The organism is Streptomyces sp. 891-h (assembly GCF_022760275.1).
Lineage (GTDB): Bacteria > Actinomycetota > Actinomycetes > Streptomycetales > Streptomycetaceae > Streptomyces > Streptomyces spirodelae.
Genome location: NZ_CP050693.1, coordinates 1,832,519 through 1,890,189, shown reverse-complemented (window position 1 = coordinate 1,890,189; position 57,671 = coordinate 1,832,519). Strand labels below are relative to the sequence as shown.

Sequence of the window (57,671 nt, the reverse complement as noted above, 5' to 3'; positions counted from 1 at the left end):
TGCCAGTCGGTGGCCCGGATGGCCTCCGCCGGACGCCTCACCCTGCCGGTGCGCTGGGAGCAGGGCGAGGCAGGGTGCAGGGTCACCCTGCGGGCCGAGGCGTTCGGGCGGCCGCATCTGCTCGCCGACCTCACCGAGACCATCGCGGCCCAGGGAGCGGCGGTCGTCTCGGCCGATGTCGAGCCGCCGCGCGAGCAGCGGGTGCGGCACACCTACACCCTGCAACTGCCCGACGCGGCGGGGCTGCCCGCGCTGATCCGCGCCATGCGGCGCGTGCCGGGGGTCTACGACGTCACCCGCTCGGTCAGGCAGACCGCCGCGAACTGACGGCCCGTCCGCCCGGTGGTCGCACCCGGGCGGAGTGCGTCCCCTTTCGGGTGGACGCGCACCGGTGACGTCAACAGCGGCACCGGCCGCTGGTAGCGATGTCCCATGGCCCTCACAGCCCATACACGCTCACCCGCCGGACCACGCTCACCCGTCGGACGGCGCAGTGCCCTCGCCTGTACGGTCACCGCCACAGCGCTCGCCCTGGTCGGCGCAGCGCTGCCCGCGCCCGAGGCGGTCGGGATCGGCGATCACCTCTTCCCACACCTGGGCAATCCCGGCTACGACGTCCGTGCCTACGACATCTCCTTCGACTACAGCGGCGACAACAGCAAACCGCTCACCGCACGGACCGTCATCGACGCGCAGGTCACCGCCGGGCCCATGGACAGGTTCAACCTGGACTTCGCGGCCGGGGACATCCACTCGGTCGAGGTCAACGGGCAGGGCGCGCGGTACGCAAGGGCGGGGGAGGACCTCGTGGTCACCCCCCGCACTGCCCTGCGGCGCGGTGGCCATCTGCATGTCGAGGTCCGTCACACCAGCGACCCCACCATCAAGAACGGCGGCTGGGTGCGCACCAATGACGGCGGTCTTGCCATGGCGAACCAGGCCGACGCCGCACACCGGGTCTTCCCCTCGAACGACCACCCGGCGGACAAGGCCATGTTCACCTTCCGGGTGCGGGCACCACAGGGACTGACCGCAGTGGCGGGCGGACTGCCGGCCGGGCGGGCCCGCGTGGGACAGGACACCGTCTGGACGTACCGGATGAGGCACCCCATGGCCACCGAGCTGGCTCAGGTGTCGATCGGCCGCAACACTGTCGTGCACTCCGCAGGACCGCACGGGCTGCCGCTGCGCCACGTCGTCCCCACCGGTCAGCGCAGGGCGCTGGAGCCCGTACTGAACGAGACGTCGCGGCAGGTCGCCTGGATGGAGCGGCGGGCGGGGAAGTACCCGTTCGAGAACTACGGGCTGCTGGTCGCCGAGGCGCGGACCGGATTCGAACTGGAGACACAGACGCTCTCGCTGTTCGAACAGCAACTGCTCTCCTCCCGCAAGTACCCGGACTGGTACCGCGAGTCACTGATGGTGCACGAGCTGGCACACCAGTGGTTCGGCAACAGCGTCTCGCCGCACCGGTGGACCGACCTGTGGCTGAACGAGGGACATGCGACCTGGTACGAGTGGGCCTACGCCGCCGAGCGGGGCGGCTTCTCGGTGGAAGCGCGGGCACGCGCCTCGTACGAGCAGTCCGACGCCTGGCGCAAGCGTTACGGGCCGCCTGCCGCGCTGCTTCCCGCGCGCAAGAGCGGGAAGATCCAGCTCTTCAGCCCGATCGTGTACAACGGTTCCGCAGTGGTGCTGTACGCGCTGCGTGAGCGGATCGGCGAGGAGGCGTTCGCCCGGCTGCAGCGCCTCTGGCCCGGCCTGTACCGCGACTCCAACGCCACCACCGCCGACTTCATCGCCCTGGCCGGCAAGGTCTCCGGCCAGGACCAGAGCGCGTTCCTGAAGAAGTGGCTCTACGGGAAGACCACCCCGCCCATGCCGGGCCATCCCGACTGGACCCAGAAGGAGCCGGTCAAGGTTCCGACGGGCCGGGCGGGGGCAGGCTCGGCCAGGTCGCTCCCCGGCGTGGCCGAGCACCACCACCGGTAGCAGCCGCCAGGAGTCCCTGGACAACCTGGGGGCCCTGGGGCCGTGGGGGAGACGCTCGAAGCCCCCGAGCCTCCTCCCGATTCCCCCCGAGCCCCCTCCCGAGGCCTCTCCCGAGGCCCCGCGGAGACGGGCGAAGCGGCGGCAAATACGGGTGACGGCGCCGCCGCGCCGTGCGACCATCCTTGTGGCCGCGCGGCGCGGCGGCGCGGGAGCGGCCCTCTCGCACCCGGGCCCGGCGCCGGGGAATCTTCCCCGCAGCCGGAGCGTTGTGCGGTACACAAGCTTCCCTCGACCTTAAGGATCCACTTGACCCACTCCTCTTCCCTTCCACAGAACGGCCAGCGCCTCGCCACGACGAACCGCCGAGCCGACGCCCTGATGGAAGAGGACGTCGCTCTCAGTCATACGTTCGACGAGATCCGTGACGGTGATCAGCTCGACCGCTCCGACCGGGCGGCGCTGCGGCGAGTGGCCGGTCTCTCCACCGAGCTGGAGGACGTCACAGAGGTTGAGTACCGGCAGCTGCGCCTGGAGCGCGTGGTGCTGGTCGGCGTCTGGACCTCCGGTACGGCACAGGACGCCGAGAACTCCCTCGCGGAGCTGGCGGCACTCGCCGAGACGGCCGGAGCACTGGTGCTCGACGGCGTCATCCAGCGCCGGGACAAGCCGGACGCGGCCACCTACATCGGCTCCGGCAAGGCCGCCGAGCTGCGGGACATCGTCCTGGAGACCGGCGCCGACACTGTCGTCTGCGACGGTGAGCTGACGCCTGGCCAGCTCATCCACCTCGAAGACGTCGTCAAGGTGAAGGTCGTCGACCGCACGGCGCTGATCCTGGACATCTTCGCGCAGCACGCCAAGTCCCGGGAGGGCAAGGCGCAGGTGGCGCTGGCACAGATGAACTACATGCTCCCCAGGCTGCGCGGCTGGGGTCAGTCGCTCTCCCGGCAGATGGGTGGCGGTGGCTCCGGTTCCGCGGGCGGCGGCATGGCCACGCGTGGTCCCGGTGAGACCAAGATCGAGACGGACCGGCGGCGCATCCGCGAGAAGATGGCGAAGATGCGCCGCGAGATCGCGGAGATGAAGACCGGCCGCGAGGTGAAGCGGCAGGACCGCCGCCGCAACAAGGTGCCCTCGGTCGCCATCGCCGGCTACACCAACGCGGGCAAGTCCTCGCTGCTCAACCGGCTCACCGGTGCAGGCGTGCTGGTGGAGAACGCACTGTTCGCCACCCTGGACCCGACCGTGCGCAAGGCGGAGACGCCCAGCGGCCGGTCCTACACGCTGGCCGACACGGTCGGCTTCGTCCGGCACCTCCCGCACCACCTGGTGGAGGCGTTCCGCTCCACCATGGAGGAGGTCGGTGACGCCGATCTGGTCCTCCATGTGGTCGACGGCGCACACCCGGCCCCCGAGGAGCAGCTCGCCGCCGTACGCGAGGTGATCCGTGACGTGGGCGCCGCGGACGTGCCCGAGATCGTCGTGGTCAACAAGGCGGACGCCGCCGACCCGCTGGTCCTGCAGCGGCTGCTGCGCGCCGAGAAGCACGCGCTCGTCGTCTCGGCCCGCACCGGGCAGGGCGTCGATGAGCTCCGTGAGCTGATCGACAACGAGCTGCCGCGTCCCTCCGTCGAGCTGGAGGTGCTGCTGCCCTACACCGAGGGCAAGCTGGTCTCCCGGGTGCACAACCAGGGCGAGGTGCTCTCCGAGGAGCACATCGAACAGGGCACCCTGCTCAAGGCGAGGGTGCACGAGGAGCTCGCAGCCGAGCTGCGCGCCTTCCAGCCGCTGGCCGCCCGGCAGTAGCCGAGCACAGCGGTAGCGATCGCAGACAAGGGCCCGTCCCTCCCGGAGACCGGGAGGGACGGGCCCTTGTGTGTACTCAGCGGCGCCGAATGAGTGCTGTGCCGGTCAGCCTTTCGGTTGTGCCGGTCAGCCCTTTCGGCTGGCGGCGTTGAAGACCGCCTTGGCCGTCGGGCCCAGCCGCGGTCCCGCCAGCCAGGTGGCAGGGCGCGGGCCGATCGAGTTGACCGAGATCAGCTCCGGCTTGCCGCCCTTGCCCTTGATCAGCCAGGCGCCGCCCGAGGAGCCTCCCGTCATGGTGCAGCCGATGCGGTACAGCGCGGGCTGCGACGGGTCGATCGTCAGCGCGCCGGGACGGTCGGTGCAGGAGAACATCCGGGCGCCGTCGAAGGGCGGCGCCGCCGGGTAGCCGTAGTTGCTCACGCCCCGGATGCGGGACGACGAGGGGGCGTGGAAGTTGACCTTGACGGCGTTGCCCACGGTCTCCTCGAGCGACTTGCCGGACTTGTTCACCGGCTCGACGCGCAGCACGGCGAAGTCCTGCTGGGAGCCGCCGCCCCCGGACCTGGCGCCCTTCTGGATCCAGTAATTGCTGGTCTGGGCCCACTTCACCCACCACTCGCCGTACGGGGCGACCTCCTGCGGCGGGGCGCTGTTGACCGCGGGCATGGAGCGGCCCTTGTCGTTGAAGGCCGGGATGAAGGTGATGTTGCGCAGCCAGCCGCCGCTCCTGCCGGAGTGCACACAGTGGCCGGCCGTGGCGACGAGGTTGGACTTGCCCGGGTGACGCGGGTCCTTGACGACCGTGCCGGAGCAGACCATCGGACCTTCGGGAGTGTCCATGAAGACCTTGCCGGCCGGGGCCGCGTTGCGCGTGTACGGGGTCTTCACCGCCTCAGCCTTGACCGGGCGGGGCTCCGCCGTGTTCGCGGCACCCGAGGTGCTCTCGATGTCCTTGGGGACCTTCTTCTCGTTGTCCTCGGCCTTCTTCATCCGCCCCAGGTCCCAGTGGCCCTTGATGTAGGGGTTGACGAAGTCCTTGGCCTCACGCACCCACTGGTCCTTGTCCCAGTTCTTCCAGGCGCCGTTCTTCCACTTGTCGAGGTCCTGCAGGGACGTGGGAAGGTCCTTCGGCAGCTTGTCGGGGATGCCGATCTTGTCCTCGTCGCTGCCGGAGTTGTCGGCGGACTCGGAGGCGGCGGGCTTGGCGTCAGCCTTCTTCTCGCCGTCGTCGTCCCCGGTACAGGCGGTGGCGGTGAGCGCGAGGGTCGCGGTGAGCGCCGCCGCGACCAGGACCGGACGGCCGCGCCCGGCGGGTCGTATGCGTGACATGGTGGAAGGTCCCCCCGAAGAGTGGTGTGCGAAGCGCGCGTCAGGCGCACGGTGTTCCGGACGCACGGGAGCTCAGCTCTCCTTGCTGACCGAGTCGAAGACCGCCTTGGCCTCCTTGCCGAGACGGGCGCCGGCCAGCCAGTCGGCCGTGATCGGGCCGATGGAGGTCACCGAGAGCAGCCGGGTGCCCGAGGCGTCCAGCCAGGGACCGCCGGACGAACCCGCCGTCATGGTGCAGCCGATGCGGTACATCGAGGGCTGCTCCGGGTCGATCGTCAGCCGTCCGGGCTTGTCGGCGCAGCGGTACATCCGGGCGCCGTCGAAGGGCGGCGCGGCCGGGTAGCCCACCGCGGTGAGGCTCTTGAGCGACTTGACCCGCGGAGTGCTGAAGGAGGGCTTCACCGCTCCGCCGGCCTTCTCCTCCAGCGATGTGCCGCTGGTCTTGTCCTCGGGCTGCACCTGGAGCACCGCGAAGTCCTGCTGCGCGCCCTTGCCGCCGCGCTCGGCACCGTTGTTGATCCAGTGCTTGGTGGTACGGGCGCGCTTGGCCCACCAGATGCCGTCGGGGGCCACGTCACTCTTGGAGGCGGTGGCCAACTGCTGGTTCGACAGTCCCTTGGGGTTGTAGTCCGGCACGAAGACCACATTGCGGTACCAGCCCTTGCCCGCGCCGCCGTGCACACAGTGACCGGCGGTGGCCACCAGGTTGGACTTGCCCGGGTGGCGGGGGTCCTTCAGGACCGACCCGGAGCAGACCATCGCACCCTTCGGAGTGTCCATGAACACCTTGCCGACGGGCAGGTCGTCCGAGGTGTACGGAGTCTTGACCGCCGCGGCCTTGACCGCGTCCGGGGTCGGGTCGGTGACGCGCTCGTCCTCACCGGTGCCGTCGTCGCCGCCGCTGGGGTTGTCGTCGATGTCCGAGTCGTCGACCTTGCGGTCGTTCCCGTCCGCGTCCTTCATACGGTCCGGGTCCCACAGGTCATCGATGATCGGGTTGAAGAATTCCTTGGCCTCCTTCATCCACTTGTCCCGGTCCCAGTTCTTCCAGGCGCCCTTCTTCCAGGCGTCCAGGTCGTCGAGGGAGGTCGGCAGATCCTTCGGGAGGTCGTCAGGGAGACCCAGGTCCTTCTTGAGGTCGCGGCTCGGCTTGTCCTCGGAGGCCGCCTGGCTGGGCTTGTCGTCGGCCTTGTCGTCCTCCGGGCCGCAGGCCGTCGCGGTGACCGCCAGCACGGCGGCGACCGCTGCCGCGGCCAGCGCCGGACGGCGCCGCGCGGACCTGGCTATCGATGGCATCGCTGAACTCCCCCTGATGTGGATCTCGTGCTCTTGACTTGTCATGCACCGCGCCGGGCGGGGCGGCCCCCACTATGCCCGGTGGTGTTCGGGACGGGCACACCAGGGTCAGCGGTTCCCGGGCGCACGTGGAGTCGCAGTGCGCCCCCGGATTGCCGCGCATTTCGCCCCAACCGGAGGGGGAACTTCAACTGGCCCGTGATCCCGAGACGTTCACCTCGTTGATGCGTATGGGGGACAGTGGCTCGCTGCCCGGCGCGCCCAGTCGACACCAGCGGAGGAAACTTCAGTGAACGCGCGCTCCGGAGCCGACGAGCCGAAGGAACCGGTCCGTCGGAGGCTCGCCGACCTGATCGAGCCGATGGTTCCGCAACAGGAGCGGCGCCTCGCTGCCCAGCAATGTGAATCACCGGCGCACAGCGAACACACGCAGCCGCACGAAGCGCCCGAGGCGCCCGGGCCCTTGGAACACGCAGGACCGGGGCGCGCCGAACCGGAGTCCGCGGCGGTGGAGTCCGGCGAGCCCCGGCCGGGCGATCCGGCACGTGAACAAGCGGCCGAACACCTTGAGGCAGCCGAACCCCTGGAAGCCCCCGAACACCTGGAACCGGCCGAGGACCGAGGAGCGGCCGAGTACCGGGAAGCGCCCGACAGCGGACTTCCGCAGGACCCCGACCCGCTGGAGCACCCGGACGCCCGGATGGCGGCCGACGCCGCGGCGTTGGAGAACCTGCTGCGCTGCTGGGTACGGGAGACGGCCCCGACCCGCCCCAAGGACGATCTGCTGCGCATCCCGCTGCCCGCCAGCGGCACCGCGCTGCTGGTCCCCGTACGGCACTGGTCGCCCGTCGGCTGGCACCGTTTCGACCCGCCGTACCTGGACGGGGCCCCGCGGGGTGCGGCACCGCTCCAGGCCGTCGCCGTCGCCGCGCTGATCGGCCGCGAGGCGGCCCACGCGGCACACGCGGCACCCGTGACCCGCGGCGCCCTCGGCACGGGCCTCGCCGGCGGCGCGGACGGAAGCCCCACGCGCCCCGCCGCCGCGGACACGCGCCCCGCCGAGGCAGACACGTCCTCAGCCGACGCAGGCCCGCACCCAGCCGCCGCAGGCTTGCACCCAGCCGAGGTGGAGGGGAACCTCACGGACGGCGCCAGAGCAGCCGAGAACACCGCGCTGGTGGGCCGCGTCGCCGACTCCGTACAGCGCACCGCCCGGTTCCTCGCCGACCGCCGCGAGCATCCGGCACCCCCGCCCGGCACCGGTCCGTTCCTCGACGCCGAGCAGGCACTGATCTTCGGCCATCCGCTGCACCCCACCCCCAAGAGCCGCGAAGGCTTCTCGGAGGCCGAAGAAGCCGTCTACTCGCCCGAACTGCGCGGCAGCTTCCCGTTGCACTGGCTGGCGGTCCACCGCTCGGCCCTCGCGGGGGATTCGGCGTGGACGGACCGGGGCAAGCCCGTCACGGCCCCCCAGCTCGCACTGCGCCTGTGCGGGCAGGCGCTGGCCGGGCGCGTACCCGAAGAGTGTGTGCCCCTGCCCGTGCATCCCTGGCAGGCCCGGGAGCTACGCCACAGCTCCGCCGTCCGCGCGCTGCTGGAGGCCGGACTGCTGCACGACCTGGGGCAGGCGGGGGAGCGGTGGAGCCCGACATCCTCGGTGCGCACCGTCTTCCGGCGGGACAGCATCGCGATGCTCAAGCTCTCCGTCGGGCTGCGGATCACCAACTCCCGGCGCGAGAACCTCCGTAAGGAGCTGCTGCGCGGCGTGGAGGTGCACCGGCTGCTCCGGGGCGACCTGGGCCGGGCCTGGCGGGCGGCCCACCCGGGCTTCGACATCGTGCGCGACCCCGCCTGGCTCGCCGTCGACGTACCCGGCGAAGGACGGCTGCCCGGCTTCGACACCGTCATCCGGCACAACCCGTTCGGCGCGGGCGACGACGCCGTCTGCCTCGCCGGTCTGACCGCGCCCGTTCCCAGCGCACCCGACCCCGGGGCGCACGACCCCGAGGCGCACGACCCGCCCGGTCAGCTGCGCTCCCGGCTCGGGCGGGTGGTCCGCGCGCTCGCCCGCGAGACCATGCGACCGGTGGGAGCGGTGGCCGCCGAGTGGTTCCTCCGCTATCTGGACGCCGTCGTACGGCCGGTGCTGTGGCTGGACGCGCACGGAGGGATCGCCCTGGAGGCCCACCAGCAGAACACCCTGGTACTGCTGGACGGACAAGGCTGGCCGCGCGGGGGACGCTACCGGGACAACCAGGGCTTCTACTTCCGTACCTCCCACCGGGAGGCGCTCAGCCGGCGACTGCCCGGTGCGCGGCTCGGCGTGGAGAGCGACACCTTCGTCGACGACGAGGTCACCGACGAGCGGTTCGCCTACTACCTGGGCATCAACAACGTCCTCGGCCTCATCGGCGCCCTCGGCTCACAGCAGCTCGCGGACGAGCGGCTGCTGCTCGCGGCCTTCCGGCGCTTCCTGCAGGGCGCGGCCCGCGAGGAGCCAGGCTCGCGGCTGCCCCCGCTGCTGCTGGAGTCCCCGACGCTGCGCTGCAAGGCCAATCTGCTCACCCGGCTGCACGGCATGGACGAACTCGTCGGCCCGGTCGACACCCAGTCCATCTACGTCACCCTCGACAACCCGCTCACCCCTTGACCACCTGGCCCCCGGCCCCTCGCAGAGAGGAGACGTCGTCATGCCGCACCCCCAGCCGGGCTCCGCACCGCCGGCCGGTTCCCCCGGCGCGGACCCGGCGGCGCCCGGCTCCCCCACCAGCAGCGACGACCCCCTCACAGCCCCCCGCGACGCGGACACCCTCCATCTAGGAGTGCCGCAGAAGTGGTCGCAGCCGCCCGTACAGCGCGACGGCCGCTCCCACACCTCTCCCGCGCCCCCTTCCACCCGCGCCCCCCTCACCCACCTCACCGGCGCCGATCAAGCAGCCGGTCAGGCGCACACCCCTCTGCTCGAGGCGCACACCCCTCTGCTCGGCGTCCCCGCCGACTGGCCCGCCGTCCCCACCGAAGCGGGTCTCTTCCAGTTGATGCCGGTGCGGCTGCCGCGCGATCTGTCGCTGCTCTCCGCCTGGATGAACGACCCCGCGGTGGCTGCCTTCTGGGAGCTGTCCGGTCCTGAGCGGGTCACCGAGGCCCATCTGCGCCCCCAGTTGGAGGGTGACGGACGCAGCGTGCCCTGTGTCGGAGTGCTCGACGGCGCCCCGATGAGCTACTGGGAGCTCTACCGCGCCGACCTCGACCCACTCGCACGGCACTGCCGCATCCAGCCGAACGACACCGGGGTGCACCTGCTCATCGGGTCGGCGGCGCACCGTGGGAGGGGGCTCGGCACGCTGCTGCTGCGTACGGTCGCGGATCTCGTCCTGGATCAGCTTCCCCGGTGCGCACGTGTGCTGGCCGAACCGGACGTGCGCAACGTCCCCTCCGTGGCGGCCTTTCTGGGCGCCGGCTTCCGGCTGGGCGCCGAGATCCAGCTCCCCGGCAAGCGCGCGGCCCTGATGGTGCGGGACCGCGAGCTGCGCCACCAGCTGTGAACCGGTGGCCGCGGTCCGTGTGCTCCGCGGCCACCGCCATCTGAATCCACGCCTCCCACAAGGAGCAACTCCCGTGTCCCGAACCTCTTCTTCCTCGTCCCCCTCCTCTGATCTAGCCCCGCCAGCCGTTCCTGCGGGTCTCGCAGCGGGGCTCGGCCACTGGAGCCGCGCGTCCCGGCGGCTGCTCGCCAAGATGATCGCCGAGTTCTCCTACGAGGAGATCCTCCAGCCGCAGCCCGCACCCGGTGCCGCACCGGGGTGCTACGTCCTCCCCGTGGACGACGAGCTGACCGTCCGCTTCCGCGCCCGGCGCGGCGCGTACGGCCACTGGAACGTCGATGCCACGTCGCTGGAGCCGGCGCTGGACCCGCTGGGCTTCGTCTCCCGCGCCCAGCGGCTGCTGGGCCTGAGTGGCGAGACAGCCGGCCACTACATCCGCGAGCTGACCGCCACGCTCACCGCCGACACCCGGCTGCTGGCCTCCGAGCTGCCCGTCGCCGACCTCGCCACGCTGGGCTACGCCGAGTTGGAGGGGCACATGTCGGGGCACCCCTGGCTGGTGGCCAACAAAGGGCGGCTCGGTTTCTCCGGCAGCGACACATCCCGCTGGGCGCCCGAGGCCCGTGCCCCGCGCCCGCTGCCCTGGCTGGCCGTACACCGGCGGCTGGCCGAGTACCGCGGCGTGGGCGGGCTGGCCGACGCCGACCGGCTGTACGCGCGCGAGCTGAGCGACCGGACACGAGCCGCGTTCCAGCAGGCGCTGCACGCGCGCGGGGTGGCGCCCCAGGACTACCTCTGCATGCCTGTGCACCCCTGGCAGTGGGACGAGACCGTGGTGCCACTGTTCGCCTCGCAGCTGGCCGCCCGGGAGATCCTCCCGCTGCCCAGCGACGGCGACCTGCGACTGCCGCAGCAGTCCATCCGTACGTTCCTCAACCTGAGCAGGCCGGACCGGCACGCCGTGAAACTGCCGCTGGCCATCCTCAACACCCTGGTGTGGCGGGGCCTTCCGACCGACCGTACGGTTGCCGCACCGTCCGTCACCGGCTGGGTGCAGGGGCTGTGCGACCAGGACCCGTTCCTCTCCGACGAGTGCCGGGTGATCCTGCTGGGCGAGGTCGCCTCCGTGGCCGTCTCGCACCCGGTGTACGAACCGCTGGGCAGCGCGCCGTACCAGTACCGCGAACTGCTCGGCTGCATCTGGCGCGAACCCCTCCTCCCGATGCTCGGACCCGATGAGCGGGCCCGCACCCTCGCCGCCCTGATCCACACCGACGCGGACGGCAACTCCCTCACCGCCGAGCTGGTGACGCGGTCCGGGCTGGCGCCCGAGATCTGGCTCAGGCACCTGTTCGCTTCGCTGCTGCCGCCTCTGCTGCACTTCCTCTACCGCTACGGCACCGTCTTCTCGCCGCACGGGGAGAACGCCATCGTCGTCTTCGACGAGCGCGATGTCCCTGTCCGGCTGGCCATCAAGGACTTCGTCGACGACGTCAACGTCAGCGCCGATCCGGTGCCCGAGCTGGACTCCATGCCGGAGGACGTACGGCGCGTCCTGCTGACCGAGCCGCCCGCCTTCCTCACCCAGTTCATCCACTCCGCGCTCTTCGTCGGCGTCTTCCGCTATCTGGCGCCGCTGTGCGAGGCCCAATTGGGCGTGAGCGAGGACGACTTCTGGTCACTCGTACGGGCGGAGATCGACCGCTACCACGAGCGGTTCCCCGGGCTGAAGCCGCGCTTCGAGACCTTCGACCTGCTGACCCCGCGCATCGAACGGCTCTGCCTGAACCGCAACCGGCTGCACGCCGACGGCTACCGGGACAGATCCGAACGTCCGCACGCCGCGGTGCACGGGACGGTACGCAATCCGCTCCATTGAAGCGGTTCCGAGCACCGGAAGTACCCGTGTGCGCACGGACCGCATGTGCGGGGGCAGAGCCGGTCATGGCCGGAAGGAACCGTTCGCCTGATGAAGTAGCGGGGCGGAGTGTCACCGGTGCCGCGTAAGGTGTCTGGTCTATGAGCAAGCCCGCCGTCACCGAACTCCTCCAGGCCGCAGTCACAGCCGTCGCAGGCACCGAACGCCCAGGTCAGGCCGCTATGGCCGAGGCCGTCGCCGAGGCTGTCGAGGCCGGCCGCCACCTCCTCGTGCAGGCGGGCACCGGCACCGGAAAGTCGCTCGGCTATCTGGTCCCCGCGCTCGCCCACGGAGAGCCGGTGGTGGTCGCCACCGCCACGCTCGCCCTCCAGCGCCAGCTCATCGAGCGTGACCTGCCGCGCACCGTCGAGGCACTGCATCCGCTGCTGCGCCGCCGCCCGGAGTTCGCCATGCTCAAGGGCAGGTCGAACTACCTGTGTCTGCACCGGCTGCACGAGGGGGTGCCGCAGGAAGAGGAGGAGGGGCTGTTCGACCCCTTCGAGAGCGCCGCCCCCACTTCCAAGCTCGGCAAGGATCTGCTGCGGCTGCGTGACTGGTCGGACGAGACGGAGACGGGCGACCGGGACGACCTCAAACCCGGCGTCTCCGACCGCGCCTGGGCCCAGGTCTCCGTCTCCTCGCGCGAGTGTCTGGGGGCCAGCAAGTGCGCGTACGGCGCGGAGTGCTTCGCGGAGGCCGCCCGGGAGCGGGCCAAGCTGGCCGACGTGATCGTCACCAACCACGCCCTGCTGGCCATCGACGCCATCGAAGGCGCCCCCGTGCTCCCCGGCCACGAGGTGCTGATCGTCGACGAGGCACACGAGCTGGTCTCCCGTGTCACCGGCGTCGCCACGGGGGAGCTGGCCCCCGGCAGTGTCAACCGCGCGGTGCGCCGCGCCGCCAAGCTGGTGGACGAGAAGGCCGCCGACCAGCTCCAGACCGCCTCGGAGACCTTCGAACGGCTGATGGAGCTGGCTCTGCCGGGCCGGCTGGAGACCGTTCCGGAGGATCTGGAGTACGCCCTGATGGCCCTGCGGGACGCCGGGCGCACCTGTCTGAGCGCGCTCGGCAACACCCGCGACAAGTCCGTCCAGGACGAGGACGCGGTCCGCAAGCAGGCCAAGGCCTCGATCGAGAACGTCCACGACGTCGCCGAACGCATCCTGGAGCACTCCGAGTTCGACGTCATCTGGTACGAGCGGCACGAGCGCTACGGAGCCTCGCTCCGGGTGGCGCCGCTCTCGGTCTCCGGCCTGCTGCGCGAGAAGCTCTTCACCGACCGCTCCGTCATCCTCACCTCCGCCACCCTCAAACTCGGCGGGGACTTCAACGGGGTCGGCGCCTCGCTCGGCCTCGCCCCCGAGGGCATCGGAGGCGAAGCGGACGGCGAGGAGGCCGAGACACCGCCCTGGAAGGGGCTGGATGTCGGCTCCCCGTTCGACTACCGCAAGCAGGGCATCCTCTACGTCGCCAAGCATCTGGCGCCCCCAGGGCGGGACGCTCAGCGCAACGACATGCTGGACGAGCTCTCGGAACTGGTGGAGGCGGCAGGCGGCCGCACGCTGGGACTCTTCTCCTCCATGCGGGGCGCGCGGGCCGCAGCCGAGGAACTGCGCGGCCGGCTGGGACTGCCGATCCTGCTCCAGGGCGAGGAGACGCTGGGAGAGCTCATCCGGCGGTTCGCGGAGGACGCCGAGACCTGTCTGTTCGGCACCCTCTCGCTGTGGCAGGGCGTGGATGTGCCGGGCCCCAACTGCCAGCTGGTGGTGATGGACAGAGTGCCCTTCCCCCGCCCGGACGACCCGCTGATGAGCGCCAGACAGAAGGCCGTCGAGGAGGCGGGCGGCAACGGCTTCATGGCGGTGGCGGCCACCCACGCTGCCCTGCTGATGGCGCAGGGCGCGGGCCGGCTCGTACGGGCGACGGGGGACCGGGGCGTGGTCGCCGTGCTGGATCCCCGCCTGGAGCGGGCCCGCTACGGCAGCTTCCTGCGCGCCTCCATGCCGGACTTCTGGTACACGACGGACCGCAACCAGGTCCGCCGCTCCCTCGCCGCCATCGACGAGGCGGCCAAGCGGGCGTAGGAGCGCGCACGGCTCGGCACCGTACGGCCCAGTGGGTTGGGTGGGGGCGGCATACGACCGTGTGGTGCCGCACAACGGTGTGGTGCGGCACGTCGGTGTGGCCGGGTGCCGCATGACGGCGTGCCCGGGTGCCCCCCCCCCCGCGACGGCGTCTGCGTACGCAACACGGCGGGCCGCCGGTTCCGGTGTGGAGGGAGGGAACCAGCGGCCCGTATGCCTGCTCTTGTGGCGCTGCCGTACGCCGCGGGGTCGGGAAGCCGGGGCTCAGACCCTGCGCAGCACGGCGACGACCTTCCCGAGGATCGTGGCGTCGTCACCCGGGATCGGCTGGTACGAGGAGTTGTGCGGGAGCAGCCACACATGTCCGTCCTCGCGCTTGAAGCGCTTCACGGTGGCCTCGCCGTCCAGCATCGCCGCCACGATGTCGCCGTTCTCCGCGACGGGCTGACGCCGTACCGTCACCCAGTCGCCGTCGCAGATCGCGGCCTCGACCATCGAGTCGCCGATCACCTTCAGGACGAACAGTTCGCCGTCGCCCACCAGCTGGCGCGGCAGCGGGAAGACGTCCTCGACCGACTCCTCGGCGAGGATGGGACCGCCGGCGGCGATCCGGCCGACCAGCGGAACGTAGGAGGCCGACGGCTTGCCCGTGGTGTCGGCGGCGGCCTGCGTGCTGCTGGGGGCGTCCGAGCCACGCACCTCGTAGGCGCGGGGCCGGTGCGGGTCGCGGCGCAGAAAGCCCTTGCGCTCGAGCGCCATCAGCTGGTGTGCCACCGAGGAGGTGCTGGAGAGCCCGACCGCCTGGCCGATCTCCCGCATGGACGGTGGGTAGCCGCGCCGCTGGACCGAGTCACGGATCACCTCGATCACCCGGCGCTGCCGGTCGGTGAGTCCCGAACTGTCGGCGCGGATGCCGGGAGGTCGGCCGGGAAGCGATCGCTTCGCTTGTTGGCCTTCCTGCATCTCTGCGTTCATGGCGTCATTCACGGGCTGAATTTCGTCAATTGGCTGAGCTGTCGGCTGAGCTGCGCGGTTCTGGGAGGTGATGGTGGCGCTGTCTGCGGTCGTGGTCACGTCGGCCCCTCTCGAGAAAGTTCTCCCTAGCTGGACAACGGTAGTTGGTTTCGAAAGGTTGCGCCAAACACACGTTCGAGTGAAAATCCGGAGTTCGCCTGACTTCTACAGCTCGATGGGTGTATAGGCGAGCCGCCTGTCGCGCCGGGCGTGGCGGGCCCTTTCGGAATATGTGGACGTCTCGCGCCTCAAGTGCGTCACACGAACCACATACACCGCGTACGTCGTTTTCCAGCTGTTCGGCCTCAGCGGTGCGTGTCGCCGCCGAGGGTGTTTCTACGTCCCGTTTCCCGTCGCCGCCCGTCGCTGTCCGTAATCATTTATATCGCCGAACTTCAGTCCTGCCGCGCCACCACTTTCGGGTGCCGCGGCGCCGCCCTCGGCCGGGTGGCACCCTCCGGCGGCCGGGTGGCGCCTGCCGCCGCGATGCACGCCCTCTCGACCGGTGCGCTGCCGCTGACCCGCACAGTCTGGCAGGCGTGCCCCGGCGCCCTCCCGCCACCCCGCTTCGCGTAGGCTCGGGGGCCGCGCCGGGGGGCGACACGCTTGGTGACCGCCTTGACCATCGGCTACCAGATCTAGTGGTTGGATGAGCGCGCGCCACCAGAAGTTGTGTCCCCGAGTGCTCACGCCGGGGGGACTTCGCCTATGCTGGTGGCCCGTCGAGGGGCCCCTGTGACGGGGGTGTCGCGGCGTGATCTGTCATGCACGGTGAGGGCCCTGTGAGCCCTGGGAGGGTGGAAACGATGCACTGCCCCTTCTGCCGGCACCCCGACAGCCGCGTGGTCGACAGCCGGACGGCCGACGACGGAGCGGCCATCCGGCGGCGGCGCCAGTGCCCCCACTGCTCCCGCCGCTTCACGACCGTGGAAAATGCGTCACTCACAGTGATCAAACGGAGTGGTGTCACCGAGCCCTTCAGCAGGGACAAGGTGATCGCCGGAGTCCGTAAGGCATGCCAGGGTCGCCCCGTCACCGAGGACGCTCTCGCCCAGCTCGGACAGCGGGTCGAGGAAGCGGTCCGGGCCACCGGAAGCGCGGAGTTGTCCACGCATGACGTCGGGCTCGCCATACTCGGCCCGCTCCAGGACCTCGACCTGGTCGCCTATCTGCGGTTCGCCTCGGTCTACAAGGCGTTCGAATCGCTGGAGGACTTCGAGGTCGCGATAGCCGAACTGCGCGAGGCGCACCCGCGCGCCGCCGGACCCGAGGCGCGGCAGGGCGAGGCCGGCGGGCCGGAGGGCGAGACCGCCGATGGGCGGGAGGAGGCCGGCGCCGGTCAGAGTGCCGGCGTCCGGCCAGCAAAGGGCCGAGGCGCCCAGGGGGAGGCCCAGGCGGGGCCCGGAGTGACCTCGTCGGCCGTTTGTGGAACCCGGGCCGAGAGCCCCGGAGGGCAGGTCGGCGAGGCCGACGGCGCCCCCGCGACCGCTGCCGCCGACTGAGCGGCGGCCGGCCCGGCACTGCTGGGCCCACAGGCCGGGGCGGCTCCCGGCACACACAGAGACCTGGCCCAGGCACGCACCGTGTCCGGGTCATCAGACAGGCACAGTTCTCGGGGAAGAACCGGGGCATGTTGGGGCGTTATGCCCCACACAGGGAGGCGGAATGACAGAGACGACGAGCGGCCCGGCACGCGGCTCCCGCGCAAAGGGCAGCAAGGCGAACAACGGACTGCGCATCGAGCGCATCCACACGACCCCCGGAGTGCACCCGTACGACGAGGTGAACTGGGAGCGCCGCGACGTCGTCATGACCAACTGGCGCGACGGCTCGATCAACTTCGAGCAGCGTGGCGTCGAATTCCCCGACTTCTGGTCGGTGAATGCGGTCAACATCGTCACGAGCAAGTACTTCCGCGGCGCCGTGGGGACCCCGCAGCGGGAGAACAGCCTCAAGCAGCTGATCGACCGGGTGGTGAAGACCTACCGCGCGGCCGGTGAGAAGCACGGGTACTTCGCCTCCCCCGCGGACGCCGAGATCTTCGAGCACGAGCTGGCCTACGCCGTGCTGCACCAGATCTTCGCCTTCAACTCCCCGGTGTGGTTCAACGTCGGAACCAAGCAGCCCCAGCAGGTCAGCGCCTGCTTCATCCTGTCCGTCGACGACTCCATGGAGTCGATCCTCGACTGGTACAAGGAAGAAGGCATGATCTTCAAGGGCGGCTCCGGGGCCGGCCTGAACCTCTCCCGTATCCGCTCCTCCAAGGAACTCCTCTCCTCGGGCGGCAACGCCTCCGGTCCCGTCTCCTTCATGCGCGGTGCCGACGCCTCCGCCGGCACCATCAAGTCGGGCGGTGCCACCCGCCGTGCCGCCAAGATGGTCGTCCTGGACGTCGACCACCCGGACGTCGAGGCGTTCATCGACACCAAGGTCAAGGAGGAGGAGAAGATCCGCGCCCTGCGGGACGCGGGCTTCGACATGGACCTGGGCGGCGAGGACATCGCCTCGGTCCAGTACCAGAACGCCAACAACTCGGTGCGCGTGAACGACGAGTTCATGAAGGCCGTCGAGTCCGGCTCCAAGTTCGCGCTGCGCGCCCGGATGACCGGCGAGGTGGTCGAGGAGGTGGACGCCAGGCAGCTCTTCCGCAAGATGGCCGAGGCAGCCCACGTCTGCGCCGACCCCGGCATCCAGTACGACGACACCATCAACCACTGGCACACCTCGCCGGAGACGGGCCGTATCACCGCCTCCAACCCGTGCAGTGAGTACATGCACCTGGACAACTCCTCGTGCAATCTGGCGTCGCTCAACCTCATGAAGTTCCTGCGCGACGACGACAAGGGCAACCAGTCCTTCGACGCGGAGCGCTTCGCGAAGGTGACCGAGCTGGTCATCACGGCGATGGACATCTCCATCTGCTTCGCCGACTTCCCGACCGAGAAGATCGGCGAGACCACCCGCGCCTTCCGCCAGCTGGGCATCGGCTACGCCAACCTCGGCGCCCTGCTGATGGCCACCGGCCACGCCTACGACAGCGACGGCGGCCGCGCCCTCGCCGGTGCCATCACCTCCCTGATGACCGGCACCTCCTACAAGCGTTCGGCCGAGCTGGCCGCCGTGGTCGGCCCCTACGAGGGGTACGCGCGCAACGCCGAGGCCCACCGCCGCGTCATGAAGCAGCACGGCCACGCCAACGACGCCGCCACCCGGATGGACGACCTCGACACCCCGGTGTGGGCGGCGGCCACCGAGGCGTGGCAGGACGTCCAGCGGCTCGGTAAGAAAAACGGTTTCCGCAACGCCCAGGCATCGGTGCTGGCGCCGACCGGCACCATCGGCCTGATGATGGACTGCGACACCACCGGCGTCGAGCCCGACCTGGCCCTGGTCAAGTTCAAGAAGCTCGTCGGCGGCGGCTCGATGCAGATCGTGAACAACACGGTCCCCAAGGCCCTCAAGCGCCTCGGCTACCAGCCCGAGCAGGTCGAGGCGATCGTCGAGCACATCGCCGAGCACGGCAACGTCGTGAACGCGCCCGGCCTCAAGCCCGAGCACTACGAGGTCTTCGACTGCGCCATGGGCGAGCGCTCCATCTCCCCGATGGGCCACGTGCGGATGATGGCGGCTGCCCAGCCGTTCCTGTCCGGCGCCATCTCCAAGACGGTCAACATGCCCGCCAGCAGCACCGTCGAGGACGTGGAGGAGATCTACCTCCAGGGCTGGAAGCTGGGCACCAAGGCGCTGGCCGTCTACGTCGAGAACAGCAAGGTCGGCCAGCCGCTGTCGGCGAAGGCCAAGGAGGAGAAGAAGGCGGAGGCGCCCGAGCCGGAGAAGGTCGTCGAGTACCGGCCGGTCCGCCGCCGGCTGCCCAAGGGCCGCCCCGGCATCACCACCTCCTTCACGGTGGGCGGCGCCGAGGGCTACATGACGGCCAACTCCTACCCGGACGACGGCCTCGGTGAGGTCTTCCTCAAGATGTCCAAGCAGGGCTCCACCCTCGCGGGCATGATGGACGCCTTCTCCATCGCCGTCTCCGTCGGCCTCCAGTACGGCGTGCCGCTGGAGACGTACGTCTCGAAGTTCACCAACATGCGCTTCGAGCCGGCCGGGATGACCGACGACACCGATGTGCGGATGGCGCAGTCGATCGTCGACTACATCTTCCGCCGTCTGGCGCTGGACTTCCTCCCCTTCGAGACCCGTTCGGCGCTCGGTATCCACTCGGCGGCCGAACGCCAGCGCCACCTGGAGACGGGCTCCTACGAGGCGTCGGAGGAGGAGTTCGACGCAGACGCCCTGGCGCAGTCGGCCCCCAAGGCCGAGCAGGCGGGCCAGTCGGCACAGGCCGGCCAGTCGTCCGCGAAGGAGGAGGTCAAGGACGCCAAGGACGCGCAGCGGAAGGCCAGTGAGCCCGAGGCCGCGGCGCCCGCGCCGAGGGAGGCGCACAACTCCACGGAGCTTATGGAGATGCAGCTCGGCCTCAACGCCGACGCCCCCCTGTGCTTCTCCTGCGGCACCAAGATGCGCCGCGCCGGCAGCTGCTACCTGTGCGAGGGCTGCGGCTCGACCAGCGGCTGCAGCTGAGGCAACGGGGCGGGAACCGACTGCGGTCGGTTCCCGCCCCGGCACGTATGCATGAGTGAGCGGGGCCGGGAGCTGAGCCGTCACCGGCCGGTTCGTGGGTGCCCTGGCTGAGCGAGCCGGGGCACACCAGTGCGGGCCGCGGGGCGCGCTCGTGCGGCACGGGGGTTCACCTGGATGGCCGTACGATAGCGCGGTGCTGGTCAAGTGGATGCGCTGCACCGTCGTCGATCGCCCGGGGTTCGCACGGGCACAGCGGAAATGGGCGGGCCTGCTCGGCGAGCCCGGTTTCCGGGGGCAGGGCGGCGGGTGGAGCCGGTCCCGGGAGGGCGTCGTCCACCTCTTCGGCTTCTGGGAGAGCCGGGCCTTCTACGACTCCTTCATGGCGCGCTCGCACGACCGGCTGCACGCCGCCCAGCTCGGTACGTACAAAGAGATGCAGGTCAGGCTCTTCGAGTACCGGTTCGATGTGAAGACGGGCTTCCGCCCCGTCTTCACGGACGCCGACCTGCTGCGCGTCGCCCACTGCCGGGTGAGACCGGAGCGGATCGACCACTACACGCTGATGCAGGAGAAGGTCTGGAACCCGGCGATGGCGGGTTCGCCCGGGATGCTGCGCGGAGTATTCGCGCAAGCTCATACAGAGGACGAGTTCCTGGTCCTCTCGATGTGGGACTCCACCGCCGAATACGGAAAGTACCGGGTGGAGCGCGTGGAACGGCTGGCTCTGCGCGCCCAGACCGGGGCCGACATCCTCCGCGTCACCGGGGACGTGATCGATCTGGAGCCGTCCTGGACCGTCTGACCTAGGGTGGGGCTCATGGCACGTCCTCGCCGTATCGTCCTGCTGCGCCACGGAGAGTCGGAGGGAAACGCCGACGACAGCATCTACGAACGCGTGCCCGACCACGCTCTGCCACTGACCGAGCGCGGCCTGCGGCAGGCGGAGGAGGCGGGAAAGCGGCTCCGCGAGGTCTTCGGCGAGGAACGGGTCTCGGCCTATGTGTCGCCCTACCGTCGCACTCGCGAAACCCTCGCCGCGCTCGGTATCGGCCCCGAGCAGATGCGGGTGCGCGAGGAGCCCAGGCTGCGCGAGCAGGACTGGGGCAACTGGCAGGACCGCGAGGACGTGCGCCAGCAGAAGAAGTACCGCGACGCCTACGGCCACTTCTTCTACCGCTTCGCCCAGGGCGAGTCCGGCGCCGACGTCTACGACCGGGTCGGCGCCTTTCTGGAGAGCCTGTGGCGCAGCTTCGAGGCGCCCGACAACCCACCGAACGTCCTGCTGGTCACCCACGGCCTGACCATGCGGCTGTTCTGTATGCGCTGGTTCCACTGGACGGTGGAGGAGTTCGAATGCCTCTCCAATCCGCGCAACGGTGAGACCCGCGCGCTGCTGCTGGGCCCGGCAGGCCGCTACCACCTCGACCGGCCCTTCGAACGCTGGCAGAGCCCCCGCCCGTACGAGAGCCGCTCCCCGCGAAACCCGCCGCTGACCGGCGGCCGCGGCTAACATCGTCGCGACATGAGCGCTCCATCCGATCCTTTCTCCGATCCCGCCCGTGGTGAGCGGGTCTCCCGCGCCCTCGCCTGCCTGCGCGGACTGGCCGTGGGGGATGCCCTGGGCTCCCAGTTCTTCGTCCCCGCCAACCTCTCGCATCTGCGCCGCCGGGAGCTGCCACCCGGCCACTGGCAGTGGACCGACGACACCGAGATGGCCGCCTCCGTGGTCGCGGTGCTCGCCACGCACGGCCATATCGACCAGGACGCGCTGGCCGCCTCCTTCGCCGAGCACCACGACTTCGACCGCGGCTACGGCCCCGCGGTGAACCGGATGCTGCGCCTGATCCGCCAGGAGGGCGGCGACTGGCGCGAGTTGGCTTCCGCACTCTTCGACGGCCAGGGCTCCTGGGGGAACGGCGGCGCCATGCGGGTGGCCCCGCTCGGCGCCTGGTTCGCCGGCGACCCCGAGCGGGCGGCTGACGAGGCAGAACGCTCCGCCGAGGTCACCCACCGGCATCCCGAGGCCGTCGCCGGCACGCGCGCGGTCGCCGCCGCAGCAGCGCTCGTCGCGGCCGGAACCCCAGGCCCGGGTTCCGGGGAAGACGGGCCGACCGCGCCGCTCGGCGCCGAGGAACTGCTGGCCCGCGTCCAGGAACTCGTCCCGCGCAGCGCGGTGCAGGCGGGGCTGCGCCGCGCCGCCGACCTGCTCGACTACGCCGATGTCGGCACGGTCGCTGCGGTCCTCGGCTGCGGCCGCCGCACCAGCACCCAGGACACCGTTCCGTTCACACTCTGGGCCGCCGCCCGGAACCTGGGCGACTACCGCTCGGCGATCTGGACCACGGCGAGCGCGGGCGGTGACGTGGACACCACCTGCGCCATCGTCGGCGGCATCGTGGCGGCCGCCGGCCCCGCCTCGGCTCCCCCCGGGGAATGGCGGGAACGCACCGAGGGATTTCCCGCCTGGCTGCTCGGTGCGGTCGGCTGATCCCTGGCGGCGGAGCCCTATGGAACCGGAAGTCGACAGCCCGCTTCCCCTTTTCGCGGACTCTCCGTCACCAATTCACCCCTTTCCGCGATCACTGAAGCCTTGTCCCGACTCTTTCACCGTCTTCGGCTCTCTTTTGCGGACTCCCCTGAACTCGCCGCCCCCGCAGCGGATACGCTAGTTATTGCCATGCCGTACGAGTCTCCAACCCATCGCGTCGAGCGTTCGCTCCGCGCCACCACCGGCGCCAAGATCGTCGCCGGAGTGGATGAGGTCGGCCGTGGAGCCTGGGCGGGACCCGTGACGGTCTGCGCCGCGATCACGGGCCTACGCCGTCCCCCCGCCGGCCTGACCGACTCCAAACTCATCCCCGAGCCGCGTCGCAGCGAGCTCGCAGCAGAACTGACCAGCTGGGTCACCGCCTACTCTCTCGGTCACTCCACGCCGGAGGAGATCGACGAACACGGCATGACCGCCGCCCTCCGGCTCGCCGCGATCCGCGCCCTGGACGGTCTGCCCCAGCGCCCGGACGCCGTGATCCTGGACGGCAAGCACGACTACCTGGGGGCGCCCTGGCAGGTGCGCACCGTCATCAAGGGCGACCAGTCGTGCGTCGCCGTCGCCGCCGCCTCGGTCATCGCCAAGGTGCGGCGCGACGCCCTGATGGCCGAACTCGCTCCCGAGCACGCCGAGTTCGGATTCGAGGACAACGCCGGGTATCCCTCCCCGGTGCACAAGGCCGCCTTGCAGGAGATCGGCCCCACCCCGCACCACCGGCTGTCGTGGGCATATATGGACGCCCTGACCCGCTGGAAGCATCTCAAGCGCTACAGGAGCGAGCCCCCAGAACAGATCGGCCTCTTCTGAACCGGCACCGTCGAACAGCGCCGTCACGAAGTACCGGAACTCCTCCGCGGGAATACCCGCGTAACCCGTACCCGCTGACACGTCTGTTTCCGTCATTTGATAGACAACACCTCATGCCTCTCACTCCCGAGGAGCCACAGATTTACGAGAGCGTCCCGGGCACCCGCGCCTCAGCGGGAGCATCCCGAACTCCGCAGGCATCCCGCACCGCAGCCCCTGTTCCCAGCCCTCGTCAGGCGCCGCGCCCCGCGCCGCCGCGCACCGACAGCAAAGGCCCCAGCACCCCCGGCCGTCCCGGTAACCCCCGCCAGGGGAATCCACCGGCCTCGGCGAAGCGCGCCTCCCCGGCCGCCACGGCCCGGATCCACCTGGTCGCCGCGACCGACGCGACCGCGGTGGAGGTCGCCGACGAGACAGTCGACAAGCTCCTCGACGAGGGCCGGGCGCCCGGCGAGATCCTGCTGCTGACCACCGGGGGCAACCACCCGTGGGCAGAGCACGAACTCTCCTTCGGTGAGGACTCCTACTGGCGCCAACTCACCGACGCCGAGGACGTCTTCTGCGCCCACACCTCCGCCGTGGCCCGCACCACCCAGCGCCCCATCGTGCTGCTCGCCGTCAACGGAGGCACCGACCCCGAGGCGGCGGCCGCACTGCCCGCGGCTCTGGAGAAGGCCACCGAGCAGCTCATCGTCTGCGGCGACCCGGACCGGGTGCGCGGCCTGCTCTGAGTCCCTGAGCTCGGCCAGCTCCGAGCAGCGACATCGAGTCGGCACCGGGGAATTGAGGGGTGCGGTGGCACTCGCCCGCTGATCGCTCCCGGGAAGACGCCCTGGGATGAGTGCCGCCGGATTCCGTCCTCTCAGTTCTGGGTCGCGAGCACCAGCGGCAGCACCTCCTTCGCTCCGGCCTGGCGGAGCAACCGCGCGGCTACCGCCAGGGTCCAGCCCGTGTCGGTGTAGTCGTCCACCAGCAGCACCGGGCCCTCAAGTGCGGGGAGAGCCTCCGCCAGCTCCGGCGGCAGTCGCAGAGCCTCCTGGACAGCGCGCAGCCGTTGGGCGCCATTGCTGCGCGCTGCGTTCATCATCCCGAACTCGTCCGCGCACACCACCGCTCCGAGCAGTGGGATGCGTCCGACGTCCGCGATCCGCTCCGCGAAGGACCGCACCAACTGCGGTCGGGTTCGGGAATCGACCGCCACGATGCCCGCCGGTCGATCGGACGCGTCCGGTGCCCCCGATGCCCAGCCGCCGGGGCCCTTGGCCCAGTCCGCGAGGACCGTCACTGCGCCGTGCAGTACATCGTCCGGCACCGGCCCGTCTCCTCCCTGAGCCGACAGCAGCGGGCGCAGCCGGTTGCCCCAACCGATGTCGGACAGCCGACCCAGGGCCCGGCCGGGCGCTGCCTGCTGCTGCTCGGGGATGCGTCCCTTGAGCTCCAGGCCGACGGCCTGCATACCGGTGGGCCACATCTTCCGGGGCTCGACCCGCACCCCAGGCCTGCGCAGCTCTCCGCGGGCTGCCACGACGAGGGACTCATCGACCTGCGGGGCGAACCGGCTGCCCGCGCAGTTGTCACACCTGCCGCAAGGCGCCGCCGCCTCATCGTCCAGCTCACGCCGGAGGTACTCCATCCGGCATTCGGTCGTCTCGGCGTAGCGGCGCATCGCCCGCTGCTCGGCCTGGCGTTGCCGTTCGACCCACTCGTACCGGTCGGTGTCGTAGTGCCACGGCCGGCCCGTGGAGATCCAGCCGCCCTTGACCCGCTGCACGGCACCGTCCACATCGAGGACCTTCAGCATCATCTCCAGCCGGGAACGGCGCAGCTCGACCCGGGGCTCCAGTGCGGGCAGCGACATCGGGCCGCTGGAGGCCGCCAGCACATCGAGGGTGCGCCGCACCTGGTCCTCGGGAGGGAAGGCCAGGCTTGCGAAGTACCGCCAGATGGCCTCGTCCTCCTGCCCGGGCAGCAACAGCACTTCCGCGTGGTCCACGCCGCGGCCTGCCCGGCCGACCTGCTGGTAGTAGGCGATGGGGGAGGAGGGCGAGCCGAGGTGTACGACGAATCCGAGATCCGGTTTGTCGAACCCCATGCCCAGTGCTGATGTCGCCACCAGGGCCTTGACACGGTTGGCGAGCAGATCCGCTTCGGCGGCTTCACGGTCGGCGTTCTCCGTCCTGCCCGTGTACGAGGCCACCTCATGGCCGCACTGGCGCAGGAAGGCCGCAACTTCTTCGGCTGCGGCGACGGTGAGGGTGTAGATGATGCCCGACCCCGGCAGCGACTTGAGGTTTTCTCCCAGCCAGGCGAGGCGGTGCGGCGCGTCCGGCAGCCGCAGGACGCTGAGGCTCAGACTCTCCCGGTCCAGGGAGCCGCGCAGGACCAGAGCCGCTCCCCGCTGCTCGCCGCTGCCTCCCGCCGGGCCTCCGGTACCGAGCTGTTCGGCGACATCAGCGGTGACACGTGCGTTGGCCGTGGCGGTTGTCGCCAGCACCGGCACGCCGGTCGGCAGTTCGGTGAGCATGGTGCGCAGCCTGCGGTAGTCCGGACGGAAGTCGTGGCCCCAGTCGGAGATGCAGTGTGCCTCGTCCACGACGAGCATGCCCGTTGAGGCGGTGAGGCTGGGCAGCACCTGATCACGGAAGTCCGGATTGTTGAGGCGCTCCGGACTGACCAGCAGCACGTCCACCTGCCCGGTGGCCACCTCGGACTCGATGGTCCGCCACTCCTCCGGGTTGGCGGAATTGATCGTGCGGGCGTGGATCCCGGCTCGGGCGGCGGCTTCCACCTGGTTGCGCATCAACGCCAGCAGCGGCGAGACGATCACCGTCGGACCCGCTCCGCGCCTGCGCAGGAGAGCGGTCGCGACGAAGTAGACGGCCGACTTCCCCCAGCCGGTGCGCTGGACGACCAGCGCCCTTCTCTTCTCCGCGACCAGCGCCTCGATGGCCCGCCACTGGTCGGTGCGCAGCCGGGCCGTACTCTCGCGGTCGCCCACGAGGTCGGCGAGCACCGAGTCGGCTTCTTGCCGCAGCTGTGTGTCACTCATGCGTCCATGCAACCCGATGCCTCCGACAGCCGAGGACCCGGGCTGTGGATAACCAACAATTAATCTGACAAAAACATGAGTCGGCTTCGCTGTGGATAACTCGCGACCTCGAATTCGCGCTTTGGTCCACCGTCGAGGCATGACACACCACGACCGCGAATCACGCGGCAACGAACCGACCCCTTCGTCCTCATCGGACCAGACATCCCCGCAGCCCAGCGTCTCTCTGCGGGACCCCTCCGAACTCGCCGAAGCCCTGCCGTACCTGCTCGGCTTCTACCCGGACGACTCCTTGGTCGTGGTCGCCCTCCACGGGGAGCGGGGACGCTTCGGCGGCCGCCTCAGGATCGGAATTCCCGACGACGAAAGCGGCTGGGCGGCTTTCGCGCCGCAGATCGCCGAGTGCCTGGAAACCAGCTCACGCGCCAGGGGCGACCGGCCCGACGGCGCTTTGATCTTCCTCTGCCAGGAGCCCGGCGAGGGCCACTCCGGCCGCGACGTCATGGAACGGCTGCACCCCCTCGTGCAACAGCTGCGTCGTGCCTGCGGGGAACTGGAGATGCCCGTCTACGAGGCTTTGTGTCTCTCGGAAGGCAGGTACTTCTCCTACTGCTGCCCCGACCCACGCTGCTGCCCGCCCGAGGGCAGGCCACTGGCGCAGTCCGGTACCTCGGCCATGGCAGTCGCCGCCGCGTACGCGGGGCTGCCGATGCACGGGTCGCTGCGCGAGATGGAGAAGCGGCTGACCCCACTGGGCCCGCCGTTCGCCGAGGAGCAGATTCGGGTCCTGGACAGCGTCAGCGCGGAGCTCAGCCCTCGGATGCTGTCCGTCGAGGGACGACCGCAGGTGCGGACCGAGACCCTGGCTCTCCTCGGGCAACTGCTGGAACGCTTCCAGCGGTGCTCACCGACAGCGGAGACGACGCTCGGTCAGGACGCGCACGACGACGGTTTGCTCAGCCACGACGAATGTGCCGCAGCGGTCCTCGGCCTCCAGGACCGGGAGACCCGGGACCAGGCGGCGGAGTGGATGGAGGGCGCGGACGTGGCGCCGGCCTTGCGACTGTGGCGAGCCTTGGCCCGGCGCTGTGCGGGCCCCTACCTCGGCTACTCGGCGGCCCTGCTCACGCTGGCCGGCTGGGTCGCCTGGTCGGGCGGCGATGTGCCGACGGCCCGCGTCGCCCTGGGCCTGGCGCTGCGGACCGACCCCGACTACCTCTTCGCTCAGCTTCTGCACCACGCGTGCAACGAAGGGCTCGACCCCAAGCTGGTGCGCCAGTGTCTGAGGAACGAGGAGGGACTGAAGGAGGCGGAAGGGAAGCGCGAGAAGCCGGACGACGCGGCGGACGACGCCGGCTGCTGAAGACCTTCGCACCCGTTCGTGGCGGCAGCCCGGTCATCGGCAGCGGCCTTGTCACTCACCGCGGGACAGCTCATTGCGAACAGCGTGAAGGAGGGCGAGTGCTGCTGCGGAACGGACTGTTTATCGTCAAGGAGACGACTATGATCGCGCCATGCCCTATGACCCGTCGGCCTTCCCGCCCTTTGCCGTCACTGTCGACCTCGTGGTGCTCACCGTGCGTAAGGACGCGCTGTATGCCCTGGTCGTACGCCGGGGTGAGCCTCCGTATCAGGGCAGGTGGGCGCTGCCGGGCGGCTTCGTGCGGGGCGACGAGGACTTGGAGGCGGCGGCCGCGCGCGAACTCACCGAGGAGACCGGACTGCGCTCGCAGGCCCTCGAGGACCAGGACGCGGGCGCTCATCTGGAACAGCTCGCCACCTACGGCGCACCGCAGCGGGACCCCCGGATGCGGGTGGTCAGCGTCGCCTACCTGGTCCTCGCCCCCGACCTGCCCTCGCCCATCGCGGGCGGAGACGCGCGCAGTGCCCGGTGGGCTCCTACGGACACGTTGCTGGGCGTGGGTGATGGAGGGGGATGGGAGGCGGAGCAGCAGGCCCCGCTCGCTTTCGACCACGACCAGATCCTTCGGGACGGGGTGGAACGGGCGAGGTCCAAGATCGAATACTCCTCGCTCGCCACCGCCTTCTGTCCTCCTGAGTTCACAGTGGGGGAGCTGCGGCGGGTCTACGAGGCCGTATGGGGTGTGGCGCTGGATCCGCGCAACTTCCATCGCAAGGTGACCGGCACACCCGGGTTCCTGGTGCCCACCGGCGGGACGACGACCCGTCAGGGCGGCCGGCCGGCCCAGCTGTTCCGGGCCGGAGGGGCCACGCTGCTCAATCCGCCCATGCTGCGGCCGGAGGTCTGAGGCCGGGCCGGGCGCCTGGGCTGCGGGCGGCGGCCGCGCCGGAGCTGTGAGGCAGGGCCCCGGAGGCGAGAGGGGCAGTGGGGCGCGGTTCGTGGCGGGGGCTGGCCGAGCGGCTACCCGGAAAGTCGGAAATGTCGCGTTATCTTGCAGTGGTGCGTCTGCCACGCGTTCTGCGGGAGAAGCGATGATTCAGGCCATCGGACTCACCAGCACGGTCCGGCGCAAGCGCCTGCCGCGTGTCGACGACCTCACCTTCGAGGCGCGCCCCGGCCAGGTCACTGTGCTGCTGGGCCGGGCTGGTTCGGGGAAGAGCGAGGCGCTGCGGCTGATGCTGCAACTCGTTCCGGGGCGTGGCGTGGCGCTCTTCCGCGGGCGGCCGGTGCAGCGGATCCCGCATCCCGCACGGGAGATCGGTGCCCTGCTCGGCGATGTGCCGGGTCATCCGGCCCGTACGGCCCGGGGCCATATGCGCATGCTGACCGCTGTGGCAGGCGTGCCGGTGGAGCGGGCCGATGAGGTGCTGGACGTCGTGGGGCTCAGCGGGCTGGCCGACCAGCGGCTCGGGGACTTCTCGCTCGGGATGGACCGCAGGCTCGGGATGGCGGCGGCGCTGCTGGGCGACCCGCACACGCTGGTGCTGGACGAGCCGACGCGGGGGTTGTCGCCGCGGGAGGCGAGTTGGCTGCACGGATTGCTGCGCGGGTTCGCGGAGCAGGGGGGAGTGGTGCTGGTCACCTCGCGGGACGCGAGGGAGACCGCCCGGACCGCGGACCGGGTGGTCTCTCTCGACCGCGGTCGGCTGATTGCCGATCAGGCGGCGGCCGACTTCTCCAGGACCCGGCTGCGGCCTCGGGTGGCGGTCCGGACGCCACACGCGGAGCGATTCGCGGCCGTGCTCTCGCAAGAGGCGCGCAGTGCGGAGCGGTCGAGCAGCGGAGCGTTCGAGGTGGTACGGGAAGGAGGCAGCAAGGTCGCGGTCTACGGGAGCAGCTGTGCGGCGGTGGGCGAGTCCGCCTTCCGGCACGGAATCCTCGTCCACAGGCTGGCCGAGGAGATCGGGGACACCGGTGACGGTTCCCGTCCCGGGCCGCTGAACCGGGCGGACGGACGAGCCGCCCGACGGGGGACGCCCGCGGGGGCGGGCAACTCGGGGGCCGGTACGGCCGCCGAGAGCACGGGGGAGCAGGCGAAGGGGGCAGGTGTGGGGGTCAGTTGTGTGGGCGAGGCGAGTCAGGTGGTGTGCGGGGACACCCCGACCCGGGAGGGGGAGGTCGCTGTCGGGCAGGCCTCGGTTCCCGCACCCGGTGGTTCCTCAACGGGGGGAGCGACCCAAGTGCGGGGTGGGGAAGCCGCTGGAGCGGAGCCGAAGGCCGGCCCCGGAGCGGGACGCGGTACCGCCCCCGAGGCGGGCGGTGAGCAGGGCGCAGAGGCGGGGCCGGGCGGCGCGGAAGCGCACCCCGCGGTGGCGAGGCACCCGGCGGGGGAGCGGGAGCCGACGGACGAGGGCGGCCCGGTGCCGGAGGGCGCACTCGTGGCGGCTGGACAGGAGCAGTCACGGACCGCTGCCGGGGGCTCGGCTGGTGATCCTGTGCGCCGGTCGCAGCGAGCGACGGGTCTCTCGTCCGGCGGATCGGCCCCGGTAGCACCTGATCCCGCTCCCGCGCCGTCCTCCAAGCGTGACCGGGGTCGTCCTTCGGGCGCCGATGAACCCTCGGTGGGCGAGCGGGAGTCGGTTCCCGGTGCCGCGCCTTCCGCCCGCCCGGGGATGAGGAGTGGGGGAACGAGGAGCGGCGCGGGGGCGCTGCTTCCGGAGTCGCCCGTGGTGCGCAGGCCGGGACCAGTGGCACCGCTGCGCTACGAACTGCTGCGGCTGTTCGGGGTGCGGACGCCGTGGGTGCTGATCGTTCTGGCGCTGGTCTCGGCGCTGGGGATCTCCCTGGTGGTGGCCGGAACGGACGGCGGGGAAACGGCCGATGCGGCGGCGGGGAGTGCGCCCGGACTGAGACTGCTCATGGGATGGCCGCCGGGCTCGCCGTTCTTCGTTCCGCCGGCCGCTGTCGTGGCGGGGCTGCTGGGGGCCATGGCGTTCGGCCAGGAGTTCCGCTATCCGGCGCTCGTGCCGGCGCATGTTCCCGTGCCGCGCAGACTCGGGCTGTTGGTGGCCAAGCTGGGGGTGACGGCGGCCACGGCAGTGGCCCTCTGCTTGGTGACCGCGCTGTGCAACGCGGCGGCGCTGACCCTGTGCTATGGCGCGGACAGCCTGGCCTACTCGTTCCCCGACCACACATTCGACATCGCAAGCCTCACCAGCCTCTCCTCTCCTGAAGGGCCGGAAGCCGGGATCACGGTGCCCTCGCTGGGGGCGCAGTTCTTGGCGGTGCTGGCGCTCTGCGTGGGGTGCGCCTGGGCGGGGCTGCTGGCTGCCGGAGTGTTCAGATCGACGGTGCTGGGAGTGGCCGCCGTCGCGGCTGTGCCCACGTTGGTGGCGCCTCTGGTGCGGAAGGCGGCCGTTGCCGGGGCCGGGGGCGAGTCGTTCGAGGGGCTGCCGGAGCGGCTGCGCTCCCTGCTGCTCTTTCCCTGGCCCTCGGCGGCGGAGCAGTCGGGCGCCGTGGCGGTGGGAATCGTCTCGCAACCGGTGGGCCGGGCCCTCGCCTTGTCGGTCACCGTGCTGTTCTGCGCCTACGCCCTCACATCGCTGCGCGGCCGGCCGAGACAGCGGTAGCGAGCGGCCCGGGCGCGAATTCCACGGTCTGGACGGCCGTACGGCGGAGCGGGGTTGAGCCGTCGTGCGCCGGAAACGCCGTAAATCCGCCAGTTGTTCACATGCCGTCGGGCCCAATCCGGTGCTCAAGGGCGGCAGATGGCTCTGACCACCAGTGATGTGGTCCGTTCTTTCCGATAAGGCGTCAATTGTAAGGAAGCCAGCGATCACCCTTTCGTGTGCTTTTCACCAAAGCCCTCAAGACCGCGCTGACCTCGGCCGACACAAGTGGTCGTGACTACCCTTGCGCACTCCATGATGACCGCGGCTCGCCCCGTCGACACCGGCCTCGTAGGCCCGGGCGAGCTGGACCGCTACGCATACGCCGAGTCCACGGGAACGGCGCGCACCACAACCAACGCCTCGGCGTGGGAGGGTTCCGAGGCTGAGATGAATCGAGTGGGACGACGTGCGTCCGGTAGCCGAGGCAGGGGCCTGCACGGCCAACTCGTCCAGCAGCTCGGCCAGATGATCGTCTCGGGAGACCTGGGCGCCGACCGCCCGCTCGTCCCCGAGGAGATCGGCCAGCGCTTCGAGGTCTCGCGTACCGTCGTACGCGAGTCCCTGCGTGTCCTCGAGGCCAAGGGCCTCGTGAGCGCGCGGCCCAACGTCGGCACCAGGGTCAGGCCTGTCAGCGACTGGAACCTGCTGGACCCCGACATCATCGAATGGCGGGCCTTCGGCCCCCAGCGGGAAGGGCAGCGGCGTGAGCTGTGCGAGCTGCGCTGGGCCATCGAGCCCCTCGCCGCCCGCCTCGCCGCCGGACAGAGCCACGACGACATGCACCAGCGCCTCGCCGACATGGCGGAGATCATGAGCCACGCTCACACGCAGGGCGACGCCCTCACCTTCTCGCGGGCCGACGCCGAGTTCCACGGGCTGATCCTGCAGGCGGCGGGCAACCGGATGCTGGAGCACCTCTCCGGCATCGTCTCCTCCGCTCTGCAGGTCTCCGGCGGGGCGACCGCCTGCTGCGAGCAGCCGACCGAGAGCACCGTCGCCAACCACCGCCGGGTCGTGGACGCGATGGTCGCCGGGGAGGCGGCCGTCGCGGAGGCGGCCATGCGTCAGGTGCTGAGCGGGCAAGCCGAGTCGGTGCCCGCCGCGCAGCCCGCGCAGGGCGCTCCCGCCCCCGCCGCCTCGGGTCAGCCCGCCCAGGCGGCGCAGTCGGCCCAGGCCGCCCAGCCGGGGACCCACGGGGTGCCCGCCGGAGCCGGCCAGCCCGGTCAGCCGGGCAGCGCGGGTGCCGCCGGCGGGGCGGACCATGTGGTGCCCGCCCCTCGCGAGCACTGACCGGAGCGGGCACGCTCGGGCAGGCCGAACGGCTCGCTCGGCTTTCTCGACGGCGCCCGCCCGGCGATCCGCGCCCTGGTACGGCCCCGGGCTGCAGCCGGACGGCCCGGCCCGGGGCTCGGCCTTCCGGTCCCACTGCGGACCCGTTCTGCCGGGATCGGCAGGGGAGTCAGGGGGGTCGGGACCGGGCGCCGGGCGCCAGGCGATCCGCCGCCCGACTCCTGGCCGGACCCGGCGAGGGATCCGCACGGCAGGTCGGCAGGACCCCGGCGAGGGGCTGGTGCGGAAGCTCGCCGGACCCGGTGCAACCCGGGGCGGGCCCCGGCCCGGGCCTTGCCCTACGGGGAGCGGCCCCGGCCCCTCGGGCGCGGAGTCTGGGCCCGGGGCAGGCGCCCCGCACCGAGGCGGCCGCCCACACCGAGGCGGCCGTCCCCAGTGCGACGGCTCTTCCTCCGGGGACGGCTCTTGGCACCGGGTTGGCTCTCGGTACCGGCAGGGCTCACCTTGCGGGCGGTTTCTTGCGGGTCCGGCTCTTGCGGGGCCGGGGCGTTGGCGGGTCCGGCCCCCTCGCTGGTCGGCTTTCCGCATGGGTCCGGCTTCCGTCGCGGGATCGGGCTTCCACAGGGCCAGGCTCCTTCGCGGGCTCCGCTGCCCGTGCGGGTCCGGCCCTCCGCGAGGTCGCCACTCGCACGGTCGGCTTCCGCAGGTTCGGCGTCCCACGGTCGCCGTGCCGCAGGGGTGCCCTCCTGAGTCAAGCCGAGCCAAGCCGGGCCGGGCGAGCTCGCCCGGTGCATTGGTCTCCGTATGCGGTCGGGCTCACCCGCCGGGCCGGTTCTCCGTACGCGGTCAGGCTCACAAGCCCGGGCCGGTCTCAGTGGGCGGTCCGACTCACCCGCCGGATCGGTTCTCCGTACGCGGTCGGGCTCACCCGCCGGACCGGTTCTCCGCTCCGGGCTCGTCCCCCGGCCGGGGCCGGGGCCGGGGCCCGGTTCACCGGGGCACCACGGTTCTTGACGGCCGTGCCTCCGTTCTCCGGCGGCACGGCCGTACCCACGAGTTCGGGCTCAACCCCGCACTCACCCACACAGGGCACCCGCTCTCACCCACACGAGCACCCGTTTCATCCGGTTATCACCGTGTAGGACCGGGTATGCGGTGTGACTCGGGCCACGTGAATTGGGCGTAACGCTTCCCGTCCCCATGCGATGACTCAAGAGGTGACAGCGGAGGAGGGAATACGGGCGCTCCATACGGGGCTCTTGTTCTTACCCGTTATTTCTCCACTGCTCCGCCCGCGCCGTCGGTTCATCCCCGCCGGCGGTCCGCCGTTTCCATCGTTCCGAGAGGTTGTTCGTGTCGGCCAGCACATCCCGTACTCTCCCCGCGGAGATCGCCGAATCCGAGTCCGTGATGGCGCTCATCGAGCGGGGGAAGGCTGAGGGGCAGATCGCCGGCGACGACGTACGTCGGGCCTTCGAGGCTGACCAGATTCCGCCAACCCAGTGGAAGAACGTTCTGCGCAGCCTCAATCAGATCCTCGACGAGGAGGGTGTGACGCTGATGGTGAGTGCAGCCGAGGCGCCCAAACGCACCCGTAAGAGCGTCGCAGCGAAGACCCAGGCCAAGCGCACCGCCACCAAGACGGTCGCTGCCAAGACCACACAGGCCAAGAAGGCCACCCCGGCGAGCGCGGCTCCGGCTGCTCCGGCCGCCACCTCCGCCTCCGCCACGGGTGCCGCCCCGGACGCCGGGGAAGAGGCCGCGCCGAAGCCCGCGAAGAAGGCCGCGGCCAAGAAGACCGCGGCGAAGAAGACCGCGGCCAAGAAGACGGCAGCGCCGAAGAAGACCGCAGCCAAGAAGTCCGTCGTCGACGAACTGCTCGAAGGCGACGAGGAGCTGGTGGAGGACATCGCCGCCAAGCCCTCGGGCAAGCCCGGTCCCGAGGAAGGGCCCGCCGTCGAGGTCAAGAACGAGAACGAGGGCTTCGTCATCTCCGACGATGACGAGGACGACGCGCCGGCCCAGCAGGTCGCCGCAGCGGGGGCGACGGCCGACCCGGTCAAGGACTACCTCAAGCAGATCGGCAAGGTCCCGCTCCTCAACGCGGAGCAGGAGGTCGAGCTCGCCAAGCGGATCGAGGCCGGTCTCTTCGCCGAGGACAAGCTGGCGGCCGAGGAGAAGCTGGCCCCCAAGCTGCAGCGCGAGCTGGAGATCATCGCCGAGGACGGGCGCCGCGCCAAGAACCACCTGCTGGAGGCCAACCTCCGTCTGGTGGTCTCGCTGGCCAAGCGCTACACGGGCCGCGGCATGCTCTTCCTGGACCTGATCCAGGAGGGGAACCTCGGTCTGATCCGTGCGGTCGAGAAGTTCGACTACACGAAGGGCTACAAGTTCTCGACCTACGCGACGTGGTGGATCCGGCAGGCCATCACCCGCGCCATGGCCGACCAGGCCCGCACCATCCGTATCCCGGTGCACATGGTCGAGGTCATCAACAAGCTGGCCCGTGTCCAGCGCCAGATGCTCCAGGACCTGGGCCGCGAGCCCACTCCGGAGGAGCTGGCCAAGGAGCTGGACATGACGCCCGAGAAGGTCGTCGAGGTCCAGAAGTACGGCCGGGAGCCGATCTCCCTGCACACTCCGCTGGGCGAGGACGGCGACAGCGAGTTCGGTGACCTGATCGAGGACTCCGAGGCGGTCGTCCCCGCGGACGCGGTCAGCTTCACGCTGCTGCAGGAGCAGCTGCACTCCGTGCTCGACACGCTCAGCGAGCGTGAGGCGGGCGTCGTCTCGATGCGCTTCGGGCTGACCGACGGCCAGCCCAAGACGCTCGACGAGATCGGCAAGGTCTACGGCGTGACGCGTGAGCGCATCCGTCAGATCGAGTCGAAGACGATGTCCAAGCTGCGCCACCCGTCCCGCTCCCAGGTGCTGCGCGACTACCTGGACTGACGTCGCCGTGGGCTGAGGAACAGCGCCGGACTACGCGGAGGCCGGTGAACCCGAACGAGGGTTCACCGGCCTCCGCGTTGTTCTCCCTCTGTCCCTTCCTCCGTCCCTCTCTCCGTCCGTCCCCCTCCCTTCCGCTGCTGCCGTTCGCCTGACCCGGCATCCGCACATCTGTGCGGTCCCCGGGGCGCGTCCCGGTGCGTCCGGGATGCGACTCGCTTGATCTCGGAACACCCTGGGTAGTCACACAGTTCCGTACGGTCAGGAGGTCGGTCTCATGCGATCGATGCGCTGTAAGCGAACAGGCGCCAGCCGCACCCCGAGGCGGTCGGAAAGTCGTTTTGTCGCCCTGGGGGTGGCGCTCATAGCGACGCTGCTCGCTCCGGCAGCCCCGCAGGCCGCCGCGCACGCCGCCCACGCCGCGCACGACAACGGATCCGACCGCGTCGTCGTCGGCGGCGGTCCGGTGAGCGCAGAGGCCCACCCGTGGGTCGTGGCCCTCTCCAGCCGTACCCGGTTCGGCCCGCAGCGCTCGGGCCAGTTCTGCGGGGGCGCCGTCGTCGGCCCTCGTACGGCGGTCACGGCCGCGCACTGCCTCAGCCGGGAGGTGCTGGGCGCCGATCCCGCGCAGGTCGACGACCTGCGGGTGATCACGGGGCGCGGGGATCTGACGAGTACGGCGGGCAAGGAGATCCCGGTCGAGTCCTCGAAGGTCAACCCGGACTACGACTCCAGGACCAACAGGGGGGACATCGCCGTGCTGCGGCTGGCATCCCCGGTGCCCCAGGGGTCCGTCATTCCGATGGCCCACCGGGGCGATCCGGCTTACCGGGCCGGTACCCCGGCCTCGGTCTACGGGTGGGGCGACACCACGGGGCGCGGGAATTACGCGACCACGCTGCACGCCGCGCGAGTGAAAGTACTGCCGGAGGCGGACTGCAAGAAGGCCTACCCGGGCTCCGTGGAGGGCACCTACGACCCGGTGACCATGATGTGTGCCGGGCTGAAGCAGGGAGGCAGGGACGCGTGCCAGGGGGACAGCGGCGGCCCGCTGGTCGCCCAGGGCAAGCTGGTGGGCCTGGTCTCGTGGGGCATCGGCTGTGGTGAGCCGGGCAAGCCCGGCGTCTATACGCGGATCTCCGCGACCGAGTCCGTGGTCCAGGGCCAGAATGGCGCGGCCTCGCCCTCAGGGACCTGAGGGGCCCTCTGAGGCCCCTGTCGGGGCTGCCTGGGCGGCGAGCGGGCAGTGGGCCGGCCGACGCGTACGAAGCGCCCGGCCCCGCAGAGACCCGGCCCCGCAGAGAAGAGACCCGGCCCCGCAGAGAGGGGTCGACAAGCGTGGCCGACAAGCGGCCGGCGAGAGCGGCCTGAAATGACGAGGGCGGACGGTCCTCCCGGGATCCGGGAAGACCGTCCGCCGGTTTCCGGCCTGTGCCGGGATAGCTCGTCGGACGTGGACGCGAAGGCGTCGGGTCAGCAGGTCATCGTTCGTCATCGCCTGCGGTGGCGGGAGTCGCGGTGAGCTTCTCCGTCTCGTCCTGTATCTCCGCGGCGATCTTCTTGAGTTCCGGCTCGAACTTGCGGCCGTGGTGGCCGCAGAACAGCAGCTCTCCGCCGCTTACGAGGACAACGCGCAGGTACGCCTGTGCGTTGCACCGGTCACAGCGGTCGGCTGCCGTCAGCGGAGTCGCGGGGGTCAGAACTGTAGTCACGTCGCCTCTTCTCTAGCTCGACGAGCTGTCGTACCAGGGTCAACATCCAACCAGGCCGAAAACGTTCCCGCACTGGCCTTCATTCCCGGACTTTTTTGGCCGGGAGGCCGGATAGTTGCCGGGTGGCGGCGAATGGGCCGTATTGCAGGGGTTGGGAGCTTTCCGTCGGTGTCCGTCGATGTGTTCGGTCTGTCGTTGGGTCTGTGACGGTGTGTGGTGGCCGGCTCTGCCAGTGGCGCTGGCAGGTCTGCTTCGTGCCGTTGTGTGGTCTTCCGACTCCGGGCTGTCCAACCCTTCGTTGTGGAGGACGTGCCCGGAGCCTAAATGGTTCATGCCTGGATGGGAACGTGATGTTTGCGGCACGGGGGTCGGCATCCATCGCCTTATCGAACAGAATATCGAACGTGAGCTAGCATGGCAGTTCTCCTGATCCGTCTCCCGGGTCGCACACTTCCGTCTCCTGGGTCGCACGCCACGTGCCGTCTTGGGCCTCGGTACCCTCTGACGCGGCAACCCAGCCGTCTCAAGCAGAATTCAGCGAGGAGCGAACCGCGTGACCGCCGACATGTCCGTGCCGTCCACCGCACTGCTGACCGGGGCAGACCGCGAGGGCGGTTCCAATTACACCGCGCGGCATCTGCTCGTCCTGGAGGGGCTGGAGGCCGTGCGCAAGCGGCCCGGTATGTACATCGGCTCCACCGACAGCCGTGGCCTGATGCACTGCCTCTGGGAGATTATCGACAACTCGGTTGACGAAGCCCTGGGCGGGTACTGCGACCGGATCGAGGTCACCCTGCACGAGGACGGCTCGGTCGAGGTCAGCGACAACGGCCGGGGCATCCCGGTCGACGTGGAGCCCAAGACGGGGCTCTCCGGCGTCGAGGTCGTGATGACCAAACTGCACGCCGGCGGCAAGTTCGGCGGCGGCGCCTACGCGGCCTCCGGCGGTCTGCACGGTGTCGGTGCCTCGGTCGTCAACGCGCTCTCCTCCCGGCTGGACGTCGAGGTCGACCTCAACAGCAGGACCCACAGCATCAGCTTCCGCCGCGGTGTGCCCGGCATCTTCACCGAGTCCGGGCCCGACGCGCCGTTCGACCCCTCCAGCGGGCTGCTGAAGGGTAAGAAGATCCCGAAGAACCGCACAGGCACCAGGGTGCGCTACTGGGCGGACCGGCAGATCTTCCTCAAGGACGCCAAGCTCTCCCTGGAGACGCTGCACGCGCGCGCACGCCAGACCGCGTTCCTGGTGCCCGGCCTGACGATCGTCGTACGGGACGAGCGCGGGCTGGAGGAAGAGGGCGTCGTCGAGGAGACGTTCCACTACGACGGCGGCATCAGCGAGTTCTGCGAGTACCTCGCTCCCGACAAGGCCGTCTGCGACGTGCTGCGGCTGCAGGGCCAGGGCACCTTCAAGGAGACCGTGCCGGTCCTGGACGACCGCGGCCACATGATCCCCACCGAGGTCCAGCGCGAGCTGGGTGTGGACATCGCGCTGCGCTGGGGGACGGGCTACGACACGACGCTCAGGTCGTTCGTCAACATCATCGCCACCCCCAAGGGCGGCACCCATGTCTCCGGCTTCGAGCGCTCGGTCACCAAGACGGTCAACGAAGCGCTGCGCACCCACCGGCTGCTGAAGGTCGCCGACGACGACGTGATCAAGGACGACGCCCTCGAAGGGCTGACCGCCGTGGTGACGGTCCGGTTGGCCGAGCCGCAGTTCGAGGGCCAGACCAAGGAGGTGCTGGGCACCTCGGCAGCCTCCCGGATCGTCGCGCAGGTGGTGGCCAAGGAGCTGAAGTCGTTCCTGACCTCCTCCAAGCGCGACGCCAAGGCGCAGGCCCGCGCCGTGCTGGAGAAGGTCGCCGCCGCTGCCCGTACGCGTATCGCCGCGCGGCAGCACAAGGAGGCGCAGCGCAGGAAGACCGCGCTGGAGTCCTCGGCCCTGCCGGCCAAGCTGGCCGACTGCCGCGCCGACGACATCGACCGCACCGAACTGTTCATCGTGGAGGGCGACTCGGCGCTCGGCACCGCCAAGGTGGCGCGGAACTCCGAGTTCCAGGCACTGCTGCCGATCCGCGGCAAGATCCTCAATGTGCAGAAGTCCTCCGTCTCGGACATGCTGAAGAACGCCGAGTGCGGTGCGATCATCCAGGTCATAGGAGCCGGGTCCGGGCGGACCTTCGACATCGACCAGGCGCGCTACGGCAAGGTCATCTTCCTCGCCGACGCGGATGTGGACGGCGCGCACATCCGCTGTCTGCTGCTCACCCTCTTCCAGCGCTACATGCGGCCGATGGTGGAGGAGGGCAGGGTCTTCTCCGCGGTGCCGCCGCTGCACCGGATCGAGCTGATCAACCCCAAGAAGGGCCAGGACAAGTACCTGTACACCTACTCGGACAACGAACTGCGCCAGACGCTGCTGGAGCTGGAGAGCAAGAACATCCGCTACAAGGACTCGATCCAGCGCTACAAGGGCCTGGGCGAGATGGATGCGGACCAGCTGGCCGAGACGACCATGGACCCGCGCCACCGCACCCTGCGGCGGATCAACATCAGTGATCTGGAGGCGGCCGAGCAGGCGTTCGACCTGCTGATGGGCAGCGAGGTGGCGCCGCGCCGGGAGTTCATCAGCTCCTCCGCCGCCACGCTGGACCGCTCGCGCATCGACGTCTGAGCGCTGGGACGGGCTCCGCTGCCCCTCTCCAGCGCAGTCCCGTCCTTCACACCCGGAGCAGTTGTCACCTGAAGGTGTGAAGGGGCGGGATTGCGCTGAAAGTGATCTGTGGCCTGCGCTCATTCTGGGGCATGTGCATCGACGATCCCTGGCACGACGTCCTGGCCACGGGCGGTCACGAATCCGGCGGCGCCCCTTTGGCCGCACTTCCCCGGCAACGAGCGCCGATGCCGCGCGGCGAGCACGGGCTGCCGTCGGTCGAGCATGGGCTGCGGGCCGACGACCGGGGCCCGGCCCCCGGCGAGCTCGACGTCTATCCGGCTGTCCAGCGCAGCGCGGCCTTCCAGCAGCTCCGCCGCCGGCACCGGCGCTTCGTGCTGCCCGTCGGCGCGGCGTTCCTGCTGTCGTACCTCGGCTTCATACTGCTCACTGTCGCCGCGCCCGGGCTGATGGCCAGACCCGTGGCCGGTGTGCTGAACGCGGGTATGGCGGCCGGGCTCGCACAGTTCGCCGCCGTCTTCCTGCTGACCTGGCTGTACGCCCGCCACGCGCGGCTGCGCAGGGACCGGCTCGCGCTGGAACTGCGCTGGGAGACCCAGGAGATGACCCGCGGGGCCGCGTCCCTCGTGGCCGTTGCGTCCGCCGCATCCGCCGCGTCCGGCAAGGGTGGCCCGCGGTGAGCGCCGGTCACCTGACGCTGACGCTGCTGCTGTTCGGCGCCGTGGTGGTCGTCACGCTGGCCGTCACCAACGCGGCGGCTCGCAGGCGGCACCGGCGCTGCTCCCCGGAGGAGTTCTACGCCGGCGGCAGGCTTTTCACGCCGCTGGAGAATGGTTTCGCCATCGTCGGGGGCCACATCTCCGCCACCGCCTTTCTCGGCATGGCCGGACTGATCGCGCTCTACGGCTACGACGGGATGCTCTGGGCCGTGGGCTTCCTGGTGGCATGGGTGCTCGTGCTGCTCGTCGTGGAACAGGTGCGCAATTGCGGGCGCTTCACGCTCGCCGACGTCGTGGCCGCCCGGGTGCGCGAGCGGCCTGTGCGGGTCGCGCTGGGCTGTTCGTCGGTGACCGTCTCGGTGCTCTACCTGGTGGCGCAACTGGCCGGTGCGGGCAGCCTGGTGGCGCTCCTGCTGGGCAGCCACGGGGGAGCGGCCCGCACCTGGACGGTGCTGGTGGTGGGCGCCCTGATGGTCTTCTCCGTCGTCTTCGGCGGGATGCGGGCCGTCACCTGGATCCAGATCGTCAAGGCGGTGCTGCTGCTCGGCGGTGGGCTGGTCCTGAGCGTGCTGGTGCTGCTGCGCTTCGACGGCGACCTGACCGCGCTGCTGACCAGTGCCGCCGAACACAGCGGTCACGGCGACGACTTTCTGGCGCCCGGGCTGCTCCATGGGGACGCGGACCGGGCCTCCCGGCTCGACTTCCTCAGCCTCGGCCTGGCGCTGGTGCTCGGTACGGCGGGGCTGCCGCACCTCCTGGCGCGGTTCGCCACCGTGCCGACCGCGGGCGCCGCACGTCGCTCGGTGATGTGGGCCATCGGGCTGGTGGGGAGCTTCTGTCTGATGAGCCTCATCCTCGGCACCGGTGCGGCGGCCCTCGTGGGCGCCGACACACTGCGCGGCTCAGGCCCTGCGGGGAACACCGCTGTCCCGCTGCTGTCGGCCGAGTTGGGCGGCGGGGCGGATTCCGTCTCGGGAGCCGCCCTGGTCGCCGTGGTCGCGGCGGTCGCCTTCGCCGCCACTGTGGCGGTGGTCGCGGGAGTCACCCTCGCCGCCTCGGCGTCCGTTGCGCACGACCTGTACGCGTCACTGGCCCGGCACGGCCGGGGGAGGGCCGCAGCCAGGAGCGGGCGCCGCGGCGAGGTCGCCGTCGCGCGGGTGGCCGCCGTCGGGGTCGGGGCGGTCGCCGTCGGGGCGAGTCTCCTGGCGCGGGAGTTGAACGTGGTGCTCCTGGTGGGGCTGACTTTCGCCGTGTCCGCCTCGGCCAACCTGCCCGTGCTGCTGTACGCGCTCTTCTGGCGCCGTTTCACCACGCGTGGAGCCGTCTGGTCGGTCTATGGCGGTCTGCTGTCCGCCGTCACGCTGGTGGCGCTCTCTCCGGTCGTCTCGGGCAGTCCGAACGCGCTGTTTCCGGGCCGGGACTTCGTCTGCTTCCCGCTGGAGAACCCCGGGCTCGTCTCCATCCCGCTGGGCTTCCTCGCGGGCTGGCTGGGCACCCTGCTGTCCCGCGGGAGCGCCGACGCGGCGCGGCACGCCGAGACGGAGGTGCGCTCCCTCACGGGTGCGGGTGCGGTCTGACCCCTGGCGGCAGCTCCTCGATCCGTACGGCAGCCGTCCGTACCTGGCTGGTCGGGGCGGCACCGCAGCTCGAGGGCACGGCAGGCCCCTCGGTTGTCTCGGCGAGGGTGACCCGCCATCCGCGGCCGTCCTGATGCGTGACGGTCACCAGCCGGCGCCCGGCTTCCGGCTCCTCGCGCGTTTCGGTGACGTCCAGCGCGTGCGCGCCCGTCTCGCCCGTGTGTTCCCGTACCGCGAGTTCGGCGGCCTGGCCCGGACGGTCCCAGGCCGAGCGGCCACGGCAGCCCTCGGTCAGTACGTGGCCGTCCCGGACGGCGTCCAGCACGCTTTTGACCGCGGGGGCGCCGAGCCGTCCGTACGCGTACCCGTAGGGCAGCACCAGGAGGGTGGGCGCGAAGCGGTGGCCGCCGATATGGGTGATCTCCCAGACGTTCGCGCCGCCGGACGCTTCGAGCTCGGCCGCCAGCGGCCTCCCGAGGAGCGCGCAGCAGCGGTCCCGTTTGCCGTTGGTGCACACCAGGGCGAGCGGGTCGCCCGTATACGGCTCCCAGCCGGGCCCGGGCACCGGGGGGCCGCCTGTGCCGGAGGGAGCCTCCAGCGCCGCGAAATCCAGCCCCCGCAGCGCGCTCAGACCGGCGGCGGACAGTTCCGTCGTCCACACCCAGGAGTCGCCGGGGACCGTGCCGGCGAGGTAGACGCGGTGCCGCGCGGTGGGGGAGTTGTCGGCGTGCCGCCCGGGCCGCCGGATCAGCGCCACCCGGCCGCCGTGCGCGCTCGCCGCCGTGTCGAGGGCCCGCCCGAGCTCCGGATCGAAATGGCTCTGGGTCAGCGCCTTCTTGCCCCAGGGACCCGGCTGCTCGACCAGCAGCCAGGTACGGGCTGTCGCCGCCGTCCCCGCGAGGGGCTCGGCCAGGGCCTGGGAGGCCGTCGCGCACATGCTCACACAGGCGAGCCTAACCTGCGTTCCCGTGGAGTGCCGGGCAGGCCGCAGCGCGCCGCCGGAATCCCGGCGCCTGAATCCGGCAGGGGGCCGGGGCGCCCTGAACGGGGAACCGGAGAGATCCGTTCGGTACGATCGGCAGCCGTTCCGCGGGTGTTCCGGGGGAACCGCGCCGGGGGTGTTCCGGGGGTCGCGACCGAGGCCACGGCAGCACGGCGACGCGCGAGCAGCGGAGCAGCACGAGGCGGCGGCAAGCCGGCACGGGGCGCGGACAGCCGCAGGGTGGAGTCGGACAGGAGGGGGCGAAGCGTTGCGCGCTACGGAGGCCGGTGCCCAGCGGGGCGCGGTGGGCGGCCGTATCCCGGTCGTCGTACTGGCCGGTTTCCTCGGCTCGGGAAAGACCACCCTCCTCAACCATCTGCTGCGCCGGGCGAGAGGCACCCGTATCGGGGCGATCGTCAACGACTTCGGCAGTATCGAGATCGACGCCATGGCGGTTTCCGGCCAGGTCGACTCCATGGTCTCCCTCGGTGACGGCTGTCTGTGCTGCGCGGTGGACACCAGCGACATGGACGAGGTCCTCGACATGCTCGCGCGCCCCGCGGCCGGTATGGACGTCATCGTGATCGAGGCTAGCGGAGTGGCCGAGCCGGAGACGCTGATCCGGATGGTGCTGGCCAGTTCGAGCCCGCACATCGTCTACGGCGGGCTGGTGGAGGTCGTCGACGCGGCGGAGTTCGAGGCCGTCCGCACACGCCACCCCGAGCTGGAGCGCCATGTGCGGGCGGCCGATCTGCTCGTACTCAACAAGGCCGATCGGGTCACCGACGAGCGCCGGGAAGCCCTCGGCGCGGAACTGCGGCGGCTCAGTCCTGCCACGCCCGTCGTCCCCGCCTCGTTCGGCCGCGTCGACCCGACGCTGCTGTTCGACCGCGTACGGCGCGAGAGGCCACCCGTCGAGCAGCTCTCGTTCGACTCGCTGCTGTACGGCGACGACGAGGACGGCTGCGATGTGGACGGCTGCGACGGGGGCGGCTGTGACGGTGGCGGGGACGGGAGCCACGCGGCACACCTGCACGCTGCCTACGAAACCGTGGAGTTCACCTCGGAAGCGCCGCTGGACCCGCGTCGCTTCCTGGAGTTCCTGGACGCCAGGCCGGAGGGGCTGTACCGGCTCAAGGGCTATGTGAACTTCGGCGTGGCCGACCCCGACAACGTGTACGAGGTGCACGCCGTGGGCGGCTTCCTCCGGTTCGCGCCCCAGCGGCGGCCCCGGTCCGAGGAACGGCCGACGGAGCTGGTGCTGATCGGCTCCGGAGTGGACGGTACGGCGCTGCACAACGGGCTGACCGCCTGCGTCGCCGGACCCGAGGGCCCTGACGAGCGCGCCATGTGGGGAGTGCTCCGGTACGTCGACACCCGCGAGGACGACCCGGAAGAGCCGGACGGCGTGGACGACGCGGCCGACACGGACGACACGGACGACACGGATGTCCCGGACGACCCCGACGACGAGCCGGCTGCCGAGATCGGCGCCCCGGTCGGGGCCGACACCGCCTGGGGCACCCCCGTATGACGGCGGCGGTGCCGGGGCCTCGCCCCGGCACCGCCGCACCTCCCAGCCGTCACCCTCAGCCGTCGCCCTCAGTCGTTGCCCCGGCCAGTCACAGCGGCCGCTACACCGGCCCCGCCACCGCCGCGATCTGCTTCTTCAGCGGCAGCCCCGAACCGTCCCTGCGGGGGTCGGGCTCGGGCAGTTCGGCGGGGGCGCCCGTCTTGGTCGCCGCCAGCGCGGGTGTGGAGCCCGCCCACGCCAGCCGCAGCCGGTCCTCGCCCTTGAGGAAGCGCTGGCAGCGCACACCGCCCGTCGCGCGCCCCTTGCGCGGGAACTGGTCGAAGGGGGTCAGCTTGGCGGTGCTCAGCGAGTCGTCCAGCGTGCCCTCGGCGCCGGCCGCGGTGAAGACGGCTCCTTCGGTGGCCGGGTCGACGGCGCCGAAGAAGATCACCTTCGCGTCCTGCCCGAGCTTGATGCCCGCCACGCCGCCCGCCGGACGGCCCTGCGGGCGCACCTGGCCGGCCTGGAAGCGCAGCAGCTGCGCCTCGTCGGTGATGAAGACCAGGTCCTCCTCGCCGGTGCGCAGCTCGGCGCCGCCGACGATCCGGTCGCCCTCCTTGAGAGTGATGACCTCCAACTCGCCCCGGTTCGACGGATAGTCGGGCACCACGCGCTTGACGACGCCTTGCTCGGTGCCGATCGCCAGCCCAGGCGAGGACTCGTCCAGTGTGGTCAGACAGATCAGCGTCTCGTCGTTCTCCAGGGTGAGGAACTCCGAGATCTGGGCTCCGCCCGCCAGGTTGGGCGCGGTGGCCGTCTCCGGCAGCTGCGGCAGGTCGACGACCTGGAGCCGCAGCAGGCGGCCTGTCGAGGTCACGGCGCCGACCTCGCCGCGCGTGGTGGCGGGCACGGCGGAGACGATCACATCGTGCTTGACGCGCTTGGCGGACTCGCCGAACTCCATCCCGCCGTTGGCGGTCCGTGCCAGCAGACCCGTGGAGGAGAGCAGCACCCGGCAGGGGTCGTCGGCGACCTCCAGCGGTACGGAGGCCACCGGAACCTCGGCCGAGTCCAGCAGCTCGGTGCGGCGCGGAGTGCCGTACTTCTTGGCGACGGCGGACAGTTCGGAGGAGACGAGCTTGCGCAGCTCCGCGTCCGATTCGAGGATGCGGGTCAGCTGCTCGATCTCGCCCTTGAGCCGGTCGCGCTCGTCCTCCAGCTCGATGCGGTCGAACTTGGTGAGCCGGCGCAGCGGGGTGTCCAGGATGTACTGGGTCTGGATCTCGCTGAGACCGAAGCGGGAGATGAGCGAGGCCTTCGCCTCCGCCGCGTTCTCACTCGACCGGATGATTCTGATGACCTCGTCGATGTCGACGAGCGCCACCAGCAAGCCTTCCACCAGGTGCAGCCGGTCGCGCCGCTTGCCGCGCCGGAACTCGCTGCGCCGCCGCACCACCTCGAACCGGTGGTCGACGTAGACCTCCAGCAGCTCCTTGAGGCCGAGGGTGAGCGGCTGGCCGTCCACCAGGGCGACGTTGTTGATGCCGAAGGACTCCTCCATCGGCGTCAGCTTGTAGAGCTGCGAGAGGACGGCCTCCGGGTTGAAGCCGTTCTTGACCTCGATGACCAGACGCAGTCCGTGCTCCCGGTCGGTGAGGTCCTTCACATCCGCGATGCCCTGGAGCTTTTTCGCGTTGACCAGGTCCTTGATCTTGGAGATGACCTTCTCGGGGCCGACGGCGAACGGCAGCTCGGTGACCACAAGGCCCTTGCGCCGGGCCGTGACCTGCTCGATCGACACCGTGGCGCGGATCTTGAAGGAGCCGCGCCCGGAGCGGTAGGCGTCCTCGATGCCCTCCCTGCCGACGATCTTGCCGCCGGTCGGCAGGTCGGGACCCGGGATGAAGTTCATCAGGGTCTGCAGGTCGGCGCCCGGGTGCTTGATCAGGTGCCGGGCTGCCGCGATGACTTCGCTCAGGTTGTGCGGCGGCATGTTCGTCGCCATGCCGACCGCGATCCCGGAGGAGCCGTTCACCAGCAGATTGGGGTAGGCGGCGGGCAGCGTGACCGGCTCTTCCTCGCTGCCGTCGTAGTTGGCGCCGAAGTCGACGGTCTCCTCGTCGATCGACTCCACCATCAGCCCGGCGGCCGGCGCCGAGCGGCATTCGGTATACCGCATCGCGGCGGGCGGGTCGTCGTTGCCCAGCGAACCGAAGTTGCCGTGCCCGTCGACCAGCGGCAGCCGCATCGAGAAGTCCTGTGCCATACGCACCAGGGCGTCGTAGATGGGCGAGTCACCGTGCGGGTGCAGCTTTCCCATCACTTCGCCCACGACGCGGGCGCACTTCACATACGACCTGTCGGGGCGCAGGCCCATCTCGTGCATCTGGTACAGGATCCGGCGCTGCACGGGTTTCATTCCGTCGCGGGCGTCGGGGAGCGCGCGCGAGTAGATGACCGAATACGCATACTCCAGGTAGGAGCCCTGCATCTCGTCGACGACGTCGATGTCGACGATGCGCTCCTCGAAGTCCTCTCCCGGCTCCGGTGCCGGTGTACGGCTTTTACTGCGGCGGGCCATCGCGGCTGCGGCTCCTTCGCTGCTTCGTGCTTCGCTCTTGTGCTGTCGCTCTTGTGCTGTCGGTCGACCATTGTGGACCGGCCCACTGACAGGGCGGTCGCTCGGTAGACCGTACGGGAACTTCGCACCTTGTCGGCGTGGTTGCATACAGTGACAGGGCCGCCGGTCGCGTGAGGCGCCAGGCGGCCGGCAGTTCCCGGCGCCCGGCCGGGATCCCCCGCTACCGAAGGGACTCCACGCCCATGGGTCACACGGCCACGCCCCCGCCGGCCACCGGTGGGCTGACAGCGACGGAGCACCGGCTGGCCAACGGCCTGCGAGTGGTGCTCTCCGAGGATCACCAGACCCCCGTTGCCGCTGTCTGCCTCTGGTACGACGTCGGTTCCCGCCACGAGGCAAAGGGCCGCACCGGCCTGGCCCACCTCTTCGAGCACCTGATGTTCCAGGGCTCGGCGCAGGTGAAGGGCAACGGCCACTTCGAGCTGGTGCAGGGCGCGGGCGGGTCGCTGAACGGCACCACCAGCTTCGAGCGCACCAACTACTTCGAGACGATGCCGGCCCACGAGCTGGAGCTCGCCCTGTGGCTGGAGGCGGACCGGATGGGGTCGCTGCTGGCCGCGCTGGACGAGGAGTCCATGGAGAACCAGCGCGACGTGGTCAAGAACGAGCGCCGCCAGCGCTACGACAACGTGCCCTACGGCACCGCGTTCGAGCGGATGACCGCCCTGCTCTTCCCCGAGGGCCACCCCTACCACCACACCCCGATCGGCTCCATGGAGGACCTGGACGCGGCCTCCCTCCAGGACGCGCAGGAGTTCTTCCGTACGTACTACGCGCCCAACAACGCCGTGCTGTCGGTCGTCGGCGACATCGACCCGGAGCAGGCACTCGCCTGGATCGAGAAGTACTTCGGCTCCATCCCGGGCCACGACGGCAAGCGCCCGCCGCGGGACGGCTCGCTGCCCGAGCTGATCGGCGAGGAGAAGCGCGAGCTCATCGAGGAGGACGTGCCCTCCCGGGCGCTGATGAACGGCTACCGGCTGCCGCACGACGGCACCCGCGAGGCGGACGCGGCCGATCTGGCGCTGACCGCCCTGGGCGGCGGCGAGTCCTCCCGCCTCTACGCCCGGCTGGTGCGGCACGATCGCTCGGCCGTCGCTGCCGGCTTCGGCCTGCTGCGGCTGGCGGGCGCCCCCTCGCTCGGCTGGCTGGACATCAAGGCCTCCAGCGGCGCGGAGCTCGCCGACATCCAGGCCGCCGTCGACGAGGAGCTGCGCCGGTTCGCCGAGGAGGGCCCCAGCGAGGAGGAGATGGAGCGGGCCCAGGCCCAGTTGGAGCGGGAGTGGCTGGACCGGCTGGCCACGGTCGGCGGCCGCGCCGATGAACTGTGCCGGTACGCGGTGCTCTTCGGCGACCCGCAGCTCGCGCTCTCGGCGGTGGGGCGCGTGCTGGAGGTGACCCGCGAGGAGGTGCGGGAGGTGGCTGCGCGGCGGCTGCGCTCCGACAACCGGGCCGTGCTCGTGTACGAGCCGCTGGCGCACGAGGACGAGGCGGGGAACGACGAAGAGGAGACCGGGCAGTGAGCGAGACACCGGCGAGCAGCAGCCAGAGCGCCGCGGCGACGGCGGGCGCGAGCCCCGCGGGGATCGCGGAGACAGCAGGGAAGAGCATGGAGTTCCACCCCCAGCCGCCCAGCGGCATCCCGAAGCCGTGGGCCTTCCCCACGCCGGAGCGCGGCACGATGGCCAACGGGCTGACGGTGCTGCGCTGCCACCGTCCCGGCCAGAAGGTCGTCGCCGTCGAGGTGAACCTGGAGGCGCCGCTGGACGCGGAGCCCGAGGGGCTGGACGGGGTCGCCACCATCATGGCCCGCGCGCTGAGCGAGGGCACGGACAAGCACACCGCCGAGGAGTTCGCCGCCGAGCTCGAGCGGTGCGGCGCCACGCTCGACGCGAACGCGGACCACCCCGGGGTGCGGGTCTCGCTGGAGGTGCCCGCATCGCGGCTGCCCAAGGCGCTGGGGCTGCTCGCCGACGCGCTGCGCGCCCCGGCGTTCCCCGACAGCGAGATCGAGCGGCTGGTCGCCAACCGGCTGGACGAGATCCCGCACGAACTGGCCAACCCGGCCCGCCGTGCGGCCAAGGAGCTGTCCCGGGAGCTGTTCCCCGCCGAGTCGCGGATGTCGCGGCCGAGGCAGGGCACCGAGGAGACGGTGCGGCGGATCGACGCGGCCGCCGTGCGCGCCTTCTACGAGGCGCATGTGCGCCCCGCGACGGCCACCGTCGTGGTGGTCGGCGATCTGGAGGGGATCGAGGGCGGAGTCGAGGCGGCGCTCGACGAGTCCCTCGGCGGCTGGACGGGGGCCGCGGTGGCGCCGAGCCCGATGTCGCCGATCACCGCGGACGACACCGGCCGGGTCGTCATCGTGGACCGGCCGGGCGCTGTGCAGACGCAGCTGCTGATCGGCCGGGTCGGCCCCGACCGGCACGACCGGGTGTGGCCCGCGCAGTTGCTGGGCGTCTACTGCCTGGGCGGCACCCTCACCTCGCGGCTGGACCGGGTGCTGCGCGAGGAGAAGGGCTACACCTACGGCGTACGCGCGTTCGGGCAGGTGCTGCGCTCCACAGCGGACGGCGGCGGTGCCGCGCTGCTGGCCATCAGCGGCTCGGTGGCCACCGATGTGACCGGGCCCGCGCTGGACGACCTGTGGCAGGTGCTGCGGAAGCTGGCAGCCGAGGGGCTGACCGACGAGGAACGCGACGTGGCCGTGCGGAACCTGGTGGGCGTCGCGCCGCTGCGCTACGAGACGGCAGCGGCCGTCGCCGGGACGCTGGCCGACCAGGTGGAGCAGTACCTGCCGGACGACTTCCAGGCGCGGCTGTACGCCCAACTCGCCGAGACCGGCACGGTTGAGGCCACGGCCGCCGCGGTCAGCGCACTGCCCGCCGACCGGCTGGTGACGGTACTGGTCGGCGACGCGTCCCAGATCGCCGATCCCGTAAGGGAGTTGGGCATCGGCGACGTCAAGGTGGTCTCCGGCTCCTGAGCCCGCCGACGGGGCCGGGACGGCAGACGAAAAGTGGGGCCCGGGAGGAGGAATCGCTCCTTCCGGGCCCCGCGTGATGTCCCTTTCTGTCGCGATTGCTGCTGAGTTGGAGTGTGGCGAACGCGACAAAGTCAGGGATTCGTTTGCCGCTCGGAGTTGGCCCCGATTAGCGTCGTTGCCGCTGTCCGTCAGAAGTGACCGCACCCGCGGCCGACGGAGAGCGATCGCCGAATCCCCGAGGCGAAGTGCCGAGGGGGACCGGGGACCCAGGTCCCATTGGGGTGAATCGGACGGCCTCGCAAGAGGCGGCCCGTAGGAGACCTTCCTGCTCCGAACCCGTCAGCTAACCCGGTAGGCGAGAAGGAAGGAAAGGAGTACGCCTCCGTATGGCGTTCACCCGTGCCACTGGCAAGCACAGGCGTCCGAGCAAGGCCCGCAGGGCCGCAGGGGGAGCAGCAGGCATAGCCGGGCTCGCCACCGTGGGCGTCGTCGGGTCCATCGCCTCTCCCGCCTTCGCCGCGAGCGGAGACCAGAACCACGCCCCCGTCCAGCCCGACGCGAAGGTGAGCGAGGCCGTCGGCGGCCCGATCTCCGAGACGCTGGACGAGCAGGCCTACCAGCAGGCTCTCCACGCCGAGCAGGCCAAGGCGGAGACAGACGCCAAGGAAGAAGCTGCCAAGGCGAAGGCCGAGGCCAAGCGGAAGGCCGACGAGGCCCGGCGCAAGGCGGCGGCCGAGAAGGCGGAGAAGGAGCGCGAGGCGAAGCGCAAGGCGGCCCGGGAAGCGGAGCGGGCGAAGCTCAACGCCTATGTGCTGCCCGTCGAGGGCTCCTACATCTCGACCGGCTACAAGCAGGGCGGCGGCATGTGGTCGTCCGGCAGCCACACCGGCGTGGACTTCCACGCGGGCATGAACACCCCGGTGCGTTCCGTCGCCGCCGGTGAGGTCGTGGAGGCCGGCAACGGCGGGGCCTACGGCAACAACATCGTGATCAAGCACAAGGACGGCACGTACACGCAGTACGGCCACCTCAACTCGATCGGTGTCTCGGTCGGCCAGGAGGTCAAGTCCGGCCAGCAGATCGGCCTCTCCGGCTCGACCGGCAACTCCTCGGGCCCGCACCTCCACTTCGAGGCCCGTACCGGTCCCGACTACGGGTCGGACATCGACCCGGTCGCGTACCTGCGCCAGCACGGTGTGAAGCTCTGACCGAACGCTTGGGCCGAGGCCGTCACCCATTCCGCCGGACTCTCTGGTCGGTGGTTGCGCTCCCCCAGCCTCCGGCTGGGAGGTACCCCCAGTGACGGCGGACTTATGGCGAGGGGCGCTGGGCCTGGCGGCCCAGCGCCCCTCGCGCTCCCAGCGTCCGGCTGAGGCCCGTCACGCGCACGGCTGGGACGGGGAGCACGAGGGGGCGCCGCACCGTCAGGTGCGGCGCCCCCTCGTCAATTGCCCGCCGCGACGGTGAGCAACCACAACGGCGAGGCCCGGCGGAATCCGCGACGGCCTCAGCCCGAACGCTCGGTCACACCGTTTCGGGCAGCTCTTCCAGGCCCTCGGAGACCAGCTTCGCGAGCCGGTCGAGGGCCTCCTCGGCGCCCTCCGCCTCGGAGGCGAGGACGATCTCCTCGCCTCCCTCCGCGCCCAGGCCGAGCACACCGAGCATGGAGGCCGCGTTGACGGGGTTGCCCTCGCCCTTCCGGACGGTGACCGGGACCCCGGCAGCCGAGGCGGCACGGACGAAGATGGAGGCGGGGCGGGCGTGCAGCCCCTCGGCCCAGCCGACGGTGACGCGGCGCTCAACCATGGTGTTGCCCTTCGATCGTTATGGTTGTCTAGACCAGTCTTGCACGGTCGCCGAGGTGCTCCATGAACCGGCGGACGCGGTCGCGGACGCGGGTGCGGAAGCTGCGGCGCTCTTCCCGCGACGATACGACGCACTGCCGCATCCCTGAGCACGCGCCCTCCCCGAGCCGTACGCTGGCCCCATGCCGAGCCCCGAGGAGCGCGCCTATCCGGCCCACTGGGAAGCCGACATCGTGCTGCGTGACGGCGGTACCGCCCGGGTCCGGCCGATCACGCCCGACGACGCGGAGCGGCTGGTCAGCTTCTACGAGCAGGTGTCCGACGAGTCGAAGTACTACCGGTTCTTCGCGCCCTATCCCAGGCTGTCCGACCGCGACGTTCGCCGCTTCACCCACCACGACTACGTCGACCGTGTCGGCCTGGCGGCGACGATCGGCGGCGAGTTCATCGCGACGGTCCGCTACGACCGCATCGACGAGTTCGGCCGCCCGGCCGGCGAGCCGGCCGACGAGGCCGAGGTGGCCTTCCTGGTCCGCGATGACCAGCAGGGCAGAGGGGTGGCCTCCGCGCTCCTTGAGCACATCGGTGCGGTCGCCAGGGAGCGCGGCATCCGCCGCTTCGCGGCCGAGGTGATGCCCGCCAACACCAAGATGATCAAGGTGTTCACGGACGCCGGGTACTCCCAGAAGCGCAGCTTCGAGGACGGTTCGGTCCATCTCACCCTGGACCTGGAGCCCACCGAGCGTTCGCTGGCCGTCATGCGGGCCCGTGAGCAGCGTGCCGAGGCGCGGTCCGTCGCCCGGCTGCTGGCTCCCGGTTCCGTCGCCGTCGTGGGGGTCAGCCGTACCCCCGGCGGTGCGGGGCGTGCGGTCCTGGGAAGCCTGCTCACCGGCGGCTTCCCGGGACGGCTGTACGCGGTCAACCACGCGCTGGACCCCGGGGCGACCTCGGACATGCCGGCCGGGGTGCCGGGCTACCGTTCGGTGAGGGAGATCCCCGAGCACGTCGACCTGGCCGTGCTCGCCGTCCCCGCCGACCAGCTGCACACCGTCATCGGCGACTGCGGTGAGGCGGCCGTGCAGGGGCTGGCCGTCCTCTCCGAAGGGGTCGGCCGGGACGAGCAGCGCGAGCTGGTACGGCTCGCCCGCTCCTACGGGATGCGGCTGATCGGCCCCGGAGCCCTCGGACTGATCAACACAGCGGACGACGTACGGCTCAACGCGACCCCCTCGCTGCGGATGCCGGCGCGTGGCAGGATCGGCGTCTTCACCCAGTCCGGTGCCATCGGCATCGCCCTGCTCGACGGGCTCGACCGGCGCGGCGTCGGGCCCTCCTCCTTCGTCTCGGCGGGCAACCGCGCCGACGTCTCCGGCAACGATCTGCTCCAGCACTGGGACGAGGACGCGGCGACCGACGTCGTGCTGATGTACCTGGAGTCCATCGGCAACCCCCGCAAGTTCACCCGGCTCGCCCGGCGTACCGCGGCCCGCAAGCCGGTCGTCGTCGTCAAGGGAGCCCGGCAGCGCGGCAGCGCGCCCCCGCCGGGTCACGCGGCTCCGGCGTCCCGCACCCCCGACGCCACCGTCTACGCGCTGCTGCGCCAGGCGGGCGTCCTGATGGTCGACACCTTCACCGAGCTGCTGGACACCGGCGTTCTCCTCGCCGAGCAGCCGCCGCCGGCCGGCCCGCACGTCGGCATCCTCGGCAACACCGACGCGATGAGCCTGCTGACGTACGACGCCTGCCTCACCGACGGGCTGCGGCCGCGCCCCGTCGTGGCGCTGCCCACCTCGGCCGCTCCCGACGACTTCGGCCGGGCGCTGCGCGAGGCGCTCATCGACGCGGCCACGGACGCCGTGCTGGTCACCGTCATCCCCACCGTCCCCACTCAGCTGCCGGGCACGAGCGGCGCGACCGGCGCGACGACCGACCCGGCCCCGCCCCAGAGCCCGCCCGACGGCCATGTCGAGGCCCTCGCCGACGCGCTGCGGGAAGCCGTCGAGGCCGTCGCCACCACCGAGGGCGCCCAGCGCAAGCCGGTCGCGGTGGTACATCTGGCGATGGAGGGGCTGCAGAAGGCGCTGGCCAGGCGCGGACTGCCCTCCTATCCGACGCCCGAGCGGGCCTCCCGCGCCCTGTCCGAGGCTGTGCGCTACTCCCGGTGGCGCGCGGAAGCCGGTGACCCCGGCAAGGTGCCCGACCTGGACATCGACGAGTCGGCGGCCGCTGACCTGCTGGCCCGCTTCACGCCCCCGGCCCCGGGCCGCGGCCGTGCCCTCACCGACGAGGAGACGGCACACCTGCTGCGCTGCTACGGCATCGCCGTCCAGCCCACCCTCGCGGCGCCCGACGCCGAGGCGGCCGTGGCGGCGGCCCGCACCCTGGGGTTCCCCGTGGCGCTCAAGACGACGGCCCCCCACCTGCGGCACCGCGCCGATCTGGGCGGGGTGCGGCTGGACATCGCGGGGGAGGCGGGGCTGCGCCGCGCCTACGGGGAGCTGACCGAGGCGCTCGGGGCTCCCGAGGAGCTGCGCCCGGTGGTGCAGTCCATGGCGCCGCGCGGGGTGGGCACCGTGGTACGGGGCACCCTCGACCCGGCCATCGGCGCCGTCCTCTCCTTCGGGCTGGCGGGGGCACCCTCCGAACTGCTGGGCGACACCGCGCACCGTCTGGTGCCCGTCACCGACAAGGAGGCCGCCGGGCTGGTCCGCGCCATCCGGTCGGCGCCGCTGCTGTTCGGCTGGCGCGGGGCCGAGCCCTCGGACACCGCCGCGCTGGAGGAGGTGCTGCTGCGGGTCTCGCTGCTGATGGACGATCACCCGCAGGTGGTCGCCGTCGAGCTCGACCCGGTGGTGGTGGCGCCCCGAGGGGTGACGGTACTGGACGCTGCTGTCCGCGTCGCCGACCCCGGAACCCGTCCCGACCTGGGCGCCCGTAGGCTCCCGGCGTACTGAGGGCGCGGGCGTGGCAGACGCGGTGGCGTACAGGGGGGAGCGGGCCGGGGCTGCGTCGCCGTACGGCCCTTAGGATGGCTGTCATGGCGAAGACCGGTACGACGACGCAGGGGCTGCGTGAGGCGATCGAGCGCAGCGGCTACTACCCGGCCCTCGTAGCCGAGGCTGTCGAGGCGGCGGTGGGTGGGGAGCCCGTGGCCTCGTACCTCGTGCATCAGGAGACGACATTCGACTCCAACGAGGTCCGCCGCCACGTCACGGTCCTGGTGCTCACCCGCACCCGCTTCCTCGTCAGCCACACCGACGAGCAGGCGGCCGACGGCACCTCGCCCTCCCCTTACGCCACCACCTCGACCGAGTCCGTGAAGCTGGAGCGGATCTCCTCCGTCGTGCTCTCCCGGGTGGTGGCCAATCCCGAGTCCTACACCCCCGGCACCCTGCCCCGCGAGGTCGTCCTCACCATCGGCTGGGGCGCCGTCTCCCGCCTCGACATGGAGCCCGCCACCTGCGGTGACCCCAACTGCGAGGCCGACCACGGCTATACGGGCTCCGCCACGGCGGACGACCTCTCGCTGCGGGTCAGCGAGGCGGGCGACGGCCCGGACACCGTCCGCCAGACCCTCGCCTTCGCGCAGGCGCTCTCCGAGGCCACCGCCGGCGCCACCCGGGTCGGACCCCCGCAGTGACCTTCGAGCACACCCCGCACCCGCTCCCCACGGCCCCGCACACCCCGCACGGCGGCGCTGTGCCGGGCGCCCCGCTCGACCCCCGAACCGCGCCCGTCCCGCGCTACGGCTCCGGCTCGCTGGCCGATCTGCTGCCCTCCCTCGCCGCCGGGCTGGGCGTCCCCGGTATGACGGCCGGACTGCCGCTGGTGCCCGCCGACCGCGTCTGTGTCTTCCTGGTGGACGGCATGGGCTGGGAAGCCCTCAAGGCGCACCCCGGGGAAGCGCCGTTCCTCACCTCGCTGCTCCCCAGCTCCACCGCGGGCACCGGGGAGCCGATCACCTCGGGCTTCCCCTCCACCACAGCCACCTCGCTGGCCTCCGTCGGCACCGGACGCGTCCCCGGCGCGCACGGACTGCCCGGCTACACCGCGCTGGACCCGGCCACCGGCCGGCTGATGAACCAGCTCCGCTGGCAGCCCTGGACCGACCCGCACGTGTGGCAGCCGTACCCCACCGTCTTCCAGCAGGCCGAGGCCGCGGGAGTGGCCGCGGCTCAGGTGACGGCCCCGCACTTCGAGCACACCCCGCTCACCAAGATCGCACTGTCCGGCGGGACCTTCCTGGGCCGGCTCTCGGCCGAGGACCGCATGGACCTGGCCGCCGAGCGCCTCGCCGTCTCGGGCCGCTCCCTCGTCTACACGTACTACGCGGAACTGGACGGCAACGGCCACCGCTACGGCATGGACTCGGACGCCTGGCGCGGCCAGCTGATGTACGTCGACCGGCTCGCGCAGCGGCTGGCCGAGCAGCTGCCGCCGCGCTCGGCGCTCTACATCACCGCCGACCACGGCATGGTCGACATCCCCGGCACCCCCGAGGCCAGGATCGACTTCGACGAGGACTGGGAGCTGAGCGCCGGCGTCGCTCACCTGGGCGGCGAGGGCCGGATGCGGCACGTCTACGCCGTCGCCGGTGCCGCCGGTGATGTGCACACCGTCTGGCGCGAGGTGCTGGCCGAGCAGGCGTGGGTGGCCACTCGCGAAGAGGCCATCGAACTGGGCTGGTTCGGGCCCGGCGTCGAGCCGAGGGTACGCGGCAGAATCGGCGATGTGGTCGCCGCGATGCACGACGACGTCGCGGTGGTCGCGACCCGGCGGGAGCCCAAGGAGTCCGAGCTGATCGGCATGCACGGCTCCGCGACCGCCGCCGAGCAACTGGTCCCGCTGCTGGAGGTCCGCAGCTGACGGACAACCCCTCCGACCCGCCCCGCGCACGCCTGCCCCGCGTGCTCCGGGCGCCGGCCCCGAGCCCGCGGGGCACCCCCGAGGAACCGCACGAGAAAGGCCCGAACCACCCATGCCAGAGCTGGTGTTCTTCTCCGGCACGATGGACTGCGGAAAGAGCACGCTCGCGCTCCAGATCGAGCACAACCGCTCGGCGCGCGGCCTCCAGGGCATGATCTTCACCCGCAACGACCGCGCGGGCACCGGCAGGCTCTCCTCCCGGCTCGGCCTGGTCGCCGAGGCCGTCGAAGTGGCCGAGGACCTCGACTTCCAGCACCACCTGGTCCGCCATCTGACCGCCGGAGGGCGCACCGACTACGTGATCGTGGACGAGGCGCAGTTCCTGGCGCCCGAGCAGGTCGAGCAGCTCGCCCGCGTCGTCGACGACCTGGGCATCGACGTCTACGCGTTCGGCATCGCCACCGACTTCCGCACCCGCCTCTTCCCCGGCTCCCAGCGGCTGATGGAGCTGGCCGACCGGCTGGAGACGCTCCAGGTGGAGGCGCTGTGCTGGTGCGGAGCGCGCGCCACGCACAACGCGCGGACCGTCGGCGGTCGGATGGTGGTCGAGGGAGCCCAGGTAGTGGTGGGCGACGTGGGCGAACCCAGCGGTGAGGTCGGCTACGAGGTGCTGTGCCGGCGCCACCACCGCAGGCGGCTCACCGCGGCCTCGGCGGGCGCGGGAGCGCTCTCGCCGGACGTCCTGCCCGTCGACGAGCCCGCCTCCGCTCCGAAGGTGCCGCCGGGGCGCGGGCTCAGCGATCCGCTGCGACGGGCCGGATCACACTGAAGTGCGCACCCTCCGGGTCCGCGAGCGTCGCCAGGCGTCCGTACGGTGAGTCGTCGGGCCCGCGCACCACATGGCCGCCCAGCCCCTCGGCCCGGTCCGCCATCCCGTCCGGGTCC

Annotated in this window: 40 protein-coding genes and 1 riboswitch (2 of these 41 running past the window's edge); of the genes, 31 read left to right on the top strand and 9 right to left on the bottom strand. The window is 71.2% G+C overall.

Translation table 11 applies throughout. The annotated features are described in order from the left end of the window. The 3 genes from HC362_RS07965 to hflX all read left to right on the top strand — a co-directional run. A protein-coding gene (locus HC362_RS07965) for an HD domain-containing protein (protein ID WP_243083216.1) crosses the window boundary here: on the top strand, positions 1-327 show its end. It extends 1,938 nt beyond the left edge of the window; 327 of the gene's 2,265 nt are visible here — the last part of the coding sequence; the start codon falls outside the window, past its left edge; its stop codon occupies positions 325-327. A 105-nt stretch (positions 328-432) separates the two neighbouring features. Then, positions 433-1,992: a M1 family metallopeptidase gene (locus HC362_RS07960; RefSeq protein WP_243083215.1), complete on the top strand. Its 1,560-nt coding sequence runs from the start codon at positions 433-435 to the stop codon at positions 1,990-1,992. 306 nt (positions 1,993-2,298) lie between these two features. After that, positions 2,299-3,798, top strand: a complete 1,500-nt coding sequence (gene hflX, locus HC362_RS07955) for a GTPase HflX (RefSeq protein WP_243083214.1) — start codon at positions 2,299-2,301, stop codon at positions 3,796-3,798. Positions 3,799-3,924: 126 nt separating this feature from the next. Here hflX and HC362_RS07950 read toward each other — a convergent pair whose 3' ends face one another. Continuing rightward, the gene (locus HC362_RS07950) at positions 3,925-5,127 is read right to left on the bottom strand and encodes a hypothetical protein (protein ID WP_243083213.1); all 1,203 of its coding nucleotides are present in this window, start codon (positions 5,125-5,127) and stop codon (positions 3,925-3,927) included. A gap of 72 nt (positions 5,128-5,199) precedes the next feature. Further along, on the bottom strand, positions 5,200-6,423 hold the full coding sequence (locus tag HC362_RS07945) for a trypsin-like peptidase domain-containing protein (protein WP_243083212.1): 1,224 nt from the start codon (positions 6,421-6,423) through the stop codon (positions 5,200-5,202). 289 nt (positions 6,424-6,712) lie between these two features. Between HC362_RS07945 and HC362_RS07940 the strand changes: the two genes are divergently transcribed. The 4 genes from HC362_RS07940 to HC362_RS07925 all read left to right on the top strand — a co-directional run bounded on the left by HC362_RS07940 (position 6,713) and on the right by HC362_RS07925 (position 13,970). Next, positions 6,713-9,073 (top strand): IucA/IucC family protein, encoded by a 2,361-nt coding sequence (locus tag HC362_RS07940; RefSeq protein ID WP_243083211.1) that lies wholly within the window; start codon positions 6,713-6,715, stop codon positions 9,071-9,073. 40 nt (positions 9,074-9,113) lie between these two features. Next, entirely contained in the window at positions 9,114-9,968 is an 855-nt protein-coding gene (locus HC362_RS07935; protein ID WP_243083210.1) for a GNAT family N-acetyltransferase, read from the top strand. A 73-nt stretch (positions 9,969-10,041) separates the two neighbouring features. Further along, on the top strand, positions 10,042-11,847 hold the full coding sequence (locus HC362_RS07930) for an IucA/IucC family siderophore biosynthesis protein (protein ID WP_243083209.1): 1,806 nt from the start codon (positions 10,042-10,044) through the stop codon (positions 11,845-11,847). A gap of 140 nt (positions 11,848-11,987) precedes the next feature. Next, a complete protein-coding gene (locus HC362_RS07925) occupies positions 11,988-13,970 on the top strand; it encodes an ATP-dependent DNA helicase (protein ID WP_243083208.1) in 1,983 nt (660 codons plus the stop codon). A 264-nt stretch (positions 13,971-14,234) separates the two neighbouring features. On the opposite strand, the gene lexA is transcribed toward HC362_RS07925, so the two are convergent. Continuing rightward, positions 14,235-15,044, bottom strand: coding sequence for a transcriptional repressor LexA (gene lexA / locus HC362_RS07920; protein ID WP_243083207.1), 810 nt, complete (start codon positions 15,042-15,044; stop codon positions 14,235-14,237). A 746-nt stretch (positions 15,045-15,790) separates the two neighbouring features. Between lexA and nrdR the strand changes: the two genes are divergently transcribed. The 7 genes from nrdR to HC362_RS07885 all read left to right on the top strand — a co-directional run bounded on the left by nrdR (position 15,791) and on the right by HC362_RS07885 (position 23,657). Beyond that, entirely contained in the window at positions 15,791-16,486 is a 696-nt protein-coding gene (gene nrdR, locus HC362_RS07915) for a transcriptional regulator NrdR (RefSeq protein ID WP_243083206.1), read from the top strand. A gap of 163 nt (positions 16,487-16,649) precedes the next feature. Continuing rightward, positions 16,650-19,571 carry a vitamin B12-dependent ribonucleotide reductase gene (locus HC362_RS07910; protein WP_243083205.1) on the top strand — a complete coding sequence of 974 codons (2,922 nt, stop codon included), beginning with the start codon at positions 16,650-16,652 and terminating at the stop codon, positions 19,569-19,571. Positions 19,572-19,764: 193 nt separating this feature from the next. Then, positions 19,765-20,373, top strand: coding sequence for a YdbC family protein (locus tag HC362_RS07905; RefSeq protein ID WP_243083204.1), 609 nt, complete (start codon positions 19,765-19,767; stop codon positions 20,371-20,373). 15 nt (positions 20,374-20,388) lie between these two features. Further along, complete coding sequence (locus tag HC362_RS07900; protein WP_243083203.1) at positions 20,389-21,081, top strand: histidine phosphatase family protein; 693 nt, start codon at positions 20,389-20,391, stop codon at positions 21,079-21,081. Positions 21,082-21,093: 12 nt separating this feature from the next. Next, positions 21,094-22,059: an ADP-ribosylglycohydrolase family protein gene (locus tag HC362_RS07895; protein ID WP_243083202.1), complete on the top strand. Its 966-nt coding sequence runs from the start codon at positions 21,094-21,096 to the stop codon at positions 22,057-22,059. A gap of 189 nt (positions 22,060-22,248) precedes the next feature. Then, positions 22,249-22,926 carry a ribonuclease HII gene (locus HC362_RS07890; protein ID WP_243083201.1) on the top strand — a complete coding sequence of 226 codons (678 nt, stop codon included), beginning with the start codon at positions 22,249-22,251 and terminating at the stop codon, positions 22,924-22,926. A 113-nt stretch (positions 22,927-23,039) separates the two neighbouring features. Beyond that, positions 23,040-23,657 carry a hypothetical protein gene (locus HC362_RS07885; RefSeq protein WP_243083200.1) on the top strand — a complete coding sequence of 206 codons (618 nt, stop codon included), beginning with the start codon at positions 23,040-23,042 and terminating at the stop codon, positions 23,655-23,657. A 131-nt stretch (positions 23,658-23,788) separates the two neighbouring features. Here HC362_RS07885 and HC362_RS07880 read toward each other — a convergent pair whose 3' ends face one another. After that, entirely contained in the window at positions 23,789-25,975 is a 2,187-nt protein-coding gene (locus tag HC362_RS07880; RefSeq protein ID WP_243083199.1) for a DEAD/DEAH box helicase, read from the bottom strand. A 139-nt stretch (positions 25,976-26,114) separates the two neighbouring features. Here HC362_RS07880 and HC362_RS07875 point away from each other — a divergent pair, with 139 nt between their 5' ends. From HC362_RS07875 to HC362_RS07850, 6 genes are all read left to right on the top strand, one after another. Next, complete coding sequence (locus HC362_RS07875) at positions 26,115-27,338, top strand: DUF4192 domain-containing protein (protein ID WP_243083198.1); 1,224 nt, start codon at positions 26,115-26,117, stop codon at positions 27,336-27,338. A gap of 151 nt (positions 27,339-27,489) precedes the next feature. Further along, complete coding sequence (locus tag HC362_RS07870; RefSeq protein WP_209267808.1) at positions 27,490-28,245, top strand: NUDIX hydrolase; 756 nt, start codon at positions 27,490-27,492, stop codon at positions 28,243-28,245. A gap of 184 nt (positions 28,246-28,429) precedes the next feature. Beyond that, positions 28,430-30,967 (top strand): ATP-binding cassette domain-containing protein, encoded by a 2,538-nt coding sequence (locus HC362_RS07865; RefSeq protein WP_243083197.1) that lies wholly within the window; start codon positions 28,430-28,432, stop codon positions 30,965-30,967. A gap of 294 nt (positions 30,968-31,261) precedes the next feature. Continuing rightward, a complete protein-coding gene (locus HC362_RS07860; protein ID WP_347568533.1) occupies positions 31,262-32,299 on the top strand; it encodes an FCD domain-containing protein in 1,038 nt (345 codons plus the stop codon). 1,353 nt (positions 32,300-33,652) lie between these two features. Then, complete coding sequence (locus tag HC362_RS07855; protein WP_243083196.1) at positions 33,653-35,251, top strand: RNA polymerase sigma factor; 1,599 nt, start codon at positions 33,653-33,655, stop codon at positions 35,249-35,251. A gap of 346 nt (positions 35,252-35,597) precedes the next feature. Continuing rightward, positions 35,598-36,446: a serine protease gene (locus tag HC362_RS07850; RefSeq protein WP_243088425.1), complete on the top strand. Its 849-nt coding sequence runs from the start codon at positions 35,598-35,600 to the stop codon at positions 36,444-36,446. Positions 36,447-36,729: 283 nt separating this feature from the next. Here HC362_RS07850 and HC362_RS07845 read toward each other — a convergent pair whose 3' ends face one another. After that, entirely contained in the window at positions 36,730-36,960 is a 231-nt protein-coding gene (locus HC362_RS07845; RefSeq protein WP_209267805.1) for a hypothetical protein, read from the bottom strand. Between the two features lie 553 nt (positions 36,961-37,513). Here HC362_RS07845 and HC362_RS07840 point away from each other — a divergent pair. The 3 genes from HC362_RS07840 (at position 37,514) to HC362_RS07830 (ending at position 41,933) form a co-directional block, all read left to right on the top strand. Beyond that, positions 37,514-39,637: a DNA topoisomerase IV subunit B gene (locus tag HC362_RS07840; protein ID WP_243083195.1), complete on the top strand. Its 2,124-nt coding sequence runs from the start codon at positions 37,514-37,516 to the stop codon at positions 39,635-39,637. A gap of 131 nt (positions 39,638-39,768) precedes the next feature. After that, entirely contained in the window at positions 39,769-40,317 is a 549-nt protein-coding gene (locus HC362_RS07835; RefSeq protein WP_243083194.1) for a DUF485 domain-containing protein, read from the top strand. Continuing rightward, complete coding sequence (locus HC362_RS07830) at positions 40,314-41,933, top strand: cation acetate symporter (RefSeq protein ID WP_243083193.1); 1,620 nt, start codon at positions 40,314-40,316, stop codon at positions 41,931-41,933. Before HC362_RS07835 ends, HC362_RS07830 begins: the two co-directional genes overlap by 4 nt. On the opposite strand, the gene HC362_RS07825 is transcribed toward HC362_RS07830, so the two are convergent. Then, complete coding sequence (locus HC362_RS07825; protein WP_243083192.1) at positions 41,911-42,876, bottom strand: sucrase ferredoxin; 966 nt, start codon at positions 42,874-42,876, stop codon at positions 41,911-41,913. The genes HC362_RS07830 and HC362_RS07825 overlap by 23 nt on opposite strands. Before the next feature lie 307 nt (positions 42,877-43,183). On the opposite strand from HC362_RS07825, the gene HC362_RS07820 reads away from it, so the two are divergent. Beyond that, positions 43,184-44,449: a CobW family GTP-binding protein gene (locus HC362_RS07820; protein ID WP_243083191.1), complete on the top strand. Its 1,266-nt coding sequence runs from the start codon at positions 43,184-43,186 to the stop codon at positions 44,447-44,449. Positions 44,450-44,549: 100 nt separating this feature from the next. Here HC362_RS07820 and HC362_RS07815 read toward each other — a convergent pair whose 3' ends face one another. Next, positions 44,550-47,009, bottom strand: a complete 2,460-nt coding sequence (locus tag HC362_RS07815) for a DNA topoisomerase IV subunit A (RefSeq protein ID WP_243083190.1) — start codon at positions 47,007-47,009, stop codon at positions 44,550-44,552. 242 nt (positions 47,010-47,251) lie between these two features. Between HC362_RS07815 and HC362_RS07810 the strand changes: the two genes are divergently transcribed. The 3 genes from HC362_RS07810 (at position 47,252) to HC362_RS07800 (ending at position 51,263) form a co-directional block, all read left to right on the top strand. Further along, positions 47,252-48,592, top strand: a complete 1,341-nt coding sequence (locus HC362_RS07810; protein ID WP_243083189.1) for a pitrilysin family protein — start codon at positions 47,252-47,254, stop codon at positions 48,590-48,592. Positions 48,593-48,678: 86 nt separating this feature from the next. Continuing rightward, the gene (locus HC362_RS07805) at positions 48,679-50,055 is read left to right on the top strand and encodes a pitrilysin family protein (protein WP_243088424.1); all 1,377 of its coding nucleotides are present in this window, start codon (positions 48,679-48,681) and stop codon (positions 50,053-50,055) included. Between the two features lie 215 nt (positions 50,056-50,270). Next, a riboswitch (cyclic di-AMP (ydaO/yuaA leader) is annotated at positions 50,271-50,427 on the top strand. Between the two features lie 14 nt (positions 50,428-50,441). Beyond that, a complete protein-coding gene (locus tag HC362_RS07800; RefSeq protein WP_243083188.1) occupies positions 50,442-51,263 on the top strand; it encodes a M23 family metallopeptidase in 822 nt (273 codons plus the stop codon). 316 nt (positions 51,264-51,579) lie between these two features. Here HC362_RS07800 and HC362_RS07795 read toward each other — a convergent pair whose 3' ends face one another. Further along, positions 51,580-51,861 (bottom strand): HPr family phosphocarrier protein, encoded by a 282-nt coding sequence (locus HC362_RS07795; protein WP_209268563.1) that lies wholly within the window; start codon positions 51,859-51,861, stop codon positions 51,580-51,582. 181 nt (positions 51,862-52,042) lie between these two features. On the opposite strand from HC362_RS07795, the gene HC362_RS07790 reads away from it, so the two are divergent. From HC362_RS07790 to HC362_RS07775, 4 genes are all read left to right on the top strand, one after another. Further along, positions 52,043-54,814: a bifunctional GNAT family N-acetyltransferase/acetate--CoA ligase family protein gene (locus tag HC362_RS07790; protein ID WP_243083187.1), complete on the top strand. Its 2,772-nt coding sequence runs from the start codon at positions 52,043-52,045 to the stop codon at positions 54,812-54,814. 83 nt (positions 54,815-54,897) lie between these two features. Then, the gene (locus tag HC362_RS07785; RefSeq protein ID WP_099884820.1) at positions 54,898-55,500 is read left to right on the top strand and encodes a DUF5998 family protein; all 603 of its coding nucleotides are present in this window, start codon (positions 54,898-54,900) and stop codon (positions 55,498-55,500) included. A 59-nt stretch (positions 55,501-55,559) separates the two neighbouring features. Further along, complete coding sequence (locus HC362_RS07780; protein WP_243088423.1) at positions 55,560-56,726, top strand: nucleotide pyrophosphatase/phosphodiesterase family protein; 1,167 nt, start codon at positions 55,560-55,562, stop codon at positions 56,724-56,726. A gap of 112 nt (positions 56,727-56,838) precedes the next feature. Further along, positions 56,839-57,555: a thymidine kinase gene (locus HC362_RS07775; RefSeq protein ID WP_243083186.1), complete on the top strand. Its 717-nt coding sequence runs from the start codon at positions 56,839-56,841 to the stop codon at positions 57,553-57,555. Here the strand turns inward: HC362_RS07775 and HC362_RS07770 are convergent. Further along, positions 57,521-57,671 carry the final stretch of a VOC family protein gene (locus tag HC362_RS07770; RefSeq protein ID WP_243083185.1) on the bottom strand. It continues 644 nt past the right edge of the window, so only the last 151 of its 795 coding nucleotides appear in the window; its start codon lies beyond the right edge, outside the window; its stop codon occupies positions 57,521-57,523. The genes HC362_RS07775 and HC362_RS07770 overlap by 35 nt on opposite strands.

Coding starts and splice junctions, on each gene's coding strand:
- HC362_RS07950 (WP_243083213.1), bottom strand. CDS start 5,127: ATGTCACGCATACGACCCGCCGGGCGCGGCCGTCCGGTCCTGGTCGCG.
- HC362_RS07860 (WP_347568533.1), top strand. CDS start 31,262: ATGATGACCGCGGCTCGCCCCGTCGACACCGGCCTCGTAGGCCCGGGC.
- HC362_RS07795 (WP_209268563.1), bottom strand. CDS start 51,861: ATGGTTGAGCGCCGCGTCACCGTCGGCTGGGCCGAGGGGCTGCACGCC.
- HC362_RS07870 (WP_209267808.1), top strand. CDS start 27,490: ATGCCCTATGACCCGTCGGCCTTCCCGCCCTTTGCCGTCACTGTCGAC.
- HC362_RS07885 (WP_243083200.1), top strand. CDS start 23,040: ATGCCTCTCACTCCCGAGGAGCCACAGATTTACGAGAGCGTCCCGGGC.
- HC362_RS07895 (WP_243083202.1), top strand. CDS start 21,094: ATGAGCGCTCCATCCGATCCTTTCTCCGATCCCGCCCGTGGTGAGCGG.
- HC362_RS07890 (WP_243083201.1), top strand. CDS start 22,249: ATGCCGTACGAGTCTCCAACCCATCGCGTCGAGCGTTCGCTCCGCGCC.
- HC362_RS07935 (WP_243083210.1), top strand. CDS start 9,114: ATGCCGCACCCCCAGCCGGGCTCCGCACCGCCGGCCGGTTCCCCCGGC.
- HC362_RS07835 (WP_243083194.1), top strand. CDS start 39,769: ATGTGCATCGACGATCCCTGGCACGACGTCCTGGCCACGGGCGGTCAC.
- HC362_RS07925 (WP_243083208.1), top strand. CDS start 11,988: ATGAGCAAGCCCGCCGTCACCGAACTCCTCCAGGCCGCAGTCACAGCC.
- HC362_RS07800 (WP_243083188.1), top strand. CDS start 50,442: ATGGCGTTCACCCGTGCCACTGGCAAGCACAGGCGTCCGAGCAAGGCC.
- HC362_RS07960 (WP_243083215.1), top strand. CDS start 433: ATGGCCCTCACAGCCCATACACGCTCACCCGCCGGACCACGCTCACCC.
- nrdR (WP_243083206.1), top strand. CDS start 15,791: ATGCACTGCCCCTTCTGCCGGCACCCCGACAGCCGCGTGGTCGACAGC.
- HC362_RS07910 (WP_243083205.1), top strand. CDS start 16,650: ATGACAGAGACGACGAGCGGCCCGGCACGCGGCTCCCGCGCAAAGGGC.
- HC362_RS07775 (WP_243083186.1), top strand. CDS start 56,839: ATGCCAGAGCTGGTGTTCTTCTCCGGCACGATGGACTGCGGAAAGAGC.
- HC362_RS07815 (WP_243083190.1), bottom strand. CDS start 47,009: ATGGCCCGCCGCAGTAAAAGCCGTACACCGGCACCGGAGCCGGGAGAG.
- HC362_RS07790 (WP_243083187.1), top strand. CDS start 52,043: ATGCCGAGCCCCGAGGAGCGCGCCTATCCGGCCCACTGGGAAGCCGAC.
- HC362_RS07945 (WP_243083212.1), bottom strand. CDS start 6,423: ATGCCATCGATAGCCAGGTCCGCGCGGCGCCGTCCGGCGCTGGCCGCG.
- HC362_RS07810 (WP_243083189.1), top strand. CDS start 47,252: ATGGGTCACACGGCCACGCCCCCGCCGGCCACCGGTGGGCTGACAGCG.
- HC362_RS07875 (WP_243083198.1), top strand. CDS start 26,115: ATGACACACCACGACCGCGAATCACGCGGCAACGAACCGACCCCTTCG.
- HC362_RS07805 (WP_243088424.1), top strand. CDS start 48,679: ATGGAGTTCCACCCCCAGCCGCCCAGCGGCATCCCGAAGCCGTGGGCC.
- HC362_RS07900 (WP_243083203.1), top strand. CDS start 20,389: ATGGCACGTCCTCGCCGTATCGTCCTGCTGCGCCACGGAGAGTCGGAG.
- HC362_RS07865 (WP_243083197.1), top strand. CDS start 28,430: ATGATTCAGGCCATCGGACTCACCAGCACGGTCCGGCGCAAGCGCCTG.
- HC362_RS07880 (WP_243083199.1), bottom strand. CDS start 25,975: ATGAGTGACACACAGCTGCGGCAAGAAGCCGACTCGGTGCTCGCCGAC.
- HC362_RS07785 (WP_099884820.1), top strand. CDS start 54,898: ATGGCGAAGACCGGTACGACGACGCAGGGGCTGCGTGAGGCGATCGAG.